Raw genomic sequence first — 55,460 nt, forward strand, 5'->3', positions numbered from 1 at the left:
GGGGGCGGGCGTGGGCGTGCGGCGCCGCGGGCGGGGGGGGGGGGGGGCCGGGGCGGGGGGGTGTCCGTCCTCGGAACGGCGCGATGGGGTTGCGTGCCGACCGACTGTTCGTCGACGCGCCAACCGCTGCGGGCGGACACCCCCCGGCACGGCCCCTTGCGCCGTCCGGCGGGTGCGGGTGCGTCGTCCTATGCGGCTTCGTCCTGGGCCGCTGCCCGCTTGAGTGCCGCGTCGCGCCTGCGGACGTAGTAGATGCCGATCAGGCCCAGGCCGCCCCCGGCCAGGCAGGTCCAGATCCACCAGGTGCTGCCGCGGTCGTCGAACCAGCCGTAGAACGGGAGCTGGACCAGGAAGAGGACGAACCACAGGATCGTGCCGCCGGTGATGGTGGCGACCACGGGGCCCTCCAGGGGCTCCGGCGCCTCGTGTCGGGGGGTCCACTTCGCCATGGGGACAGCTTACGAGGCGATCTGGTCTACGCGCGGAGATAGCCGAGGGGGGCGTTATATGTTCATACTGAAACGGTTTGTGTCTGACCACTTCTCTTCGTAGGAAACACCAAACCCATGTCCTCCTCGGCTCCCGCCAAGGTCCCCGCCCCTGAACAGCCGGGAGCCGGGCCCACGACCCTCGACCGCTTCTTCCGCATCTCCGAGCGGGGCAGCACCCTGTCCCGCGAGGTCCGCGGCGGTCTCGCCACCTTCTTCGCGATGGCCTACATCATCGTGCTGAACCCGATCATCCTCGGCAGCGCGAAGGACATGTACGGTCACCAGCTCGACAACGGGCAGCTGGTCACCGCCACGGCCCTCACCGCTGCGTTCACCACGCTCCTGATGGGCGTGATCGGCAACGTCCCGATCGCCCTGGCCGCCGGTCTCGGCGTGAACTCGGTCGTCGCCCTCCAGCTGGCCCCGCGCATGTCCTGGCCGGACGCGATGGGCATGGTGGTGCTGGCCGGTTTCGTGGTGATGCTGCTGGTCGCCACGGGGCTGCGCGAGCGGGTGATGAACGCCGTGCCCTACGGGCTGCGCAAGGCCATCTCCATCGGTATCGGCCTGTTCATCATGCTGATCGGGCTGGTCGACGCCGGCTTCGTCTCCCGGATCCCCGACGCCGCCCGGACCACCGTCCCGCTGCAGCTCGGCGGCGACGGGCACCTGAACGGCTGGCCCGTGCTGGTCTTCGTACTGGGTGTCCTGCTGACCCTGGCGCTGATCGTGCGCAAGGTCTCGGGCGCGATCCTGATCTCGATCGTCGCCATGACGGTCGTCGCCGTGGTCATCGACGCGGTCGCCACGGTGCCGAGCTGGGGTCTGACCACGCCCAAGTGGCCCGGCAACCCGGTCGCCAGCCCGGACTTCGGGCTGGTCGGGCAGGTGAGCCTGTTCGGCGGCTTCGAGAAGGTCGGTGTGCTGACCGGGGTGCTGTTCGTCTTCACCGTGCTGCTGTCGTGCTTCTTCGACGCGATGGGCACGATCATGGGCGTCTCCGACGAGGCGAAGCTGACCGACGGCGAGGGTCAGATGCCCGGCATCAACAAGGTGCTGTTCGTCGACGGTCTCGCGGTCGCGGCGGGGGGTGCCAGCTCGTCCTCGGCCACCACGGCGTTCGTGGAGTCCACGGCGGGTGTGGGTGAGGGGGCCCGGACGGGTCTGGCGAACGTGGTCACCGGCGGTCTCTTCGCCGTCGCGCTCTTCCTGACCCCGATCGCCACGATGGTCCCGTCCCAGGCGGCCACCCCGGCGCTGGTGGCGGTCGGCTTCCTGATCCTGGCCGGGTCGGTGAAGGAGATCGACTGGGCCGACTACACGATCGCGGTCCCGGCGTTCGTGACGATGCTGATGATGCCGTTCACCTACTCGATCACGAACGGCATCGGCATGGGCTTCATCACCTTCGTGGTGCTGCGGCTGGCGGCCGGCCGGGGCCGTGAGGTGCCGTCGGCGATGTACGCGGTGGCGGCGGTGTTCGCCTTCTACTACCTGATGCCGGCGCTGGGTCTGACCTGATCCTCGTCCTCGGAGTCGGAGTCGCCGTAGAACCTCTCCGTCTCCTCGACGGCGGTGCGGAACCGCTGGTCGAAGTCATCACGAATGAGCGTCCGGACGACGTAGTCCTGGACGCTCATTCCTCTTTTGGCGGCATGGTGCCGGAGCCGTTCGAGCAGGTCGTGGTCTATTCGCAGGCTGAGCACGCTGGTCCCCATGACCATGAGGGTCGCGGCACCGTTCGGTGCGGTGTGTCACGTTCCCCTCCGGGATCACCCATATGAGTGATGTGGTGGCGCAGTGGCGGGCGTCACGGGCAGTCCGCGTGTCCCCGGTGGTATTTAGCGAGAGTAATGAGTTACGCTAAAGAACATGCCGGACCTCAGCCATGGCGACGACGCAGCCGCCGTGAACTCCCTCCGATCCGCCGTGATGCGGCTGTCCCGTCGGCTCAAGCACCAGCGGGTCGACGAGTCGCTCAGCCCCACCGAGATGTCGGTGCTCGGCACCCTGTCCCTGTGCGGCAGGGCCACCCCGGGCGAGCTCGCCCGCAAGGAGCACGTCCAGCCGCCGTCGATGACCCGCATCGTGGCGCTGCTGGAGGCCAAGGGACTGGTCCGTCTGGAGCCGCACCCCGAGGACCGGCGCCAGAAGGTCGTGACGCGCACCGAGCAGGCCGAGGCCATGCTTGAGGAGAGCCGCCGCAAGCGGAACGCGTTCCTGTCCACGCTGGTGGAGAACCTCGACGAGGACGAGTGGGCGAAACTGCGCGCCGCCGCCCCCGTGCTGGAGAAGCTCGCGCACCTGTAAGCCGTATGTAGCAAGGAGGCGAACCCTTTGAGTTCGGGACCCGGAACAGCTTCCGCCCCCGCACCTGAACCCCACGACTCCCCGCCCGCTCCCGCAGCACCCGCCTCCGGCGACCGCGTCCGCACGTCCTCGATGTTCTCCTCCCTGAAGGTGCGGAACTACCGCCTGTTCTTCCTGGGGCAGGTCGTCTCCAACATCGGCACCTGGATGCAGCGCATCGCCCAGGACTGGCTCGTGCTCAGCCTCACCGGCTCCTCCGCCGCCGTCGGCATCACGACCGCCCTGCAGTTCCTGCCGATGCTGCTCTTCGGCCTGTACGGCGGCGTCCTCGTCGACCGGCTGCGCAAGCGGCCCACGCTGCTCGTGACGCAGTCCGCGATGGCGCTCACGGCGATCGCCCTGGCCGTCCTCACACTCACCGGCCACGTCCAGGTCTGGCACGTGTACCTGGCCGCCTTCGCGGTCGGTCTCGCCACCGTCGTCGACAACCCGGCCCGCCAGTCCTTCGTCTCGGAGCTGGTCGGCCCCGGGCAGCTGCAGAACGCGGTCAGCCTGAACTCGGCGAACTTCCAGTCGGCCCGCCTGGTCGGTCCCGCCGTCGCGGGCATACTCATCACCGGCGTCGGCACCGGCTACGCCTTCCTCTTCAACGGCCTGTCCTTCATCGCGCCGCTCACCGGCCTGCTGCTGATGCGCGCCCGCGAGCTGCACGCCGTCGAGCGCGCCCCGCGGGGCAAGGGACAGCTGCGCGAGGGCGTCCGCTACGTCACCGGCCGGCCCGAGCTGATCTGGCCGATCGTCCTGGTCGGCTTCGTCGGCACGTTCGCCTTCAACTTCCCCGTCTACCTGTCGGCCTTCGCGGACGACGTCTTCCACGCGGGCGCCGGCGCGTACAGCATGTTCAACACGCTGATGGCGGTCGGCTCGGTCGCGGGCGCACTGCTCGCCGCGCGGCGGGGCACGGCCCGGCTGCGGCTGCTGATCGTGGCGGCGATGGCCTTCGGGGCGCTGGAGATCCTCGCCGCGACGACCCCCACCCTGTGGATGTTCGCCCTGCTCATGGTGCCACTGGGCCTGTTCGGCATGACGGTCAACGTCACGACCAACACCAGCATCCAGATGTCCACCGACCCGGCCGTGCGGGGCCGTGTCATGGCCCTCTACATGATGGTGTTCCTCGGCGGCTCCCCGGTCGGCGCCCCGATCGTCGGCTGGATCACCGACACCTACGGCGCGCGCGTCGGCCTCGCGGCGGGCGGCGCGGTGGCGGTGGCGGCCGCGGCCGCGATCGGCCTCATCCTGGCCCGCGTGGGCAACCTGCGCCTGGCGGTCGGCTGGCACCGCGGACATCCCCGGGTGCGCTTCGTACCACGGGAACGGACGGAGGAACTGGCCCCGGCGGCGTAGCGGGGCCGTCAGTCCCGGGGGAAGTCGCCGGTGTTCAGGACGAGGCCGACCACGGTGCCGGTCAGGTCGATCTCGTCTCCGAAGTCCAGGCTCAGCTCGCCCCGGTACTCGCCGTCCTTGGGCTTGGTGTGCAGATGCCAGCGGCCGGTGTAAGGATCCACGATCAGGTACACCGGTACACCGGCCGCGGCGTAGGCGTCCTTCTTGGGGCCGTAGTCGTTCGCCCCCGTCTTCCTCGAGATCACCTCGGCGACGAACTCGACGTCCTCGTACCGCCACAGCCCTTTGTCGTTCGTGGCCGCGTCCTCCGCCATCAGGGTCACGTCCGAGGCGAAGCCGTTGAGGTGGCCCGGGTAGTCGACACGGACGTCGGACTTCAGGCGCTTGCGCGGGTACTTGGCGCGCAGCTGCTCGACGATGTCCAGGATGATGTCCCAGTGGGTGTCCCGCTGAGGCGCCATGAAGATGTTCCCCCCGACGATCTCGACCTTGTAACCCTCGGGGACGGGCATCGTCTCCACCCACTCGAACATCATGTCGAGGGTGAGTTCGCCGCTGCTGTCGTCCATCTCGATCCTGTCGTCAAGGACGGTCATCGTGGCGCTCCTCCCCGGCCGCACCCGACGATGGATACGGCCGCGCAGTAGCAACGATACGCACGGCGATCAGGGCACGCCCGGGCCATCGGGGCGGGGGCGGGCAGACTGGGTGGATGAGACTCTTCGCCGCCGTGCTGCCCCCCGACGACGTGTGCCGTGAGCTCGCGGCCGTGGTCGACGAGCTGCGCGGATCGGCCGGGGCCGACGGCATGCGGTGGACCGGGCGGGCCGGGTGGCACTTCACGCTCGCCTTCTACGGTGAGGTGGACGACGGGCTCGTCCCCGGGCTGACGGAGCGGCTGGAGCGGGCCGCGCACCGGACCGGCCCGTTCCCGCTGGCCGTGCGCGGCGGCGGGCAGTTCGGGCACGGCAGGGCGCTGTGGGCCGGGGCCGAGGGGGACCTGGCGACGTTGCGGCTGCTCGCCGAGCGGGCGGAGGCCGCGGCGCGGAAGGCGGGCGTGCCGATGGGGGAGCACCGGCGGTACAAGGCCCACCTGACCGTGGCCCGGAGCCGGGAGGCCCGGGACGTGCGGCCCTGTCTGGACGTGCTCGGGGAGTTCGCCGGCCGGACCTGGACCGTCGACGAGCTGGTGCTGGTGCGCAGCAACCTGCCGACCTCCGGCGTCCCCGGGGAGCAGCCCCGGTACGAGGCGGTCGGGCGCTGGCCGCTGCGGGGCGCCGGTTAGGCTCGGGGCGTGGACCCGAAAACCCGCAACCGGATCATGGCCGGTGTGCTCGTGCTGATGTTCCTCGTCGTCGCCCTGGCCTCCGTGCTGGGGAGGTAGCGCGGCGGGGAACCGCGGACGGCTGCCGTCCGGCCGCGGGCCGGCGTGGGCTCGTCGCGCGGTTCCCCGCGCCCCCGGCGGGGGCGTTCACCAGGCGAAGGCCTCCGGGCTCGGGCCGGGGCCCGGGAAGATCTCGTCCAGGCCGGTCAGGAGCTCCTCGGACAGCTCCAGCTCGGACGCGCGGACCGCGGAGGCGAGCTGCTCGGCGGTGCGCGGGCCGACGATCGGGCCGGTCACGCCCGGGCGGGTGAGCAGCCAGGCCAGGGCGGCCTCGCCGGGCTCGACGCCGTGCTTGTCGAGCAGGTCCTCGTAGGACTGGATCTGCGCGCGGGTGGCCGGGTCGGCGAGCGCGTCGGCCGCGCGGCCCGAGGCGCGGCGCCCGCCCTGGACCTCCTTCTTCAGCACGCCGCCCAGCAGACCACCGTGCAGCGGCGACCAGGGGATGACCCCGAGGCCGTAGTCCTGCGCGGCCGGGATGACCTCCATCTCGGCGCGGCGCTCGGCGAGGTTGTACAGGCACTGCTCGCTGACCAGGCCGATGGTCCCGCCGCGCCGGGCGGCGATCTCGTTGGCCTGGGCGATCTTGTAGCCGGGGAAGTTCGACGATCCGACGTAGAGGATCTTGCCCTGCTGGATCAGGACGTCGATCGCCTGCCAGATCTCCTCGAACGGGGTGTCCCGGTCGATGTGGTGGAACTGGTAGACGTCGATGTGGTCGGTCTGCAGCCGCTTCAGGCTGGCGTCGACGGCCCGGCGGATGTTGACGGCGGAGAGCTTGTCGTGGTTGGGCCAGGCGGGTCCGTCGGCGCCCATGTTGCCGTAGACCTTCGTGGCGAGGACGACCTTGTCGCGCCGGCCCCCGCCCTTGGCGAACCACGTGCCGATGATGCTTTCGGTACGGCCCTTGTTCTCGCCCCAGCCGTACACGTTGGCGGTGTCGAAGAAGTTGATGCCCGCGTCCAGCGCCGCGTCCATGATGGCGTGGCTGTCGGCCTCGTCGGTCTGCGGGCCGAAGTTCATGGTGCCGAGGACGAGCCGGCTGACCTTGAGTCCCGTGCGTCCGAGCTGCGTGTACTCCATGACGACCAAGCCAACGTGTTGGAGTGCGCTCCAGGCAAGCGCTCGGGGCGCGTCAGGCCCGGTAGGGGCCGCCCAGTCCCCAGCCCTGGTGCAGCGCCGCCGCGAAGGCCGCCGCGATCTTGTGTTCGCCGGCGGCGTTGGGGTGGGTCCCGTCGTAGGTGTCGGTGGAGACGTCGTACGACGGCGGCGTCGAGGCCAGCAGGATGGGGGAGGCCGGTTCGTCGAGGTCGGCCGCCGTCTTGGCGAGGATCTCGTTGAAGCGGGCGACCTCGCCGGCGAAGAGCGCGTCGGTGTGGGCCCGGACGTTCGGTGTCACCGGCAGCCACACCATCCGCACCCGGCGGTTCGCCGCCCGCGCCTCGGCGGTGAAGGCCCGGACGTTGCCGGCGGTCTGCTCCGCGTTCGTGTAGAAGCCGAGGTCGATCAGGCCCAGGGAGACCAGCAGGACGTCCGCCCGGCACGAGCGCACCGCCTCGCCGATCAGCGGCGCCATGTGCAGCCAGCCCTCGCCCCAGCCGGCCAGGTGTGCCCGGGGGAAGTCCGGTTCGGCGTAGGCGTGCGACGTGGGGGCGCCGGCGTGCTGGTCGTAGAGCGTCTCGCGGGGGCCGACGAGGGTGACGGGGCCGCCGTGGGAACGGCACAGGTGCTGCCACATGCGGTAGCGCCACGTGTGTTCGCCCGTGCTTCCGATCGTCATGGAGTCACCGACGGGCATGAACCTGAGCATCCGCTCATGATGGACGATCAGCGCACCGGGTGGGATGTGAGTCGGGCCACGCACCGTCCCCGGCGGCGGCCGGGGAGGCCGTCCTCCCGGTGGAGCGCCTGCTGATCCGCCTGCTGAACCGCCGTGTGTGATGGCACGCTTGGGGCATGCGCAGACCCTTCGCCCTCCTCGCCGCGGCCCTCCTCACCGGCGCTCTCGCCGCGCCCGCCGCCACCGCCGCCGACGGAGACGGCGAGTTCACGATCAGGGATCCGCGCATCACCGAGTCCAGCGGTCTGGCCGCCTCGCGTCAGCACCCCGGGATCTACTGGACGCACAACGACAGCGACGACGGTGCCTACCTCTACGCCGTCGACAGCAGGACGGGCGAGACGGTCGCCACGATCACCATGAGCGGCGTGGGCAGCCCGCGCGACGTCGAGGCCGTCTCGATCGGGCCGGACAACCAGATCTGGGTCGGCGACATCGGCGACAACCTCGGCGGCTCCTGGCCGCACGTGTGGATCTACCGGCTGCCCGAGCCGAAGACCCTGCGCGACGGCACCGTCCGGGCCACGCAGTACGTCGTGAAGTACGCCGACGGGGCGCGGGACGCCGAGTCACTCGTCGTGCACCCGAAGACCGGCCGCGTCTACCTCGTCGACAAGAACGAGAAGGGCGGGCACCTGTACGAGGGCCCCGCCGACCTCTCCCCGAGCGGCACGAACGTGTTCCGGCCCGTCGCGGCCCTCCCCGACCTGGAGGCCACCGACGCGACGCTCTCCCCCGACGGCCGGCACCTGGTGGTACGCAGCTACTTCGGGGCGATCGCCTACGACTGGAACGGCGGGAAGCCGAAGAAGAAGGAGCGGCTCGGCGTGCCGTTCCTGGGCCAGGGGGAGTCCGTCACCTACACCGCCGACGGGACGAAGCTCATGTTCGGCGCGGAGGGCGCCGACAGCCCGGTGGAACCGCAGGACGCCCCGGGCTCCCCGGATTCGCCCTCCGGCAACGGCGGTTCGGCCTCGTCGGAGGGGGGCGCCGGCGGTGACGGGCTGAGCGGCGACCTCAGGACCGGGGCGATCGCCGCCGCCGCGGCCCTGGTGGTCGTGTTCGGCCTGCGCAAGCTCAGGCGGCGGGGCTAGGGCCGGTCCGCGGCCGAGTCCGCGTCCGGGGTCCCGGCCGATTCCTCGGTCCCGGCCGATTCCTCGGTCCCGGCCGCGTCCGGGGTCCCGGCCGCATCCGCTGTCGCATCGGTGGCCGCATCCGCGCCCGGCGTCCGGCGCCGTTCCACCAGCACCGCCAGGCCGTCCAGGATCCGCTGGAGGCCGAACTCGAAGTGGTCGAAGTCCGGTCCGAAGGTGTCCTCGGACAGTGAGGCCATGACCGGGTAGCGGCCCGAGGCCATCGCCTTCTCCAGGGCCGGCACCTGCGCCTGCCAGAACTCGGCGTCCGTCAGGCCCGTCCGGCGTTCCGCCTCCAGCTGGTACAGCTGCGTGCGCGCGGCCCCGACGACGTACCCGTCGATCATGATGATCGCGGAGACCAGCTCGGGGTCGCTCAGCCCCATCGGGCGGATCAGGGTGAGGACCTTCTCCATGCCGTCGAGGGCGCTCGGGCCGAGGATCGGGCGGGACTGGTTGACGTGGAGCAGCCAGGGGTGGCGGCGGTAGAGGGCGAGGGTCTCGCGGGCCAGGGCCTCCAGGGCCGCGCGCCAGCCGCCGTCGCCGAGGTCGGCCGGGTGGTCCGAGGGGCGCTGGACCCGGTCCAGCATGAGGTCGAGCAGCTCGCCCTTGCCGGGGACGTACCGGTACAGCGACATGGTGCCGGTGCCCAGTTCGGCCGCGACGCGACGCATGGACAGGCCCTCCAGGCCCTCGGCGTCCGCGACCCGGACGGCCGCTTCCACGATCCGGTCCAGGGTCAGGGTCGGCTTGGGGCCGCGGCTCGGGCGCCGGCCGGTGTCCCACAGCAACTCCAGGGTGCGGGCGATGTCCCCGCTGCCGCTGGTCTCCGTACCGCCACTGCCACTCGTGCCGCTCGTCATGAGCCCAGCTTAGGGCCCCGCCCAAAAACCGGGTACACCGTACGCGTAATCGGGTACGCTGTACTCAGTTGAGTGCGGGCAGGGCACGAGCCACGGGAGGGGCGACATGGACGGATACGCGGTGCGCGCGGAGGCGCTGGAGAAGAGGTACGGCGAGAAGCGCGCCCTGGACGGTTTCGACCTCGCGGTCCGCGAGGGCACGGTGCACGGCCTGCTCGGGCCGAACGGGGCGGGCAAGACCACCGCCGTGCGCATCCTGTCCACGCTGATCCGTCTGGACGGGGGCCGGGCGTGGGTCGCCGGCCTGGACGTGGCCCGGCAGCCGCGCGAGGTGCGGGCCCGGATCGGGCTCACCGGCCAGTACGCGGCGGTGGACGAGGTGCTCACCGGCCGGCAGAACCTGGAGATGTTCGGCCGCCTGTTCCACCTCGGCGGCCGGCGCGCCCGGCTGCGGGCGGCCGAGCTGCTGGAGCAGTTCGACCTGACGGACGCCGCGGACCGGGGCGTCGGCAAGTACAGCGGCGGCATGCGGCGCCGCCTCGACCTCGCCGCGTCGATGATCCTGGCCCCGGCCGTGCTCTTCCTCGACGAGCCGACGACCGGCCTGGACCCGCGCAGCCGGGGCGAGGTCTGGGACACCGTCCGGGCGCTGGTCGCGGGCGGCACGACCGTGCTGCTGACCACGCAGTACCTGGAGGAGGCCGACAAGCTCGCCTCCCGCATCACCGTCATCGACCAGGGCCGGGCCATCGCCGACGACACCCCGGACGGGCTGAAGGGCCTGGTCGGCGGCGACCGGATCGAGGTCGTGGTCGCCGAGCGGTCCGAGATCGCGCGGGTGGTGAAGGTCGTCGCCCGCGTCAGCGACGGCGAACCGGAGGCGGACGAGGCGGAGTTGCGGGTGCACGCCCCGGTCACGGACCGGGTCGCGGCCCTCACCGACGTGGCGCGGACCCTCCAGGACGAGGGCGTGCGCGTCGAGGACATCGGACTGCGCAGGCCGAGCCTCGACGACGTCTTCCTGCGCCTGACCGGACACCGGACCGAGAAGGAGGCCGCAGCGTGAGCGCCGTCGACCTGAGCACCACGAGCGCGCGCAGCGGCACGTACTGGCTGCTCGCCGACTGCTGGAACATCGTCCGCCGCGGCCTGACCCACTACCGGCGCCAGCCCGTCAACATCGCCTGGCAGCTGGGCTTCCCGATCCTGTCCGTGCTGCTCTACGGCTATGTCTTCGGCAGCGCGATGAAGGTGCCCGGCGGCGGGGACTACAAGGACTTCCTGATGCCGGGCATGTTCGTGATGACCATGGCGTTCGGCTTCATCAACACCGCCACGCTGGTGGTCTACGACTCCACCAAGGGCGTCATCGACCGCTTCCGCTCCATGCCGATGGCGTCCTCCGCCGTGGTGGCCGGGCGCGGGGTCACCGATCTGCTCGTGGCCTGCGCCGAGTTGGCCATCATGATGCTCACCGCCGTCGCCATGGGCTGGCGGCCGGACGGCGGCCTCGGCTTCCTCGCCGCGTTCGGGCTGCTGCTGTGGCTGCGGTTCGCGCTGATCTGGATCGGCGTGTGGCTGGGGCTGCTCGTGCCCAACCCGGAGGCGGCGGGGGGCCTGTTCGCGGTCGCCTTCCCGCTGACGATGATCTCCAGCATCTTCGTCGCGCCGCAGCTGATGCCCGACTGGCTGGGCTGGGTCGCGGCCTGGAACCCCGTCTCCTCCACGGCGGCGGCGACCCGCGACCTGTTCGGCCCGCCCGTCGCCGGCGGCGACTCCTGGGTGGAGCAGCACGCGCTGCTGATGGCCGGGGTGTGGCCGGTGATCCTGACGGCGATCTTCCTGCCGCTGGCGGTACGGCGGTTCAGGAAGCTCAGCCGGTAGCGGGGCGGCAACGGGGGCGGGCGCGCTCGGTGGTGGCCGGGCGCCCCCATCCGTAGGGTGGCCGGTCATGGGGGATGCCGAAGACGAGATGATCCCGGTCCCGGCCGGCCGGGTCACGCTGTCCGACCGGCGGACGCGGCGCAGTTGGGCGGTGGAGGTCGCGCCGTTCCACCAGGCCGCGTTCCCGGTCACGCAGGAGCGGTACGCCGGCGTCACCGGCCGCAGGCCGAGCGCGGCCCGTGGGGACCGGCTGCCCGTGGAGGGCGTGTCCTGGTGGGACGCGGTGCACTTCTGCAACGCCCTGTCACTGCGCGAGGGGCTGGTTCCGGCGTACCGGGTGGGAGACGGCACCGGCACGGTCGACTGGGACACCTCGGCCGACGGCTACCGGCTGCCGACCGAGGCCGAGTGGGAGCACGCCTGCCGCGCCGGCAGCACCGGCCCGCGCTACGGCCGCCTCGACGAGATCGCCTGGTACCGGGGGAACGCGGACGACACCGTCCACCCGGTGGGCGGCAAGGAGCCCAACGCCTGGGGGCTCCACGACATGCTGGGCAACGTCTGGGACTGGTGCTGGGACCTCTACGACCCCGAGGTCTACGGCACCTACCGGGTGCTCCGCGGCGGCGGCTGGTCCGACGAGCACTGGAGCTGCCGCGCCTCGGTGCGCCGCCGGAGCCATCCGACGTTCCGGATCGACGACGTGGGGTTCCGGGTCGCGCGGACGGCGCCGGGGAGGGGGGCGCGGTCCGCGCCCGCCTAGCCTTCCAGCCCTGTGCTCTGCAAGGCCGCCTTGCCGCGGCCCCGGCCCACCTGGGTCCGCACCGCGCCCATGCTCGCCGCGATCACCAGCGCGATCGCCGCGGCCTCCGGCGCCGTGAGGGTCTGGTCGAGGATCAGGAAGCCGGCCGTGGCGGCGAGGGCCGGTTCCAGGCTCATCAGGATGGCGAAGGTGGAGGCGGGCAGGCGGCGCAGGGCGAGGAGTTCGAGCGTGTAGGGCAGGACCGAGGAGAGCAGGGCCACCGCCGCGCCCAGGCCCAGGGTCACCGGGTCGAGGAGCTTCGTGCCCGACTCGGCGATGCCCAGCGGCAGGAACAGCACCGCGCCCACCGCCATCGCCAGGGCCAGCCCGTCCGCCTGCGGGAAGCGGCGGCCGGTACGGGCGCTGAAGACGATGTACGCCGCCCACATGGCGCCGGCGCCCAGGGCGAAGGCCGCTCCCACGGGGTCGAGGCCGCTGAAGCCTCCGCCGCCGAGGAGGAAGACACCGGCGAGCGCGAGGGCCGCCCACACGACGTTGATCGCGCGGCGGGACGCCAGGACCGACAGGGCGAGCGGGCCCAGGACCTCCAGGGTGACCGCCGGACCCAGCGGGATCCGGGCGACGGCCTGGTAGAACAGGCCGTTCATCGCGGCCATGGTGATGCCGAAGACCACGACCGTGCCCCAGTCGGCGCGCGAGTGGCCGCGCAGGCGGGGGCGGCACACCAGCAGCAGCACGACCGCCGCCACGAGCAGGCGCAGCGCCACCACCCCGAGGGCGCCGGTCCTCGGCATCAGCGTCACCGCCAGGGCGCCGCCGAACTGCACGGAGACGCCGCCGGCGAGGACGAGGCCCACGGGTCCGAGGGAGCCCAGGCGGCCCGGGCCGGCGGCGGGGCCGGACGCGGGCGGCGCGGTGGTCGCGGGCTGGGGTGTGGTGACGCTGTCGGGGGTGGTCACGGGCGGTCCTGTGCTCGTCGGCGCGGTGCGGGCGGTCCGTACACCGGTCTGCACTCCGCGTGCATCATGGTGTACTTCGCAGTCCAGGGTAATGGACTGAGTCAGGTGCGTGAAGCCCTTTTGCCGCTGTCTTGCGCCGTGAGACGCCGCCCCGGGCTCCCCGCGGGCCTCAGCGGCGGGACAGGTAGAGCTCGAACGCCTTGTGGAGCAGCCGGTTGAGCGGGTAGTCCCACTCGCCGAGGTACTCGACGGCCTCGCCGCCGGTGCCGACCTTGAAACGGAGCAGGCCCAGCAGCGGGCTGGACTCCTCCAGGGTGTCGGTGATGCCGCGCAGGTCGTAGACGGCGGCGCCGAGTTCATGGGCGTCGGTCATCATGCGCCACTGCACGGCGCTGCTCGGCTGCACCTCGCGCCGGCGGCTGGTGGAGGCGCCGTAGGAGTACCAGACGTGGTCGCCGACGGTCAGCATGGTGGCGCCGGCGAGCACCTCGCCGTCGTGGTGGGCGAGGTAGAGCCGCATCCGGTCCGGGTGCTCGGCGGTGAGCGCGCGCCACATGCCCTGGAAGTAGGAGAGCGGGCGCGGCAGGAACCCGTCGCGCCCGGCGGTCTCGGTGTACAGCTCGTGGAAGGCCGGCAGGTCCTCCAGGTCGCCGCGCACCACCTTCACTCCGGCCTTGTCGGCCTTCTTGATGTTGCGCCGCCACTGCTGGTTGAGGCCGTCGTGGATCTCCTCCAGCGAGCGGCCGGCGAACGGCACCTGGAAGACGTACCGCGGCTGTCCCGCGGCGAAGCCGGCCGCCCCGCCGGCCTCGCTCAGCCGCCAGCCCATGCGGCGCAGACCGTCCGCGACCCGCCCGGCCCGCGGTTCGTACGACGTCGCCCGGACGTCGCGCAGCCGGCGGGCGGCCGGGTCCGCGATCGCCGCCTTGACCGTCTCGGCGCTCCAGCGGCGCACCACGACCGGCGGGCCCATCCGCACGGCGAAGGCGCCCCGCCGCCGCAGGTGGGCGAGCATCGGCTCCAGCAGGCGCTCGAACCCGGGCTCGTGCCAGTCGATCAGCGGGCCCTCGGGGAGGTAGGCGAGGTACCGCCGCAGCCCGGGCAGCGGGCGCAGCAGGACCAGTCCCGCGCCGACGAGCTGCCCGGCCCCGTCGAACCAGCCGAGGCTCTCCGCCTCCCAGTCGGGCTTCACCGCGCCCCAGGACGGGACCTGGGTGTGGCTGGCGGAGGGGCGGGCGGTGACGAACGCCAGGTGCTCCTCAGGGGTGATCGGCTGGACGCGGACGCTCATGCGCGGGCTCCTTCGGGCAGCGGCCCTCGACGGGCGGGGAGTGGTGCCGCGAGCCTAGGAGCGGCCCGCCGATCCCCGGCTGCGGACACTCGGGTCCGCCCGCCGTGTGGCCCGAACGCCTCACGCGGGCCCGCGGTCCGGAGGGCATTCGCCCAGCGCCTGCGCCAGCACCTCCGCCACGTGCCGGCCGCGCACCCCCGCCAGCTGCTCCAGCTGGGTACGGCAGGAGAAGCCGTCCGCCAGGACCACCGTGCCGTCCGGGGCGTCCCGCACGGAGGGCAGGAGCTGGTCCTCGGCGCAGGCCGCGGACACCTCGTAGTGGCCCTTCTCGAAGCCGAAGTTGCCCGCCAGGCCGCAGCAGCCGCCGCTGAGCGCGCCGGAGAGACCGGCCGCCTCACGCAGCCGGCGGTCGGCCGCGTCGCCGAGCACCGCGTGCTGGTGGCAGTGGGTCTGGCCGGCCACCGGCCGGTCCAGGCGCGGCGGCGTCCAGCCGGGGGCGTGCCGCTCCAGCGTCTCCGCGAAGGTGAGGACCCGCGCGGCGAGACGGGCCGCGCGCGGGTCGTCGTGCAGCAGTTCGGGGGCGTCCGTGCGCAGCGCGGCAGCGCAGCTCGGCTCCAGCACCACGACCGGCGTGTCGGTCTCCAGCACCGGTTCCATCAGGTCGAGCGTGCGGCGCAGGACCGCCCGGGCGCGGTCGAGCTGCCCGGTCGAGACGTACGTCAGCCCGCAGCAGACCCGGCCCCGGCCGCGCAGCAGCGACAAGGGGTCCAGGGCCACCGTCCGGCCGTCGCCCACCGGCGGTTTCCGCAGGTGCACGGTCGGCGGCAGCGCGACCCGCAGCCCGGCCGCCTCCAGCACCCGCACGGCGGCCCGCCCCACGGCGGGGGAGAGGTGCTCGGTGAACGTGTCGGGCCACAGGACGACCAGCCGCCCGTCGCCCGCCCGGCCCGGCCGCCGCTCCCACCACCGGCTGAACGTCCGCCGCGCCACCCGCGGGAGCCGCCGCTCGGGCGCGATCCCGCCCAGCCGCTTCGCCGCACCGGCGAAGAGGCGTGTCCCGGCGAGGGCGTTCACCAGGGGTGCGGTGCGTGTCACGGCCACCGCGCGGAGCCACACCGGCAGCCACCCCATCGCGTAGTGCGCGGCGGGCCGGCGCCGCCCGGCGTAGTGGTGGTGCAGGAACTCCGCCTTGTACGTGGCCATGTCGACGTCGACCGGGCAGTCCGACCGGCAGCCCTTGCAGGACAGGCACAGGTCGAGGGCGTCGCGGACCTCGGTCGAGCGCCAGCCGTCCGTGATCACCTCGCCGGCGAGCATCTCGTGCAGCAGCCGGGCCCGCCCGCGCGTGGAGTGCTCCTCGGCGCCGGTCGCCCGGAAGGACGGGCACATGACCGAGGACCCGGACACCGACGCCGTCCGGCACTTGGCCACGCCCACGCAGCGCCGCACCGCCGCCGCGAAGTCGCCGCCGTCGGCGGGGTAGCCGAAGGCGACGTCGACCGGCTCGCGGGGCAGGACGGAGAAGCGCAGGTTCGAGTCCAGCGGCGCGGGCCGGACGAGCATCCCGGGGTTGAGCAGGCCGTCCGGGTCCCACACCGCCTTCACCCGCTCGAACAGGCCCACCGTCTCCGGGCCGTACATGCGCGGCAGCAGCTCCGCCCGGGCCTGCCCGTCGCCGTGCTCCCCGGACAGCGAACCGCCGTGCGCCACGACCAGGTCCGCCAGCTCCTGCGAGAAGCGGCGGAAGCGGGCGATGCCGGGGTCGGTGAGGAGGTCGAAGTCGATGCGGACGTGGATGCAGCCGTCCCCGAAGTGCCCGTACGGCGTGCCGCGCAGCCCGTGCCGTGCCGTCAGCGCCCGGAAGTCCCGCAGGTACGCCCCCAGCCGGGCGGGCGGCACCGCGCAGTCCTCCCAGCCCGGCCAGGCCTCGGTGCCGTCCGGCATCCTCGTGGCCGTGCCGCTCGCGTCCTCCCGGATCCGCCACAGCGCGCTCTGCCCCGCCGCGTCCGTGACCACCAGGGCGTCCAGGACGTCGGCGGCCCGCACGATCGCCTCCGCACGCGCGCGTGCCTCCGCCTCCGACTCCCCGCCCGTCTCCACGAACAGCCAGGCCCCGCCCCGGGGCAGGCCGGCGGCCGGGGGCACCAGGTCCGCCGCCATGCCCTCCACGGTCAGCGGCCCGAGGGGCAGCAGCCCGGCGGCCGCCTCGGCCGCCGCGCTCTCGTCGGCGTACGCCAGCACGGCCAGCGCCCGCGCGCGGGGCGCCTCGACCAGGCTCACGACCGCCTCCGTGAGCACGCCCAGCGTGCCCTCCGAGCCGCAGAAGGACCGCGCCACGTCGGCGCCCCGCTCGGGCAGCAGGGCGTCCAGCGCGTAACCGGAGATGCGGCGGGGCAGGTCCGGAAAGCCCGTGCGCAGCCGGGCCAGTTCCCCCTCCGCCAGCGCCCGCAGGCCCTCGGGCGCCCCGGCCCAGTCCCGGCCGAGCCGCAGCCGCCGCCCGCGCGCGGTGACGACGGCCAGCTCGCGCACGCTGTCCGCGGTCGTCCCCCACGCCACCGAGTGCGAGCCGCACGAGTTGTTGCCGATCATGCCGCCGAGCGTGCACCTGCTGTGCGTGGACGGGTCCGGCCCGAAGCGCAGCCCGTGCGGGGCGGCGGCCTCCTGCAGCCGGTCGAGCACCAGACCCGGCTGGACGACGGCCGTCCGCGCCTGCGGATCCAGGGCGACCAGCCGGTTCATGAAACGGGTGAAGTCCAGCACCACACCCGTGCCGGTCGCCTGCCCGGCGATGGACGTGCCGCCACCCCGCGGCACCACCGGCACGCCACGCCCCCGGCACACCTCCAGCACGGCCGCCACGTCGTCGGCGTCCACCGGCGCCACCACCCCGTACGGCACCCGCCGGTAGTTGGACGCGTCCATGGTGACCAGGGCCCGGTCCAGGGCGGCGAAGCCGACGTCGCCCCGGACGGCCGCGCGCAACTCGCCCTCCAGGGCCGCGAGATCCCTGGCCGTCAGCTCCGTGCCGTGCGGAAGATCCGTCATGCCTCCAGCATGCACGCGGGCACGGACAGTGACGACCCCGCGTCCGGCGGGCCGGAACACCGGCGCCCCCGTGACCGTCTCACCCGACGGACGACGTTTCGCCCACGTTTCTGTGAACGGCTACGCTCCCCTCCGTGGCTGAGATCCGGATTCCCTCTGACATCAAGCCCGCGGACGGACGTTTCGGCGCGGGCCCCTCCAAGGTGCGGACGGAGGCGCTGGACGCCCTCGCCGCGACCGGCACCTCCCTCCTGGGCACCTCCCACCGTCAGGCTCCCGTCAAGAACCTGGTCGGCCAGGTGCGCGAGGGCATCAGTGAGCTGTTCCAGCTCCCGGACGGCTACGAGGTGGTCCTCGGCAACGGCGGCTCCACGGCGTTCTGGGACATCGCGACGCACGGCCTGATCGAGAACAAGTCGCAGCACCTCAGCTTCGGCGAGTTCTCCTCCAAGTTCGCCAAGGCCGCCAAGCTCGCCCCGTGGCTGGCCGACCCGGACGTCATCTCCGCCGACCCGGGCACCCACCCCGAGCCGGTCGCCGAGGCGGGCGTGGACGTCTACGCGTTCACCCACAACGAGACCTCCACCGGTGTCGCCATGCCGATCAAGCGCGTGGCCGGCGCCGACGAGGGCGCCCTGGTCCTGGTCGACGCCACCTCGGGTGCCGGCGGCCTGCCCGTCGACATCAGCGAGACGGACGTCTACTACTTCGCCCCGCAGAAGTCCTTCGCCTCCGACGGCGGCCTGTGGATCGGCGTGTTCTCCCCGGCCGCCATCGAGCGCGCCGAGCGGATCCACGCCTCCGGCCGCCACGTCCCGGAGTTCTTCTCGCTGCCCACCGCGATCGACAACTCCCGCAAGAACCAGACGTACAACACCCCGGCGCTGGCCACCCTCTTCCTGCTGAACCAGCAGCTGGAGTGGATCAACGGCCAGGGCGGCCTGGACTGGTCGGTGCGCCGCACCGCCACCTCCGCGCGGACGCTGTACGGCTGGGCCGAGGACGTCAAGTTCGCGAACCCGTTCGTCACCGACCCGGCCAAGCGCTCGCAGGTCATCGGCACGATCGACTTCACGGACGAGGTCGACGCCGCCGCCGTCGCGAAGGTGCTGCGCGCCAACGGGATCGTCGACACCGAGCCCTACCGCAAGCTCGGCCGCAACCAGCTGCGCGTCGCGATGTTCCCGGCGATCGACCCGGCGGACGTCGAGGCGCTCACCAAGTGCGTCGACTACGTGATCGACAAGCTCTGACCTGCTCCCGTACGCGCCCCGCCCGAACACCTGGAACAGCCGCGTGAGGCTGTCCTCCGTGTACCCCCCGGCCGCCCCCCGGCGGAACGCCTCCAGCACGGCGGCGGGCAGCGCCGCATCCACCCCCGAGTCCCGCGTGGTGTGCACGACGTGGTCCATGCTGGCCACGGCCATGGAGATCCGCTCGACGTCCCCGGAGTGCACCCCCGCCTCGATCCGGGGCGTGTAGAAGTCGAGGAACCGGTCCATCCCGCCCAGGGTCCGGGACGCGTACGGAGCGAACCGCGAGGCGCTGATGCCGTGCGCGTCCGCCACCGCCAGGGTGTGCAGCCAGGCGGTCAGGGTGGTCCAGAACAGGTCCATCTGGAGCTGGTAGTACAGCGCGGCCAGACCCGGGTCCTCGCCCAGGTAGTCGGTGCCCGTGAGGACCCGGAGCGTTTCAGCGCAGGCGTCGAAGAGGTCCCGGGGGCCGCTGTAGAAGGTGTCGGACCCGGCCTGGCCGATGCCGGAGGGCGGGGTCTGCACCCCGCCGGTGAGCTGGCGCGCCCCGTGCTTCTCCGCCCAGGCGGCTCCCTCCCGGGCCCGCTGCGGGGTGTCCGAGCTGAGGTTGACCAGGACGCGGCCGCGCAGGGCCGCGGTGGCGGGCTCCAGGAGGGCGTACATGGCGGCGTAGTCGGTGAGGCTCAGCACCACCACCTCGTTGGCCGCCAGCGCCTCCTCGACGCTGGCGGCCCGCACCGCGCCCCGCGCGACCAGCTCGTCGGCGCGGCTCGCGGTGCGGTTCCACACGGTGACGCGGTAACCGGCGTCGAGATAGGCGCCGGCCATGGCGCGGCCCATGGGGCCGAGGCCGATGACGGTGACGGACGTGCTCATGGAGATCCCCCTCTGATCACTGTGACCACTCTGATCACGGCTAGAACGAACGCTCTATCCAGAGAGGAACGTAGCACAGCCACTGGAGCGATCGCTCTAGCTCGATAGAGTGGGTGCGTGAAGACCAGGGCCCCGCACGACCTCGAAACCGCCGGCACCCGCGAGCGGATCGTCCGCACGGCGTCCCGCCTGATGCAGCGCCAGGGCTACGAGGGCACGGGCATCAAGCAGATCTCCCGCGAGGCCGGTGCGACGCTGGGATCCGTCTACCACTTCTTCCCCGGCGGCAAGCAGGAGCTCGGCGCGGCGGCCGTGCGGCTCGGCGACGAGGAGTTCACCGAACTGCTGCGCGAGACGCTCGACGCGGAACCGGACCCGGAGCGGGCCCTCCTCGCCCTCGCCGCGTCCCTGGCTGAAGGGCTGCGCGACTCCGACTGGCTCGACGGCTGCCCGGTCACCTCCGCCGCGGTCGGCACGGCGGCCGGCGCGCCCGGCATCCAGCGGGCGGCGGCGGAGGCGTTCGCGCGCTGGCGGAAGGTGGTCGCCGAGAGGCTGGTCGCGGCCGGTTTCGCCGAGACCGACGCCGAGGAGCTGGCCCACACGGTGATCGCGACCCTGGAGGGCGCGGAACTGGCCGCCCAGGTCGCCCGCAGCACCACACCACTGGACCTCGCGGGCCGCCACCTGTCCCGCCTGATCGCCTCGTACCGCGGAGACTGACCCCCCCTCGGCGTCCCCCCCCGGCACCGCCCTTCACCCGGCCTGGGCATATTTTCATGCAAGCATGCTTGATTGTTTCCGGGTCCGCTGCCATGCTCCTCAGCACGTCGCACCGTCCCGCACACCGCCGTGGCCTGTGGTCCGAGGGGAGCGCACCGTGTCCGATTCGACGTCCGTGCTCGACGATCTGCGCGAGGAGAGCGAGGAACTCGACCGCCTCGTGGCCGGGTCGGACGCGCGGCACTGGGCGCTCGCGACCCCCGCGCCCGGCTGGACCGTGGCCCACCAGATCGCCCACCTGGCCTGGACCGACCACTCGGCCCTGCTCGCGGTCACCGACGCCGACGGCTTCCACGCCCTGGTCGAGAAGGCCCTCGCGGCGCCGGACGCGTTCGTCGACGAGGGCGCCGAGGAGGGTGCGGCGCTCCCGCCCGACGTCCTGCTCGCCCGCTGGCGCGAGGGCCGCACGGCGCTTCAGGAGGCCCTGCGCGCCGCACCGCCCAAGGCGCGCTATCCCTGGTACGGGCCGCCCATGTCGGCCGCCTCCATGGCGACGGCCCGGCTGATGGAGACCTGGGCCCACGGGCAGGATGTCGCCGACGCCCTGGGTGTGGTGCGCCCACCCACCGACCGGCTGCGGCATGTGGCCTGGCTCGGGGTGCGGACCCGGGACTTCGCCTTCGGCGCGCACGGGCTGACTCCGCCCGGCGAGCCCTTCCGCGTCGAACTCCGGGCGCCCTCCGGTGATCTGTGGACGTACGGGCCCGACGACGCCGCGCAGCGCGTCACCGGCCCCGCCCTCGACTTCTGCCTCCTGGTCACCCAGCGCGCCCACCGCGACGATCTGACCCTGCGCGCCGACGGACCCGACGCCGACCGCTGGCTGGGCCTCGCGCAGGCCTTCGCCGGACCGCCGGGGAGCGGACGCCCGCCGAAGGGAGCCACCTCGTGACGACCGTCCCCACCGGTGCGCGGACCCGCCCGGAACCCCTGCGCATCGGCAACGCCTCCGGCTTCTACGGCGACCGTTTCGACGCCATGCGCGAGATGCTCACCGGCGGCGAACTCGACGTCCTCACCGGCGACTACCTCGCCGAGCTGACCATGCTCATCCTGGGCCGGGACCGGCTCAAGGACCCGGGCGCCGGATACGCCCGCACCTTCCTGCGGCAGCTGGAGGAGTGCCTCGGCCTCGCGCACGAACGGGGCGTGCGGATCGTCGCCAACGCGGGCGGGCTCAATCCGGCTGGACTCGCGGACGCCGTACGGGCGTTGGCGGAGCGGCTCGGGATCCCCGTGCGGGTCGCCCATGTCGAGGGCGACGACCTCACCGCCGCGCACCCCGGGAGCCTCGCCGCCCACGCCTACCTCGGAGGGTTCGGCATCGCCGCCTGCCTGCGCGAGGGCGCCGACCTCGTGGTGACCGGGCGCGTGACCGACGCGGCCCTGGTCACCGGGCCCGCCGCCGCCCATTTCGGCTGGACCCCGGCGGACCACGACCGGCTCGCGGGTGCCGTCGTCGCCGGGCACGTCCTGGAGTGCGGGGCGCAGGCCACCGGCGGCAACTACGCCTTCTTCCGCGACGGCGACGTCCGCCGCCCCGGCTTCCCGATCGCCGAGCTGGACGAGGACGGCGGCTGCGTCATCACCAAGCACCCCGGCACCGGCGGTTTCGTCGACGTCGGCACGGTCACCGCCCAGTTGCTGTACGAGACGGCCGGGGCCCGCTACGCCGGTCCGGACGTCACCGCCCGGCTCGACACGGTGCGCCTCGGGCCGGACGGGCCGGACCGGGTGCGGATCGAGGGCGTGCGCGGGGAGGCGCCCCCGCCCACCCTCAAGGTCGGGCTCAACAAGCTCGGCGGCTTCCGCAACGAGGTCGTCTTCGTACTCACCGGCCTCGACATCGAGGACAAGGCCGCTCTGGTACGGGACCAGATGGACGACGCGCTGCGCGAGGTCGCGGACGTGCGCTGGGAGTTGTCCCGCACCGACCGGGCCGACGCCGACACCGAGGAGAGGGCCAGCGCGCTGCTGCGGCTGGTCGTGCGCGACCCCGAGCAGCAGGCCGTGGGCCGTGCGCTGAGCGGCGCCGCGGTGGAGCTGGCGCTGGCCAGCTACCCCGGCTTCCATGTGCTGGCACCACCGGGAAAGGGCGCTCCTTATGGGGTGTTCGAGGATGTGGCCGTTCCCCAGGAGGGAGCCGACCATGTGGCCGTCCTCGATGACGGACGCCGGGTCACCGTGCCGCCGCCCCACGACACCCGGGTGCTCGACGACGTCCGGGAGCCGCCCCTGCCGGAGCCGCTCCCGCCCGGGCCGCGCCGGAGCGCCCCGCTCGGACGGGTCGCGGGGGCCCGCAGCGGCGACAAGGGCGGCAACGCCAACGTCGGCGTCTGGGTCCGCACGGACGACGCCTGGCGGTGGCTCGCGCACGAGCTGACCGTCGAGCGGTTCCGGGAGCTGATCCCCGAGAGCCGCCCGCTGAAGGTGACCCGGCACGTGCTGCCGGGGCTGCGCGCCCTGAACTTCGTCGTCGAGGGGATCCTCGGCCGGGGCGTCGCCTCCCAGCACCGCTTCGACCCGCAGGCCAAGGCGCTCGGCGAATGGCTGCGCTCCCGCCACCTCGACCTACCGGAGGCCCTGCTGTGACCGTCCTGACCTCCGCGCTCGACACCGCCGGACCCGACTACCGGGCCAACCGCGAGGCGATGCTCGCCCGGCTCGCCGAACTCGACGCCGAGCACGCCAAGGCCCTGGCGGGCGGCGGTGAGAAGTACGTCGCACGGCACCGGGAGCGCGGCAAGCTCCTGGCCCGCGAGCGGATCGAGCTGCTGCTCGACCCCGACACGCCCTTCCTGGAGCTGTCCCCGCTGGCCGCCTGGGGCAGCGACTACACCGTCGGCGCCTCCCTGGTCACCGGCATCGGGGTCGTCGAGGGCGTCGAGTGCCTGATCACCGCCAACGACCCGACCGTGCGCGGCGGAGCGAGCAACCCCTGGTCGCTGAAGAAGGCCCTGCGCGCCAACGACATCGCGCTCGCCAACCGGCTGCCCTGCATCAGCCTGGTGGAGTCCGGCGGCGCCGACCTGCCGTCGCAGAAGGAGATCTTCATCCCCGGCGGTGCCGTCTTCCGGGACCTCACCCGGCTGTCCGCGGCCGGCATCCCGACCGTCGCGGTCGTCTTCGGCAACTCCACCGCGGGCGGCGCCTACATCCCCGGCATGTCCGACCACGTGATCATGGTCAAGGAGCGGGCCAAGGTGTTCCTCGGCGGTCCGCCGCTGGTGAAGATGGCGACGGGGGAGGAGAGCGACGACGAGTCCCTGGGCGGCGCCGAGATGCACGCGCGCGTGTCGGGCCTCGCCGACTACTTCGCCGCCGACGAGCACGACGCGCTCCGCCAGGCCCGCCGCGTGGTCGCCCGCCTCAACCACCGCAAGGCCTACGGTGATCCGGGCCCGGCGGAACCGCCGAAGTACGACGCGGACGAGCTCCTCGGCATCGTCCCGGGCGACCTGAGGACCCCCTTCGACCCGCGGGAGGTCATCGCCCGTGTCGTCGACGCCTCCGACTTCGACGAGTTCAAGCCGCTGTACGGCACCAGCCTGGCCACCGGCTGGGCCACCCTGCACGGCTATCCGGTCGGCGTCCTCGCCAACGCCCAAGGCGTGCTGTTCAGCGAGGAGTCCCAGAAGGCCGCCCAGTTCATCCAGCTCGCCAACCAGCGCGACATCCCGCTGCTCTTCCTGCACAACACCACCGGTTACATGGTCGGCAAGGAGTACGAGCAGGGCGGCATCATCAAGCACGGCGCCATGATGATCAACGCCGTCAGCAACAGCCGCGTCCCGCACCTGTCGGTCCTCATGGGCGCCTCCTACGGCGCCGGCCACTACGGCATGTGCGGCCGCGCCTACGACCCGCGCTTCCTGTTCGCCTGGCCCAGCGCCAAGTCGGCCGTGATGGGCCCGCAGCAGCTCGCGGGCGTGCTGTCGATCGTCGCCCGCCAGTCGGCCGCGGCCAAGGGCCGGCCCTACGACGAGGAGGGCGACGCGGCGCTGCGCGCCATGGTGGAGCAGCAGATCGAGTCCGAGTCGCTGCCGATGTTCCTGTCCGGGCGGCTGTACGACGACGGCGTCATCGACCCGCGCGACACCCGCACCGTTCTCGGCCTGTGCCTGTCCGCGATCCACACCGCCCCCTACGAGGGCGCCCGCGGCGGCTTCGGCGTCTTCCGGATGTGAGGCAACAGATGATCACCACCCTGCTGGTCGCGAACCGGGGCGAGATCGCCTGCCGCGTCTTCCGCACCTGCCGCGAGCTGGGCATCCGCACGGTCGCCGTGCACTCGGACGCCGACGCCGGCGCCCTCCACGCGCGCGTGGCCGACGCGAGCGTCCGCCTCCCGGGGCACACGCCCGCCGACACCTACCTGCGCGGCGACCTCGTCGTGAAGGCCGCCCTGGCCGCCGGCGCGGACGCGGTGCACCCCGGCTACGGCTTCCTCTCCGAGAACGCCGGCTTCGCCCGGGCCGTCCTGGACGCCGGCCTGCGCTGGATCGGCCCGCCCCCCGAGGCCATCGAGGCGATGGCGTCCAAGACCCGCGCCAAGCAGCTCCTGGGCATCGCGCCCCTCACGGAGGTCACCGAGGCCGACCTGCCCGTGCTGGTCAAGGCGGCGGCGGGCGGCGGCGGCCGCGGCATGCGCGTCGTACGGCGCCTGGCGGACCTGGAGGGCGAACTGGCCGCCGCCCGCGCCGAGGCCGTGAGCGCCTTCGGCGACGGCGAGGTCTTCGTCGAGCCGTACGTGGAGCGCGGCCGCCACGTCGAGGTGCAGATCCTCGCCGACACACACGGCACGATCTGGCCGCTGGGCACCCGCGACTGCTCCCTGCAGCGCCGCCACCAGAAGGTGATCGAGGAGGCACCGGCCCCCGGTCTGCCCGGCGCGCTGCGGGAGGAACTGCACGCCTCGGCCGTGCGGGCCGCCCGGGCCGTCGACTACGTCGGCGCCGGCACGGTCGAGTTCCTCGTCGCCGGCGGCACGGCGCACTTCCTGGAGATGAACACCCGCCTCCAGGTCGAGCACCCGGTGACCGAGGCGGTGTTCGGCGTCGACCTGGTGGCGGAGCAGATCCGTGTCGCCGAGGGGCACGCCCTCGACCCCGAGCCGCCCCGCGCCCGGGGCCACGCCGTGGAGGCCCGGCTGTACGCCGAGGATCCCGCGAGCGACTGGTCCCCGCAGACGGGCACCCTGCACCGCCTGTCGGTCCCCGGCGCGGTCCGCCTGGACACCGGTTACACGGACGGCGACACCATCGGCGTCCACTACGACCCGATGATCGCCAAGGCCGTCGCCCACGCGCCCACCCGCGCGGAGGCGCTGCGCAAGCTGGCCTCCGCCCTGGAACGGGCCGCGATCCACGGCCCCGTCACCAACCGCGACCTGCTGGTGCGCTCCCTGCGCCACCCGGAGTTCACCGCGGCCCGCATGGACACCGGTTTCTACGACCGCCACCTCGCGGACCTGACCGCGCCCGCCCCCGAGCCGTACGCCCCCCTGGCCGCGGCCCTCGCCGACGCCGGCGCGCGCTCCCGCCCGGGCTTCGGCGGCTGGCGCAACGTCCCCTCCCAGCCGCAGACCAAGCGCTACCTGATGGCGGGGGAGGAGCACGAGGTCCGCTACCGGCACACCCGGCAGGGCCTGGAGGCGGACGGGGTGCGGGTGGTGCACGCCGACGCGGGCCTCGTGATCCTCGAAGTCGAGGGGGTGCGGCGCCGGTTCGAGGTCGCCCGCCACGGCGAGCGGGTGTGGGTCGACGCCACCGCCCTGACGGCCCTGCCCCGCTTCCCCGACCCCACCGCCCAGCACGCCCCCGGCTCCCTCCTGGCCCCCATGCCGGGCACGGTCGTCCGCGTCGCCGAAGGACTCACGCCGGGGACACCGGTGAAGGCCGGCGAGCCCCTCCTCTGGCTGGAGGCGATGAAGATGCAGCACAGGATCACCGCCCCGGTGACAGGAACGCTGACCGAGCTGCACGCCGTGCCCGGACGACAGGTCGAGCCGGGCGTGCTCCTGGCAGTGGTGGAGGAAGCCCCGTAAGGGGCGCGGGGAACTGCGCGACCGGCCACGACGAAGGAGTCACATGCCCACGATCGAAACCGACGAGCACAAGGCCCTCCGCTCGGCAGTCGCCGCCCTCGGCGCACGCCACGGCCGGGGCGGCAACCCCGACCACCTCTGGTCCGAGGCGGGCAAACTCGGCTACCTGGGCGTCAACCTGCCGGAGGCGCACGGCGGCGGAGGCGGCGGCATCTCCGAACTGTCCATCGTCCTCGAAGAGCTGGGCGCCGCCGGCTGCCCCCTCCTCATGCTGGTGGTCTCACCGGCGATCTGCGGCACGGTCATCGCCCGCTTCGGCACCGACGCCCAGAAACGGGCCTGGCTGCCCGGCCTCGCCGACGGCACCCGCCGCATGGCCTTCGGCATCACCGAGCCCGACGCCGGCTCCAACAGCCACCGCATCACCACCACCGCCCGCCGCGACCGGGACACCGGCGGCTGGATCCTCACCGGGCGCAAGGTGTTCATCTCCGGCGTCGACATCGCGGACGCCACCCTGATCGTCGGCCGCACGGAGGACGCCCGCACCGGCCGCCTCAAGCCCTGCCTGTTCATCGTCCCACGCGACACCCCCGGCTTCGGCCGCCGCCCCATCGACATGGAACTGCACGCCGCGGAGAAGCAGTTCGAGCTGGTCCTGGACGACGTACGCCTGCCCGCCGACGCGCTGGTCGGCGACGAGGACGCCGGACTCCTGCAGCTGTTCGCCGGCCTCAACCCCGAGCGCATCATGACGGCCGCCTTCGCGATCGGCATGGGCCGCCACGCCCTGGCCAAGGCCGTCGGATACGCCCGCGACCGCACCGTCTGGAACACCCCCATCGGCGCCCACCAGGCCATCGCCCACCCTCTCGCGCAGGCGCACATCGACCTCGAACTCGCCCGTCTGATGATGCAGAAGGCCGCCGCCCTGTACGACGCGGGCGACGACATGGGCGCGGGCGAGGCCGCCAACATGGCCAAGTACGCCGCCGGTGAGGCCTGTGTGCGGGCCGTCGACCAGGCCGTGCACACCCTCGGCGGCAACGGCCTCACCCGCGAGTACGGCCTCGCCTCGCTGATAACGGCCTCGCGCGTGGCTCGTATCGCCCCGGTCAGCCGGGAGATGATTCTCAACTACGTCTCCCACCAGACCCTGGGCCTGCCCAAGTCGTACTGAGACGCACCGCGCCGCGAGGAGGAACCCCGCATGTTCCGCAGCGAGTACGCAGACGTCCCGCCCGTCGACCTGCCCATCCACGACGCCGTCCTGGCCCGCGCCGCCGAGTTCGGCGACGCCCCGGCCCTCGTCGACGGCACCGACGGCACCACCCTCTCGTACGAGCAGGTGGACCGGTTCCACCGGCGCGTCGCCGCCGCCCTCGCCGAGGCCGGCGTCCGCAAGGGCGACGTCCTCGCCCTGCACAGCCCCAACACCGTCGCCTTCCCGACCGCGTTCTACGCCGCCACGCGCGCGGGTGCCACCGTCACCACCGTGCACCCGCTCGCCACCGCCCAGGAGTTCGCCAAGCAGCTCGGCGACTGCGCGGCCCGCTGGATCGTCACCGTCTCGCCGCTGCTGGACATCGCCCGCCGGGCCGCCGAACTCGCGGGCGGCGTACGCGAGATCTTCGTGTGCGACAGCGCGCGGGGCCACCGCTCCCTGATCGACATGCTGGCCACCACCGCCCCCGAGCCCCGGATCGCCGTCGACCCCGCCGCGGACGTCGCCGCCCTGCCGTACTCCTCCGGCACCACCGGCACCCCCAAGGGCGTGATGCTCACCCACCGGCAGATCGCCACCAACCTCGCCCAGCTCGCCCCGGCGATCCCCGCCGGCCCCGGCGACCGCGTCCTCGCGGTGCTGCCCTTCTTCCACATCTACGGCCTCACCGCCCTGATGAACGCGCCCCTGCGCCAGGGCGCCACGGTCGTGGTCCTGCCGCGCTTCGACCTGGAGCAGTTCCTCGCGGCGATCCAGAACCACCGCATCACCGCGCTGTACGTCGCCCCGCCGATCGTCCTGGCCCTCGCCAAGCACCCGGCCGTCGCCCGGTACGACCTGTCGTCGCTGCAGTACATCGTCAGCGCCGCCGCGCCCCTGGACGCCCGCCTCGCCGCCGCCTGCTCCGCACGGCTCGGCCTGCCGCCCGTCGGCCAGGCCTACGGCATGACCGAACTGTCGCCCGGCACCCACGTCGTGCCGCTGGACGCCATGCGCGACGCGCCGCCCGGCACCGTCGGCAAACTGATCGCCGGCACCGAGATGCGCATCGTCTCCCTCGACGACCCCACCCGGGACCTGCCCGCCGGCGAGTCCGGCGAGATCCTCATCCGCGGCCCGCAGATCATGAAGGGCTACCTCGGCCGCCCCGACGCCACGGCCGCGATGGTCGACGGCGACGGCTGGCTGCACACCGGGGACGTGGGCCATGTCGACGCGGACGGCTGGCTGTTCGTCGTGGACCGGGTCAAGGAGCTCATCAAGTACAAGGGCTTCCAGGTCGCCCCGGCCGAACTGGAGGCGCTGCTGCTCACCCACCCCGGCATCGCCGACGCCGCCGTCATCGGCACCTACGACGACGACGGCAACGAGGTCCCGCACGCCTACGTGGTCCGCCAGCAGGCCGCCGCCGGACTCTCCGCCGGGGAGATCAAGATGTACGTCGCCGAGCGCGTGGCCCCCTACAAGCGGATACGCCAGGTCACCTTCATCGACGGCGTCCCGCGCGCGGCCTCCGGCAAGATCCTGCGCCGACAGCTCAGGGAGAGCGCATGAACCTGATCGCCCGCAGCCGCGCGCGTGCCGTCCAGACCCTGGCCCTGGACGCCCCGGAGCGCCGCAACGCCCTGTCGGCGGCCCTGGTGGGCGAGCTGTCCGACGCGCTCGCGGACGCCGGCCGGGACCCCGGTGTCCGCGCGGTGGTCCTCACCCACACCGGCACCACGTTCAGCGCCGGTGCCGACCTCAGGGACCCGCCCGACCCCGGGGCGCTGGTCGCCCTGCTGCGCCGGATCGTGGAACTGCCCAAGCCCGTCGTCGCCCGCGTCACCGGGCACGTCCGCGCGGGCGGCCTCGGTCTGCTGGCCGCCTGCGACATCGCGGTCGCCTCCACCGCGGCCACCTTCGCCTTCACGGAGGTCCGCATCGGCGTCGCCCCCGCGATCATCTCCCTGCCGCTGCTGCCCCGCGCCGACCCGCGCGCACTGGCCCGCCACTACCTCACCGGCGAGCGCTTCGACGCCGCCGAGGCGACCGCGACGGGCCTGCTCACCGCGTACGCCGAGGACGTCGACACGGTCCTCGCCCCCGTCCTCGACGGCCTGCGCAGAGCGGCTCCCGACGCCCTGGCCGAGACGAAACGGCTGCTCACGGCTAGGGTGCTGGAAGCCTTCGACCGGGAGGCGGCGGACCTGACCGCGCTCTCGGCCCGGCTGTTCGCCTCCCCGCAGGCACGCGAGGGGATGACGGCCTTCCTCGAACGACGGGATGCGGCATGGGTGGTGTGAGCACGGCCGACCGTGCGGAGAGAGTCCCCAAGCAGGACCGCAGCCGGGCCACCCGGCAGCGGCTCCTGGAGGCCGCCGTGTCCTGCCTCGCCGAGCACGGCTGGGCGGGGTCGACGGTCTCCGTCGTGGCCGAACGGGCCGGTGTCTCCCGGGGCGCCGCCCAGCACCACTTCCCGACCCGCGAGGACCTCTTCACGGCGGCCGTCGAGTACGTCGCCGAGGAACGCTCCACCGCCCTGCGGGCCCTGTTCCCCGAGGGCGCCGCCGGGGACCGCCACGCGGTGGTCGCGGCCCTGGTCGACCTCTACACGGGACCGCTGTTCCGCGCGGCCCTCCACCTGTGGGTGGCCGCCTCCGACGAGGAGCAGCTCCGCCCCCGCGTCACCGAACTGGAATCCCGCGTGGGCCGCGAGACCCACCGCATAGCCGTCGACCTGCTCGCCGCCGACGAATCCGTCCCCGGCGTCCGCGAGACCGTCCAGGGCCTGCTCGACATGGCCCGCGGCCTGGGCCTGGCCAACCTCCTCACGGACGACGCCACGCGTCGCGACCGGGTGGTCGCCCAGTGGGCCCGGCTGCTGGACGAGGCCCTGGGCTGACCGCGGGCGACCACGCCCGGGCGATCGTCGGCCCGGTCGCGACCGCGGCGGACGCCGGGCCCTGGCCCGGCGGGCCGTGTGCCCGCACCGCGCCGGGTCCTTCGCCTGCGCCGCCTGCGCGAGGGGCCGTCGCCGGGCGGCGCCTCAGGGGCTGAGCCGCTCCACGCGCCAGCTGCCGTCCGGCTGCTCCACGTAGCGCAGGCGGTCGTGCAGCCGGTTCTCGCGGCCCTGCCAGAACTCCACCGTCTGCGGCGCCACCCGGAAACCGCCCCAGTGCGGCGGCACCGGCACCTGCTCGCCCTCCGGGTAGCGGGCGGCCAGCTCGGCGTAGGCGCCGTCGATGTCGGCCCGGGTGGAGATCACCGAGGACTGGGCGCTGGCCCACGCCCCGAGCTGGGAGCCGTGCGGGCGGGTGCGGAAGTAGGCGGCCGTCTCGTCACGCCCGGTGCGGCGGGCCACCCCCGTGACGACGACCTGCCGGGCCATGGGGTGCCAGGGGAACAGCAGCGAGACGTACGGGTTCTCCGCCAGGTCGCGGGCCTTGCGGGAGTCGTAGTTGGTGTAGAAGACGAAGCCCTGCGCGTCGAAGTGCTTCAGCAGCACCGTACGGGCGCTGGGCCGGCCCTCGGCGTCGGCCGTCGAGACGACCATGGCGTTCGGCTCGAACAGCCCGCCGTCCGTCGCGGCCTGTTTGAACCAGCGCGCGAACTGCTCCACGGGCGTGGCGGCCAGCTCGTGCTCGGAGAGGCCCTCCGCCCGGTACTGCTTGCGCATCGAGGCCGGATCGAGGGGGACGTCGTCGCGGTCGGTCACCCGGTCATCTTGCCGTATGGACGGTGTCCTTCGTCACTGCCTGGCACTGAGTGCCGCGAACCCTCCCCAACCGTGGCACTCGGAGATATCGTTTCCGTGCCGTTGCGGTTGGGTGACCGCCGACCGTTCGGGGCATCACAGGGGCAACCGGCCGGGACCGCGAGTCGCCGCAGACGACCGCGGATCCTCTGGACGGCGCCCGCTTCGCCAGCTGACTGACACATGGTTCGCACGTTCCACCCCACATCACACCATCTGTCGCTTACATCACGAGGAGCCGCCTGATGTCCGACTTCGTACCCGGGCTCGAGGGAGTCGTCGCGTTCGAGACGGAGATCGCCGAACCGGATAAGGAGGGCGGCGCACTCCGGTACCGGGGCGTCGACATCGAGGACCTCGTCGGCCACGTCTCCTTCGGCAACGTCTGGGGCCTGCTCGTCGACGGGGCGTTCAATCCGGGCCTGCCCCCCGCCGAGCCGTTCCCCATCCCCGTCCACTCCGGTGACATCCGGGTCGACGTCCAGTCCGCGCTGGCGATGCTGGCGCCCGTCTGGGGCCTGAAGCCGCTGCTCGACATCGATGCCGAGGAGGCCCGCGAGGACCTGGCCCGGGCGGCCGTCATGGCGTTGTCGTACGTGGCCCAGTCGGCCCGCGGCCAGGGCCTGCCCATGGTGCCGCAGCGGGAGATCGACAAGGCCCACTCCGTCGTGGAGCGGTTCATGATCCGCTGGCGGGGCGAGCCGGACCCCAAGCACGTGGCGGCGGTGGACGCCTACTGGACGAGCGCCGCCGAGCACGGCATGAACGCCTCCACGTTCACGGCCCGGGTCATCGCCTCCACCGGCGCGGACGTCGCGGCCGCGCTGTCCGGCGCGGTGGGGGCCATGTCGGGTCCGCTGCACGGCGGTGCCCCGTCCCGGGTCCTGCACATGATCGAGGAGATCGAGCGCACGGGCGACGCGGAGGCCTACGTCAAGCAGACCCTCGACAAGGGCGAGCGCCTCATGGGCTTCGGCCACCGCGTCTACCGCGCCGAGGACCCGAGGGCGCGGGTCCTGCGCCGCACGGCCCGCGAACTGGGCGCCCCGCGCTACGAGGTCGCCGAGGCCCTGGAGAAGGCGGCCCTGGCGGAGCTCCACGCCCGCCGCCCCGACCGCGTCCTGGCCACCAACGTGGAGTTCTGGGCGGCCATCGTCCTGGACTTCGCCGAGGTCCCGGCGCACATGTTCACGTCCATGTTCACCTGCGCCCGTACGGCCGGCTGGTCCGCCCACATCCTGGAGCAGAAGCGCACGGGCCGCCTGGTCCGCCCCTCGGCCCGCTACGTCGGCCCGGGCAGCCGCAACCCCCGCGAGATCGAGGGCTACGAGGACATCGCCCACTGACCCGCCCCTCACGGCCTCACCCGTCCCCGGGTGAGGCCGCCAGCCCACCGGGCTCCGCGAGCCGGTCGGATCGTCGAGGAGCAGCACCGAGCAGCCGGGGGACCGGACATCACCGCGTGGCCGGGTGGGAACCGGCATCACCGATCACCCGCGAACCCGGCGGAGAACGCAGACGACCCGCGAGTCTGGTTCCTCCGGGGAGGAGCCGGCCGGACGTACCGGCGACTCGCGGGTCGGGTGACTGCTTGAGATTGGGCCGGCTGCACGCGTCGATCACGCGCTGGCTCGGCACCGCACCGAGTGTGGTGTCGGGCCGCTAGCCCGCAGCCACCTCACGCGTCCGGTTTCCATACATCTGCCGAACCACCTCCTCTCTCGTGTACCTGGAACCCTAGGAAACCGTCCCGGCCCGCATCAACTGTTTTTCTGAGACCTTGACCCCATGACGCGACGGCAGGCGGTTATCGGCGGTTCGGTGTTCGAGGAGCGGATCGGGTACGCCCGGGCCGTCGTCGACGGGGACCGGGTGCACGTGTCCGGCACGACCGGGTTCGACTACGCGACCATGACGATCTCCGAGGACGTGGTGGAGCAGGCCGAACAGTGCCTGCGCAACATCGGCGACGCCCTCGAGAAGGCCGGCTGCACCTTCGCGGACGTCGTGCGCGTGCGGTACCTGCTGCCCGACCGGGAGGACTTCGAGCCGTGCTGGCCGGTGCTGCGCGCGTGCTTCGGCGAGGTGCGGCCGGCCGCGACGATGATGGTGTGCGGTCTGGCCGACCCCCGGATGAGGATCGAGATCGAGGTGGACGCGCGCCGCGGCAGCGGTGCTGTCACGGGCCGTTGACGTGGTGATTGCCCGCGTACAACGATTCTTTCAATGTTGTGGGAACTCGGTGTGCGCTGGGTCACGTTCCAGTTGAATGAGGGCAAGGAGCGAACCGGCGTGCCGTACGTGCGGACGCAGCCTGCAGGGGGTCCAGGTGAGTGCTTCCCGGCGTAGTGGGACCACCGACGAGCTGGGGCCGGACGAGCCCGGGCGGGACGGTGCGGATGGTTCGGATCTGCTTGCCGCGCTGCTGGACGGGATGGACGCGGCGCTGTGCGCCTTCGACGCCGACGGCGTCGTCACGCACTGGAACCGCGAGGCCGAGCGGATCCTCGGATGGAGCGCCGACGAGGCCGTCGGCAAGCGCGGCCTGGCCGGCTGGGCGGTGCGCAGCGCCGACGCCGGTGAGGTCGAGGAGCGGCTGCTGTCGGCCATGCACGCCCCGGGCCGCCAGGTGCACGAGTTCGCGCTGCTGACGAAGGACGGCGGCCGGGTCCTGGTGCGGACGCAGTCGGCGGCCGTGCGCGGGCCCGACGGGAAGCCGGCCGGGGTCTACTGCGCGTTCAGCGAGGTGCACGCGCAGATCGACCTGGAGCGATCCATCGCGCTGAGCGAGGCGCTGTTCGAGGACGCCGCCTGGGGTGTCGTCCTGGTCGACGTCGACCTGCGGCCGGCCGTGGTGAACGCGCACGCGGCCCGGGCGCTGGGCACGGGCCGTACGTCGGTGCTCGGACGGCCGCTCGGGGAGCTGCTGTCGCAGGGCGTGGAGGAGCTGGAGAGCGCGCTGCAGCACGTGCTGGCGGAGGGCGCCCCGCCCGCACCGGCCGAGATGTGGGTGAGTGTCCGCTCGCCCGACGGGGAGCGGCGGCGGTGCTGGCGCAGCGGCTTCCTGCGGCTGGCCTCGCCGCTCGCGGAGGAGCCGGTCCCGCTGGGGGTGGGCTGGCTGTTCCAGGACGTGACGGAGTCCAAGCAGAACGAGCAGGAGGCGTCGCTGCTGCGGTTCCGCACGCAGCAGCTGCACCGGGCGTCGCGGGCGGCCGCCGAGTGCGAGGACCCGGCGGAGGCGGCGACGGTCCACCTGGACTTCGCCCTGGCCGGATTCGCCGACCACGCGCTGATCGACCGGGTGGCCGGTGGCGCGCAGGCCGACCCGGAGGCCGAGGGCCCGGTCCGGCTGGTGCGGGTCGCCGCCACGCCCGCCGGCGCCCCCGGGCCGAGCAGGTTCACGGGCCGGGCGGGGCTGCCCGTGCGCTACCCGGAGGGCCACCCGGCGCTGCAGTGCGTGGAGCGCGCGGGGGCGCTGCGGGCGAGCGCGGGCGCCGCTCCGGCCGAGCGGGCGCGGGAGTGGGCGCTGGCGCGCCAGTGGCCGCCGGACGCGGTGCACGCCCTGTGCGCGGTGCTGCGCAGCCGGGGGCGCACGCTGGGGGTCGTGACGTTTCTGCGGGGCGCGGGCCGCAGCGCCTTCGAGCGGTCCGACGCGATGTACGCGGAGGACGTGGCGGTGCGCATCGCGACGGCGCTGGACCTGAGGGACCTGGCGGAACCGCCCGAGGAGAGGTGACCGGGCCGTCCGCCGGGCGGGGTGGAGCCGTTCCCTCCGGCGCCGGGGGAGCCGTCCGCTCAGTGGCGGTAGAAGATGCGGTCCCCGTACCGCTCCATGACCCGGGTGTTCCACTCGTGTCCCCCGTCGACGTTCCCGGACCGCAGCAGCGGCGGCTCGACGCCCCGGTCGGCGAGGGTCGTGGCCGTCGTGGCCATGACGGCCTGGAGGAGAGCGGAGGTGACGACCGTGGAGGCCGGGGCGAAGGGCGCGGGCACCTTCTCGTGGGTGAGTTCCGCGTCGCCGACCGCGATCTTCGAGTCGAGGACGAGATCGCAGTGGTCCTTCAGGTAGGTGCCCGAGGTGTGCCGGGAGGTGGTCTGCGCGGCGTACGCCACCGATGTCACGCCGATCACCTTCACGCCCAGGGCGCGTGCGTGCAGGGCCATCTCCACGGGCAGGGCGTTGCGCCCGGACAGGGAGATGATCAGCAGGGCGTCGCCCGCGCGGAGCGGGGAGCAGTCCAGGACGGCGCTCGCGAGGCCGTCGACGCGCTCCAGGGCGGAGCCGAGCGGTGCGGGCATGACGTCGACGCCGACGACGCCCGGCACGGCGAGGAGGTTCATCAGCGCCAGTCCGCCGGCGCGGTAGACGAGGTCCTGTGCGGCGAGGGAGGAGTGCCCGGCGCCGAAGGCGAAGAGCCGGCCGCCGTTCTCGATGGTGTCCGCCAGGAGCGTCCCGGCGGCCGCGATGCTGTCGGCCTCCTCGTCGCGGACCTGCCGCAGCAGGTCGATCGCGGCGTCGAGGAACTGGCCGGCGGGCGCGCGGTCGCTCATACGGGATCCCCTTCCAACTGGCCTCATGGGCGTGTGCCGCGCATCACGGTGCGGTCTGGACCAGTGCGGTGTCAATACGGCCGTGGCCGCGCCGGGCCGGGGCGACGGCCCCCGGCGGCCGAGGGCCGTGAAGCGGATGTCCGTACCCTGCTCCGGGGCCCGGTAATCCCCCGCTTTCCCGCCCGCGGCACGGTTGTCGGTGGTATCCGGCAGAATTGGGTGCAGGGCCAGCGCACACGCCGGTGAGCCGTCCAGCCTCCGGCAGATCTCATTCGAGGGGCACGTATGTCCGGACTGATCGACACCACGGAGATGTATCTCCGCACCATCCTCGAGCTGGAGGAAGAGGGTGTGGTCCCCATGCGCGCCCGTATCGCCGAGCGGCTCGACCAGAGCGGCCCGACGGTGAGCCAGACTGTGGCGCGGATGGAGCGCGACGGCCTGGTGTCCGTCGCCAGCGACCGGCACCTGGAGCTCACGGACGAGGGCCGCCGCCTCGCCACCCGCGTCATGCGCAAGCACCGCCTGGCCGAGTGTCTGCTGGTCGACGTGATCGGTCTGGAGTGGGAGCAGGTCCACGCCGAGGCGTGCCGCTGGGAGCACGTGATGAGCGAGGCCGTGGAGCGCCGCGTCCTGGAGCTGCTGCGGCACCCGACGGAGTCGCCGTACGGCAACCCCATCCCGGGTCTGGAGGAGCTGGGCGAGAAGGACGGCGCCGACCCGTTCCTGGACGAGGGCATGGTGTCGCTGGCCAGCCTCGACCCGGGCGCCGAGGGCAAGACGGTCGTGGTGCGCCGGATCGGCGAGCCGATCCAGACGGACGCGCAGCTGATGTACACGCTGCGGCGGGCGGGCGTGCAGCCGGGCTCCGTGGTGAGCGTGACGGAGTCGGCGGGCGGTGTGCTGGTGGGCAGCGGCGGCGAGGCCGCCGAACTGGAGTCGGACGTGGCGTCCCACGTGTTCGTCGCCAAGCCCTGACCGGCGGACGGCCGCCGACGGTCCGCGGTCCGGTGGCAACTGCCGTGACGCCGGGGGCGCTTGCGTCGGTGGCGTGATCCGTACCGCTTCCCGGATTCAGTCCGTCGAATGGCAGCGCTCGTTCGCTTCCCGTGCGACGCTGTCGCGTGGGGCATATGACCTGAGGGGCTCTTGGCCGTGGCCTGACAGCGATGTCGCCCGGCCGGAGAGGGGGCGGGAGGATGTGCCGTTCGGACGGAGAGGGCCCCGGCGCCGCTTGGCGCCGGGGCCTGTCCTCCCCTGTGCTGACCCGGAGCCCCGAGCTCTCAGGGTCATCCCCCGCGGACCGGTTTCCCCGAGCGGTCCGCCCCCCGCTGAAGATCTCCCCTCGGCGGCGGCGCTCAATCCCCGAGGGCGGTCACTCGAACGAGGGGTGTTGTCCGCCAGAACCGCATCTTCGAAAGCGCATTCGATAGTCTGCGGGCGACACAGGGCACAGGTTCGACAGGGACCCGGCAGAAACAGGCACAGCAGGCAGAACACGGTTCACAGGACCGTCCGGCCGTAGGGCCGCGGTCCGCGCGAAGCTTGGGGGGTGCCAGGACATGGCGCGACGCATCGACGTGACCGGGACGGACGGCGTACGCCTCGCGGCCTGGGAGTTCGGCGACCCGCCCAAGACGGATCCGGCGCAGGACGGGCCGGGCGCGGCGGAGGGGCACGGCGGCCGGGCGGGGGCCGGCGGCTCCCCGGGCGTGCTCTTATTGCACGGCCTCATGGGCCGCGCCTCGCACTGGGCGCCCACCGCCCGGTGGCTCTCCGGCCGGTACCGCGCGGTCGCCCTCGACCAGCGCGGCCACGGCCGCAGCGACAAGCCCCCGCGGGGTGCCTTCACCCGGGACGCCTACGTCGACGACGCCGAGGCCGCCCTGGAGCAGCTCGGTCTCGACCCGGTGGTCCTCATCGGCCACGCCATGGGGGCGCTGACCGCCTGGCAGCTCGCCGCCCGGCGTCCGGACCTGGTGCGCGGGCTGATCATCTGCGACATGCGGGCCTCCGCGCTCGGCGCCGCGTCGCAGCGCGAGTGGGCCCAGTGGTTCGACTCCTGGCCGCTGCCGTTCGCCACGCTGGCCGACGTCCGCAAGTGGTTCGGCGAGGACGACCCCTGGGTGGAGCGGCCCAACCCGGCCCGCGGCGAGTTCTACGCCGAGGTGATGGCCGAGTCCCCGAACGGCTGGCGCCCCGTCTTCGAACCGGAACAGATGCTCCGCTCCCGCGAGACCTGGGTGTACGACGCGCACTGGGAGGAGCTGGCCCAGGTGCGGTGCCCCGCCCTGGTGGTGCGGGGCCTGGACGGCGAGCTGGGCCGCGCCGAGGCCCAGGAGATGGTCCGCGTCCTGCCGCGCGGCCAGTACGCGGAGGTCGCCGACGCCGGTCACCTCGTCCACTACGACCAGCCGGAGGCCTGGCGCGCGGCCATCGAGCCGTTCCTGGACTCGCTCGGCGACGACTGACACCGGCCCGGGCGACGACCGCCCGGGCGACGACCGGCCCGGGTGACAACCGGCCCGGGTGACGGCCGGCGCCCCCTCACCCCTTGCTGACCGCCTGCAGGATCTCCGGCAGCCGCCCGGCCGTCCGGGGAGCGGCCAGCCGCAGCCCCGCCACCGTGAGCGCGGCCCCGTACAGCGAGCCCGCGGGCAGCAGCAGCCAGGCGACGTCCTCGCCGTCCGCGCTCAGGTTCAGCCAGATCGTCAGCGCGATGACGGGCGCGCACAGCAGGGCGGCCCCGATCATCCCGCCGAAGATGGAGATCCAGGCCAGCCCGGTCTGCCCGGGGGCGACGTTCTTGTAGCCCTCCTGCGGGATGGAGTAGGGGAAGCGGGCGGACGTCCACGCCCCGGTCGCGAGCATCGCGCCGAGCAGCGCGAAGGACAGCCCCAGCGCCTCCGGCAACCGCCGCCAGTCGCCGAGCAGGGCCGTCGTGAGGACGGTGACGAGCGCGGCGTACGGCAGGGTGATCAGCAGCAGGGCGCAGGCGCGGGCGCGCAGCTCGACGTAGGCGTCACGGGTGGAGGAGATCGTCGTCGCGACCATCCAGAACGCCGAGGAGTCCTGCCCGAACTGGTTGTACATCTGGATGCCGAGCATCCCGGCCGCGAAGCACGCGAAGTACACGGACCCGGTGCCCTGCCAGGCGTTGAAGACCGGCACGATCAGCCCGATGGCCAGCGAGGTCACCCAGGCCGCCTTGGTCTTCGGGTCGCGCCACACATAGCGCAGACTGCGCTCCATGACGGTGCCCGTACGGCCGGCGGGCAGCAGCCGCGCGAGCCCGGTCGACGACCGCTCGCGGGCGGCGCTGCCGGCCGTCGGCAGGGTCGAGCCGTCGGGCGAGGTCATCAGCCGGGTCAGATGCCGGGACCACACCGCGAGCAGCGCCACCAGCGCGCCCGCGCTGAGCGCCAGTTGTGCGACGGCGCGTGCGTACGACCCCTCGCTCACCGCGTGCACGGCCCCGATCGCGGAGGCGGGCGGCACCCACTGCAGCACGTCCCCGGCCGGGTCCAGCTCGCCGAGCCCCGACGTCCCGATGCGCTGGGCGCCGAAGTTGACCACCTGCGCCCCGAGGGCGATGACGAGTCCGCTCAGCACCGCGAGATCGTGCCCCTTGCGGCTCGACAGCAGCCGTACGTTGGCGGCGGCCACGGCCCGCGCGAGGGCCACGCACACCAGCAGCGCCAGCACGACGGCGACCACGCCCACCGCGAACGCGGCCCCGCCCCGGGCCACCGCGATCACCGAACCGGCCAGCAGGCACAGCGTGAACAGGGGCCCGATCCCCACCAGCGAGGCCGTGAGCAGCGCCCCCACCAGCGGCCGGGGCCGCAGGGGCAGCATCACCAGCCGGGTCGGATCGAGGGTCTCGTCGCCGCTGGGGAAGAACAGCGGCATCACGGCCCACCCGAGCGCCAGCACCGCCACCGCCAGCACGACCACCGACTCGGCGTGCGCGTGCCCGCGCAGCGCGATCAGGCCGATCAGCTGCAGCGCGGCGAACAGCAGCGCGAAGGCCGCCGAGGTGACGTAGGCGGCCGTCCGCCCGCCGGACTGCCGCAGCCCGTTGCGCAGCAGGGACAGCTTCAGCCGGACGAAGACGGGGGTGAGGGCGGGGGCGCTCACCGGGATCCGCCGCCCAGCCAGTCGAGGTCGGATCCGGCGTCCCGGCCCTGGGCGCCGACGAGTTCGAGGAACGCCCGCTGCAGTGAGGGCGCGTCACCGCGCACCTCGGCGAGGGTCCCGGTGGCGCGGATCCGCCCGGCGGCCATCACCGCGACCCAGTCGCACAGCGACTCGACGAGCTCCATGACGTGGGAGGAGAACACCACGGTGGCGCCCGAGGCGGTGTACCGCTCCAGCACGCCGCGGATGGTCTGGGCGGAGACGGGGTCGACGCCCTCGAACGGCTCGTCCAGGAAGAGCACTTCGGGATTGTGGAGGAGGGCGGCGGCGAGGCCGATCTTCTTGCGCATGCCGGTCGAGTAGTCGACGACGAGCTTGTGCTGGGCGCCGGCCAGGTCGAGGACGTCGAGGAGCTGGGTGGCCCGCTTGTCGACCTCGGCGCCGGGCAGCCCGCGCAACCGGCCCGAATACGCCAGCAGTTCCCGCCCCGACAGCCTCTCGAACAGCCGCAGTCCCTCCGGCAGCACCCCGATCCGGGCCTTCACCTCGACGGGATCCCGCCACACGTCGTGCCCGACGATCTCGACGGTCCCCTGGTCGGGCCGGAGCAGCCCGGTCACCATGGACAGCGTGGTGGTCTTCCCGGCCCCGTTCGGCCCGACGAGCCCGATGAACTTGCCCGCGGGCAGCTCCAGATCGATCCCGGCGACAGCGACCTGCTGCCCGAACCGCTTCCACAGCCCCTGCACCCGTACAGCGCTGGATCCCACCGCGTCTCCCTCCGTCACCCTGCACCCTACGGTTTCGGTGATGCCTCAGGGGCGCGGGGAACTGCGCGAGCAACCCCGGACGGCCCGCGGTCGCCGCACAACGCAAAGGGGCAGACGAACGGGCGCCTAACGATCCCTGCCGCACGCATAGGCCAACGGCGAGATCAACTCCTCCGCGTCCGGCAGCCACCGGTTCGCGGGCGTCGGCCGGCAGGCCCACTGCACGGCACCCCGCGACCCGAACCGCGTGGGCGGCGCGGCCACGTACGCGCCCTCGCCCAGCACCGTCAGATCCAGCGACGACACCGACCAGCCCAGCTTGCGCACCAGATCGGGCACCTTCGCGGCGGCCCCCGGCAGCACGAAGAACTCCATCCGCCGGTCCGGCGTGAGCGTCACCGGCCCCAGCGTCAGCTCCATCCGCTCCATCCGCGCCAGCGCCAGGAACCCGGCCGTCTCCGGCACGGAGATCGCGTCGAACGTCCGCCCCGTGGGCAGCAGGATGGACGCCGTCGGCTGCTTCTGCCACATCCGGCGCGCGACCGTCGCGCTCCCCGTCGCCTGCGTCGCCCAGTCCGGACGCGCCGGGTGCGAACCGGGTGCCGGACACGCGGCGTCACCGCACGAGCAGCGCTGACTGCCGTCGACGGCTTCCAGCCAGGTGCCCGGGAACACGTCCCAGTGGCGCTCCTCGGCGTAGCGGACGGCGGTCTCCAGCAGCGATTCCCCGCGCTGCTTCGGGATCTGAGCGGCTTCGGTGCCGGCGATCGTCTCTTCCACGATGAACACAACTCCGGTCGTCACCAGGGGTTACGCCCGCCCGCGTGCGCGGGGAGGAGCACCGCGTCCGGGGCCGGGGCGCATGGGTGCATGTGCGGGGGCGCGCAGGAGGATCGGTGGCCGGAGGTGGGTAGCCACGTGTGGGGCCGGCACCAGCCGTTACCCCGGCAATCCTCACATGCCTCGCATTTTCGCCTGGTCGGCGGGGCATTGATCTTCACGGCCGGATCTGTTCGCCGGGACGCGAGGGACCCCGGCCGCGGAAGACACGTCAACTCGGTGCGTGGGCAGGCACCGCAGCCACAGGGGGTACGCCATGGCCGCAAGGCCGCTCGTCGCCCGGCAGCCGAACGAACGGCTCCAGGCGCTCATCCAGGAAGCCGGTTGCTCCAACGCCGGCCTCGCCCGCCGGGTCAACATGTGCGGAGCCGAGCACGGACTCGACCTGCGCTACGACAAGACGTCCGTGGCGCGCTGGCTGCGCGGGCAGCAACCGCGGGGCCGGGCCCCGGCGATCATCGCCGAGGCGCTGGGCCGCAAACTCGGCCGTACGGTCACGATCGACGAGATCGGCATGGCCAACGGCAAGAACCTCGCCTCGGGAGTCGGCCTGCAGTTCTCGCCGACGGTGCTGGGGGCCATCGAGCAGGTCTGCGAGCTGTGGCGCAGCGACGTGGGGCGGCGGGACTTCCTGTCCGGCTCCTCCGTCGCCGCGTCCGCGCTGGTCGAGCCCAGCCGCGACTGGCTGATCTCCGCGCCGGACTCGCAGGTGTCGCGGTCGGCCGGGCCGCGGGTCGGGCAGTCCGACGTGCAGGCCGTGCGGGCCATGACGCAGGCGCTGGTGGACCTCGACCACCAGTACGGCAGCGGGCACGTGCGCCCGGTGGTCGTGCACTACCTCAACAGCGTGGTCTCGGGGCTGCTGGCGGGGTCGTACCGGGAGGCGGTGGGGCGGGACCTGTTCGCCGCGGTGGCGCGGCTGACGGAACTCGCCGGGTACATGGCCGTCGACACGGGCCAGCCGGGGCTCGCCCAGCGCTACTACATCCAGGCCCTGCGGCTCGCCCAGGCGGCCGGGGACCGCGGGTACGGCGGGTACGTCCTCGCGGCCTCCATGAGCCACCTGGCCGCGCAGCTCGGGAACCCGCGCGAGATCGCGCAGTTGGCGCGGGCGGCGCAGGAGGGAGCGCGGGGGCGCGTCACGCCGCGCGCGGAGTCCATGTTCCACGCGGCGGAGGCGCGCGGGCACGCCCTGCTGGGCGACGCGCGCGCCGCCCAGGTCGCGGCCGGGCGCGCGGTGAGCGCCCTGGAGGCGGCCGACCCGGCCACCGGGGACGACCCGGTGTGGATCGCGCACTTCGACGAGGCCTACCTCGCCGACGAGTTGGCCCACTGCCACCGGGACCTGGGGCAGGCCGAGGCGGCGGCGCGGTGCGCGCAGGAGTCGCTGGCCGGGCACCCCGGGACGCGGGCCCGCCGCCGGGCCATCGGATATGTGTTGCTCGCCACAGCGCAGGTGCAGCAGCGCGAGATCGAAGAGGCGTGCAACACGGGCATGAAGGCCGTCGAACTGCTGGAAGGGCTGCGCTCCAACCGGGGCGCCGAGTACCTGGAGGACTTCCAGCAGCGGCTGGAGCCGTACCGGGACGAGGCGGTGGTCCGGGAGTTCGGCGCCCGGCTCGACCTGCAGGCGGCGGCGTGAACACCGGCCCCGCACAGGGGTGAACGTCCGGGAAACGGCCGCTCGACGGGCGGGAGGTGACGTGCAAGGCGTGCCGTGACCCGGTGTTGTTACCGCGCTCACAGGGCAGGAGGTCGCGCCCTGTGCTGCGTGGCACGGGGCTCAGGGGACCCGGTAGCGTGACCCGACGATTCACAAGGTCCCCCATTAGTAGGAGTCCCGGTGACGCAGAGTGGACAGGGCGAGGAGCCCTCGGCGCGCCCCGCGCGCGAAGGCATCGTGCTGCCCTCGGACGGTGGCGAACCCCTGCTGCCGGGCATGACGGGCGGACCCGGCGACGCCCAGGCGGGCCGCCGGGCCGCGCCGTCCTCGTCGGGGCAGGCCCCCGCCGAGGGCCGGACCTGGGGCGGGCCCTGGGGCCCCGAGCAGCAGGCGTCCCCGCAGCCGGGCCAGACCTGGCAGTCCCCGCCGCCCCAGCAGTGGCAGACGCCGGAGCAGCAGGGCTGGGACGGCCGCGGGCCCGCTCCGCAGGACCCGGGAGCGCTCCCGCAGCAGGACGCCCATACGCCGGACCCGTACGCCCGGCCCCCGCACCACGCCCCGTACGACCCGGCCCCGCCGCAGGCGGGTGCCTACGGCGGCGCCCCGCTGCCGCCGGAAGGGGCCGGCGGGCACCCGGGCGGGCCGCAGGGCACGGACGGCTACGGGTCCCCGGCCGGAGGCGGCCTGCCGCCGTCCTCCGGTGCGTACGGCGCCGGGGCGGCCCCGCTGCCGCCCGCCGCGGACGCCTACGGGCCGCCCGCGGGCGGCCTGCCGCCCTCCTCCGGCGCGTACGGAGCCCCGGCCGGGGCCCAGGGACACGGTCCCGCGGGCGCCCCGCTGCCCGCGGCCGACGAGGGGGCGACGCAGTACCTGCCGCCCGTCGCCGGGGACGGGGCCGCCGCGGCCACGCAGTACCTGCCGCCCGTCCCCGCGGCCGCCGACGAAGGGGCCACCCAGTACATACCCCCGGTCGGACCGGGGGCGCTGCCGCCCGAGTCGTCCGCCGGGGAGGACCCCGAGGCGACGCGGTTCCTGGGCACCGGGCCGCGCGCCGGGGCCGGGCCGCTGCCGCCCGCCTCCCACCCGGACGCCGAGGCCACGCAGTACATTGCGCCGGTGCCCGGCGGCGCGGACCGGCAGCCGCCCGCCGAGTTCGGCCACCTCTTCCGCGACGACCGGGCCGCCGCGGCCCCCGCCGGGGCCACCCAGCAGCTGCCCCGCGTCGAGTCCCGGCAGCCCCAGACCTCCCACGCCGCGCCCCCCGCCGGCCGCTCCCGGGGCGGCCGGACCGGCTCGCGCGTCCCCGTCATCGCCGCCGTCGGCATCGGCATAGCCGTCCTGGGCGTCGGCGCGGGCGCGCTGCTGGCCGGCGGGGGCGGGGACGAGGGCGGCGACGACAACAAGACCGTGGCCGCCTCCGCGCCCGCGACGGACGGGTCCGCGTCGCCCTCCGCCGACCCGGCCCGCGCCCAGGCCGTCGAGCTGGACAAGCTGCTCGCCGACAGCGGCGACAGCCGCAGTGCCGTGATCAACGCGGTGGCGGACGTCAAGGGCTGCGACAACCTCGCCCAGGCCGCCAAGGACCTGCGTGACGCGGCCGGGCAGCGCACGCAGCTGGTCACCCGGCTCGGCGCCATCGAGGTCGACCGGCTGCCCGACCACGCCGCGCTCACCACGGCCCTCACCAAGGCGTGGCAGGCCTCCGCCTCCGCCGACAACCACTACGCGGCGTGGGCCGACCAGACCGCAGGCAAGAAGGGCTGCAAGAAGGGGCAGGCCCGGGTCACCGCCCAGACTCAGGCCGGCAACCGGGCCAGCGGCGTGGCGAGCGCCCAGAAGGCCAAGGCGGCCACGCTGTGGAACAGCATCGCCAAGACCTACGGCCTGACCGAGCGGCAGCCGACGCAGCTGTGACCCGGCCCGGGCCGGACCGGGCCCCGGCGGCGACCGCCGGGGCTCACGCCTCAGGGCCGGGGCGCACGCCTAGTAGGTGACGTCGGCGTCCTGCAGCGTGCGGGTCGTGTCGACGAAGCCCTTGCGCGCCGACACCAGCCGTCCCTCGCGCACCACCTGCAGGGTCACGTTCGCGTTGACCAGCCGCGGGAAGCCGACGGAGGCGAGCTTGTCCTGGAAGCGCCACCTGAGGGTCGGCGTGAGACCACCGGTGCCGACTTCGAGTCCGTCGTCGAGGGCCTCGGTCACCGTGTCGGCGCTCACCTCGCCGCCGCCGAGCGACTCCACGACCCGGTGGAAGACGGTGTAGGCGATCCACGTGGTCTGCACTCCGGCGTCCGCGGGGTCGATGCGGTTGTCGCCGAAGGCCTCCTCCTTGATCACGCGCTTCATCGCGTCCCAGCGCGGATCGCTCGCCACGGGGTACCAGCCGGTGATGTACGAGCCCTCGTAGGGCCCCGAGGCCCCGCCGGTCGCGTCGATGACCGTCTGGTCGACGCTGCCGAGCACCGCGGCCGTCCGTACGTCGGGGTAGTCCTCGCGGGCCCGGCGGAAGGAGTCCATGAAGGTGCCGTTGCGGTCCCCGAGCGCGGGTACCACGCAGCCCTCGTCCTCCGGGTCGGTCGTCGTCGACCGCAGCGCCCGCGCGGCGTGGCCGTCGTACTCGGTGGCGTCCTCCGGGGCGCGCTGGTCGCGCGCCGGGTCGTGCCCGCCCGCCTTCAGGCCCGAGTCGAGCAGCGGCGGCAGCTGGTCGCCCGCGATGGTGTCGGGCCGGACCAGGGCGACCGGCCCGCAGTCGGCGAGCGCGCTGCCGAGTCCGGCGAGCAGGGCGGGCTGGCCGCCGTTGACCGGGTAGGACAGCGGGCTGGTGAACTCGGCGTTGGTGATGCCGTAGCCGCCTATGTAGGGGATGCCGGCGCCCTCCAGGGAGGGGAAGAAGGAGTCGGCGTACTGGCTGTAGGATCCGACGACCGCGACCACGTTCTCCTTGACCGCCTGCCGGGCGCACTTCGCGGCGTCCACGCTGTCGTTGTGGTCGTTGCAGGTCAGCACCTTCAGCTCGCGGCCGTTGATGCCGCCGCTCGCGTTCACCCAGCGGGCGTAGGCCCGGGCGAAGGCCGGCATGCCGGGCTTGTTGGTGGCCTTGGTCTTCTCGGGCGCCCACGTCATGACGGTGATGGGGTCGTCCCCGGCGCCCCCCGTGGTGCCGGGGACGACCCCGCAGCCGGCGAGGAGCGACGCGCACGCGACCGCCGTGCCCGCGGAGAGGACGCCTTTTCTGGCGTGACGGGTGAGGAGGCCGGGGAGGGATGTGCTGCGGGTGCGTCGCCTGCCGGTCATGGTTCCGCACGATTCCGTCACATGGCTAACCCGTGAGTGATCCGTGGTCAACGATCGGTGACGCACAGGTGAATTACGGGGGCCGGTGTGACCGATGTGGAGGGGAACGTACGATCGATGACCGTGCAAGCTTCGGAGAACTCTTCCCGACGTGGCCGTCGCTCATCCACCATGGGCGGCATGCCTGTCAACGACATGCCGTGGTGGCGCTGGCGCAGCAACGTGCGCTCGGCGCTGCACATGCTCTCCGATCCCGTCTTCCAGCGGGACGTCTGGCTGGCCGGCGTGGACGGCTACGGCGACGTGACGGACGCGGTGTACCGGCTGGTGGAGGACACCTGGCTGGACCACTGGTCCGCCGAGAAGTACGTGGGCACGATCTTCCGCGACTCGCAGGAGGCGGCCCTCGTGGACACCGCCGTGCTGCGGGTGCTGCGGATCATGCACCAGGTCGGGCCGGACGCGCCGGTCGCCGCGTACCTGGAGCACGAGGCGTGGCCGGAGGCGGTCCGGGCCGCCCGGGAAGCGCACGTACGGCTCGCGGCGAGCGACGGCGAGGAGCCGGACACCCCGCCGCGGAGCCTGGAAGTGCTGCGGATCATGACCAGGTCCGCCTAGCGGGACGATTGCCGCTGCCGTCGTTCCTTGTGGGAACCTGTCCTGCATGAACGAGCAGTCCACCAGTGCCGCGGTCCCGGCCGAGCAGTACGTCCTCACCCTCTCCTGCCCGGACAGGAAGGGCATCGTGCACGCCGTGTCGAGCTATCTGTTCATGACCGGCTGCAACATCGAGGACAGCCAGCAGTTCGGCGACCACGACACGGGACTGTTCTTCATGCGGGTCCACTTCTCGGCGGACGCCCCGGTGACGGTGGAGAAGCTGCGGGCCAGCTTCGCGGCCATCGGTGACTCCTTCCAGATGGACTGGCAGATCAACCGGGGCGACGAGAAGATGCGCATCCTGCTCATGGTCAGCAAGTTCGGGCACTGCCTGAACGACCTGCTGTTCCGCGCGCGGATCGGGGCGCTGCCCGTGGAGATCGCGGGTGTGGTGTCCAACCACACGGACTTCGCCGAGCTGGTGGGCTCTTACAACGTGCCCTTCCACCACATCCCGGTGACGAAGGACACCAAGTCCGAGGCCGAGGCGCGGCTGCTGGAGATCGTGCGCGAGGAGGGCGTGGAGCTGGTCGTGCTGGCCCGCTACATGCAGGTCCTCTCCGACGACCTGTGCAAGCAGCTGAGCGGGCGGATCATCAACATCCACCACTCGTTCCTGCCGAGCTTCAAGGGCGCGAAGCCGTACCACCAGGCGCACGCCCGGGGCGTGAAGCTGATCGGGGCCACGGCTCACTACGTGACGGCCGACCTCGACGAGGGGCCGATCATCGAGCAGGAGGTCGAGCGGGTCGGGCACGACGTCACGCCGGACCAGCTGGTGGCGATCGGCCGGGACGTGGAGTGCCAGGCGCTGGCCCGGGCCGTGAAGTGGCACGCCGAGCGGAGGATCCTGCTCAACGGGCGGCGGACGGTCGTCTTCGCCTGACAGTCCGGGCCGGGACTACATCCTGCTCAGTGACGCCGCCGCGAACAGGACGTCCCTGATCGCCTCCCGGTCCCCGACCTGCCCGGCCGCGGCCTCCTGCGGAGGGACGTGGCCGGCCGCCAGGCGGCAGAACTCCACACCGTCCAGGGCCACGTGGGCCACCTCGTGCTCGGCGGAGCCCTTGGCGGCGGGGGAGTCCAGGGGGATCAGCCACTCGCCGCCGCCCGAGCCCTCGATCTCCAGGCGCAGACTGCGGCCCGGTTCGCCGGCCGCGACCAGATGGCGGTGGTGGGCGGGGGCCGCGAGACCGGCCTGTCTGCGGTGGGCCAGGGCCGTCGGGAGCATGCGGGCCGCCAGGTCGATCATGCGGTGCAGATGGCGTGGCGAGGGCGGGTCGTAGGGGTAGTCGACCGCGTCCGCGATGTCCTCCGCGTGCACCCAGCACTCGAAGGCCCGGTCGAGCATCGCGTCGTGCAGCGGCAGCTCGAAGTCGCCGTACGGGATCGGCATGCGTCCCGCGCCGCCGCCCGTGAAGGACACCGTGCGCACCAGGTTGTGGCTCTGCTCCCGCCAGGGGCCGCGCACCGCGCGCGTGGGCGGGAAGTGGGAGGCGCGCCAGAACGCCTCGGTGCGCGCCGACGGGGTGGGGTGCGACGCGGGGAGGTCGCCCAGCGGGTCGTCCAGGCCGAGCGCGACCGCCACCAGCCCGTCCACGCTGAGCAGATGCGCGATCACCCCGGCGACGGTGGTCCGGCGGGTCGTCGCCTCGTCGGCGCGGAACCAGCGCAGCCGTACCGGGGCGTGCCACTCGGCGTCGCCGAAGTCCTGCAGCAGGGCGTCCAGTCGCGCGGTCTCGGCGTCGTAGGCGGCGGCCCACTCGGGCACCGGGATGCGCGGCGGGCGCCGCTCCAGGCACGTCTGAAGGACGCGCGTGCGCAGACCCGGGTCGAGGTCGAGGCTCTCCGGGCGCTGCAGCAGCCCGACCGCCTCGCGCAGCCGCCGGGCCTCGTCGGCGCACGCGCCGCACGAGCCCAGGTGTTCCTCGACGGCCGTGGCCTCCTCCGGGGAGCAGGCGGCCAGCGCCCAGGCGCCGAGCAGGGACTTCAGCACGGGATGCTCGAACACGGGCCGTTCCGGTGGTGGGGGCGCGGGCAGGGGCAGCCCGCCGTCCTCGACGGAGGCGCGGGGCAGGGGGATCCGCGGCGGCTGTCCGCCTCCGGCGTCCGGGGCGTCGCCGTACTCGCGGCCGCCGGGGCCGCCGTCCTCGCCGTCATGGTCGTCGAAGGCCTCGAAGGGGTCCGGCCCGCTCACACCGCACCCCCGCATCCGGGCGGGGCGCCCGGGGCCTCGGTGTCGTGGGCGGTGGAGAGCAGTTGCAGGCCCAGGCGCAGCCGGCGGCGGGCCTCGTCCTCGGTGATGCCGAGGTCGGCGGCGGCCTGGCGGTAGTCGCGGCGCTGGAAGTAGGCCCGCTCCAGGGCCGCGCGCAGCGGGACCGGCATGGACTGCACGATGTAGTCGGCGCGGGCGGCGACGGCCGCGCTGCGCACCCGGAGCTCCAGTTCCTCCGCGGTGCCGGAGCCGTCCCGGGCGAGGGCGGCGGTCTCGGTGGCGCGCAGCCGCTGTACCGCGAGCCGGTGGGTCAGGGTGGCGACCCAGGTCCGCAGCGGTCCCTGCCTGGGGTCGTAGGAGTCGGGGTGCTCCCAGACGTGGACGAAGACCTCGCGGGTGATGCCGTCGGCCGCGCGCTCGTCGCCGAGGACGCGGTGGGCGAGGCCGTGCACGAGGGAGGCGAAGCGGTCGTAGAGCTCACCGAGGGCGGCGGCTTCCCCGCGTGCGAGTCGCTGCTGCATCTTGCGGTCCCAGCGAGGCGGTACGTCCCTTTGCGCCATGCGGCCCCTCACCCCCTGCCCGTGTTCCGCGCCCGTGCCCTGTCCAGCCTGTGCTTCACGTCTCCTCGAATGTAGTCGGCACGTCCGGTAGCGCACGCCCCTTTGTGGCAATGTGCGCCCCCCGGAGGGCCGCAGGTGGTAGGGGCCCACCGGGGCTCGCGCCGGAAGCCTTTGGTGCGCGCCTACCCACCCGCACTCCGATCAGACATGACCGATGAGGATCGAACAGGATCGAAGTCGACTAAAACAAGCCTCTTTTGCGAGGTGCCCGTTTTTCGGGCCGTGTTTCAGGGAACGGCCGCTGGGCAGCCGCGCTGCAAGGAAGCGTAGGGACTGCTTCCGTTTTGGCGAGCGAGGGGCGTGGTGGTGACCTTCAAAGTGACCGGCGGCGAGCAGGGCGAGTGGGCCGTGCTCCAAGTGTCGGGCGAACTGGATCTGGTGACGTCGCCCGTGTTGCGTCAACGCGTGCACGACGTGGTGGCCGAGGGGCACCACTGTCTCGTCCTGGACCTGTCCGGGGTGTTCTTCTGCGATTCCAGCGGCGTCGGCGTGCTCATCGCCGCCCGCCGGCTGATCCGCTCCTGCCAGGGCCGGCTGCGCCTGGTGCTGCCCGCCCGGGGCGCCGCCGACGGCTCGCACGTCAACCGGGTCCTCGGCGCGCTGGGCGTGCGCCGCCTGTTCGACGTGTACGGCGACCTGGACGCGGCCCTGGGCGACGAGGGCGAACCCCTGTCGGCGTGACCCGTGCGTGACGTCCCTCTCACGCACGGTGGACCGGGCGCCGCCCTCGTGGCACGGTGTTGTCCCGGAATTCCCCCGGTCTTGGCACAAGTGACGTTTTCCCGCGCCCGAACCGCCCCCTCCGTCGTACGCTCCGACCCAGACGCACCCCACCTGACGTAAGGCGGCCCGAAAGAGACATGGTCAGCAGCGAGTACGAGCGCAGGATCGCCGCCCGGTTCGCCACCTTCGACCAGGACGGCAACGGCTACATCGACCGCGAGGACTTCTACGGAGCGGCCAAGGCGCTGCTCGCGGAGTTCGGCGTCGCGGCCCGTTCCGACAAGGGGCAGGCGCTGTACGGCGGCGCCGAGGCCTTCTGGCAGGGCATGGCCGGGATGGCGGACCGCGACGGCGACCAGCGCATCACGCGCGAGGAGTTCGTCAACGGCGCGGTCAAGCGCCTGCGCGACAACCCCGACGGCTTCGCCGAGATCGCCCGCCCCTTCCTGCACGCGGCGCTGGACGTCGCCGACACCGACGACGACAGCGCGGTGACGGTCGAGGAGGCCGGACGCGTGCTGAAGTGCCTGGGCGTCCCCGAGGAGGCGGCCGCACCGGCCGCCGCCACGCTCGACGCGGACGGCGACGGCAAGGTCGGCGAGGCCGATGTCGTGCCCGCCTTCGCCCGCTACTTCACCGTGCCCGAGTAGACCGCGGCGGGTTCACCCGCCCGTGAAGCGCTCGCGCGGCCTGTACGTCAGCACCTTCCGCGGGGTCTCGCCCCGCGGAAGGGCGGCCACCCGCTCCAGCCGTTCGGGCGGTCTGCGCACCGCCAGCCCCTCGGCGCGCAGGAGAGCGGTGACGGCCGCGAGCGTCAACGGCTCGGCGCCGGGCGGCTGTTCCACCACCGCGCGCACCAGTTCCCCGCGCGCGGGTCCGGATACCCCCGGCACACGGCCTCCCCGCGCGGCCGCGCCTCCCCGTCCGCGATCCGGATCTCCATCCCCTCCGGCGGCCGGCCCTCGGTGGTCGCCGGCAGCTCGGGGCCGTCGTCCGGCGCCCCCTTGGTGATCATCGGCACCTCGGCCATGCCGCACCCGTGGGTGAGCTGCACGCCCATCTCCCGCACCACCGCGCGGTACAGCTCCGGCGGAGCGGTGAACGGTCCGTGTGCGGCACGCCCTTGGGGTCGGACGTCGTGCCGGACGTCCGGTGGATCCGGCGGACGGTGCCGGCCGCGTCTGCGCGCCGGTGGCGCAACACGCCCGGGCGCGCGACCAGTTCGGTCGGCCCATCTCGGCGTTCCAGGCCCGTGGCACACCTGTGCGCCGACATCCTGGTTCGGACGGAGACGGCCCGCGCGGCCGTGCACGCGGCGGCCGTCACCGCGGACCCGGCCGACATCGCGGCCGCCCGGCCGCTCGCCGACGAGCCCGCCGAGCGCGGTGCCCGCGACTGTCTGCAGGTGCATGGCGGCATGGGCTTCACCTGGGAGTCCGACGTCCCTCTCCACCGGAAACGCGCATGCATTCGAACCTGACATGCCGACCATGTCACGGAGAGTGAGGAATTGTTCGCGGCGGATCCGGGGAACGGAACGGCCTGACCGGCCGTCTGGCTGCGGTGTCGCGGCACCGGGCCGGGAAGATGTCGCGGATCGTGGCACGCCATGATCACGGAGCGTTGATACCGGCTTGTGTCCTCGGCGTGACTCGTCACGGCCCGGAGTCGACGACGGGCTCCGGTACCTTGTGTGAGATGCGAGTGGCTCTGAGCGCAGTGCGACCCAGTGGCGCCGCCTGTTCGACTGCCCCGGGTGAGCGTCGCACAGTATGCCGCACGGGTACTCCTTCGCGCTGGAATATGCCCGAAGCGCTTGTTGGGGTGACTGTACGTCAACCATGCTGTCCCACAAGGGATTCACGGTCCGTGATCCCTGACCCGGCCGTTGTTCTGGCCATGCAGAAAATGGCTACGATCGTGGCCCTCGTGAGGCGCGAGCCTAAGTGTCCGCCGGTTCGGATGGTGTGAGCGGTGCAGGTGCTTCAAGTGCAGCTGGAGATCCGGCCCGACCCCGCAGAGGTGGGGCGGGCCCGGCGGTGGGCCCGCTCGCGCCTCGCCGGGTCGGGTATACAGGCCGATGAACCGCTCGCCGAGACGCTGATCCTGCTGGTCTCCGAGCTCGTCACCAACGCCGTGGTCCACACCGGCCGTCCCGCCGTGCTGCGGCTGTCCCTGCCTCCCGCGGTGACGGAGGAGGTCACGGTCCGCCTGGAGGTCGCCGACCACAGCGGCCGGGCCCCCGTGCCCCGGTGCGCGGGCGACGAGGCGACCGGCGGCCGGGGCCTCGCCCTCGTGGACGGCCTGGCCGACCGCTGGGGCTGGAGCGTGGAGGCCACCGGCAAGCGCATCTGGTGCGAGCTGGACCGGTGCGCGAAGTCCCGTGACCACACGGCGCCGTGCGGGAGCGGCGCGGTGGCGTACGGCGGCACCGGCGGCGCGGCCCTCGAAGGACTCGCGGCCTACGAGGCGGTGTAGGGCGGCCGGCGCGGCGGTGCGGGGCTCACTCCTGTGTGCGGGGCGGTGGCGAGTCCCGCGCTCCTCTCGCGCGCGGTGCGGCGGCACATGCCGTGCGAGCGTGCGGCGGGCCCGGGGCACGGGTGCATGACGGGTCGGCCGGTTCCTGGCGGGGATGCGGCGATGCGCCGGGACGTGCTTCCGTGCGCGCCTGCGGCAAAAGCCGCATCAGCGACAAATCTCAGAATCGGTGTTGACGCCTCGTGACCGGATGCTCACGCTTGGGGGCAGCGATTCGCCGTGAGGGGACGGCGAGGGCCGCGACGACGGCGGCCCTCGGCGAGTGTGAGTCGTGACTCGGCGTCGGCTTCCTTCAGGGCCACGGGAAGCCGGGGTGGGAGCGCCGGAGTCAGGGTGGCGGCGCGCGCTGGCGGGCTCGGGGCGAGCAGCGCGGCGCCGCCATCCAGCTCCGGGTGGGGTCGGTGACCGGCCTGCGGGACGGCGACCGGTGCCACCGGGGATCCGGTCGCGCCGGTGAACGGCTCGGGGGTGGCCGACAGCGGGAAGGCGTGGCGGCCGGTTTCTCCACAGGCTGTGGACAACTTTTCGAGATTCCGGTCCTGGCCCTGCGGCACGCCCCTCTCCACCAGGTGCAGGGCGTGCACCGGCAGCCACAGGTCCTCGGCCTCGGGCGGGAACACCACGAAGGTCAGGGTGTCGTCGGCGACGGCGGCGACATCGCGCGCGTGGGAGCACTGAGGCGTGCGGACCGGCAGCTATCCCGTCGAGGACGTCGACGAGGCATGGGCGGACGCCCGGGCGGGGCGGGTGGCCCGGGCGGTCCTCACGTTCTGACGTCGCCCGCCGGGTGCTCGGTCCCGGCCCGGAAGGTCCGCCGGTAGGCCGAGGGCGTGACGCCGAGCGCCGCCTGGAGGTGCTGGCGCATCGACTGGGCCGTGCCGAAGCCCGCGTCCCGGGCCACCTGGTCGACCGAGCGGTCGGTGGACTCCAGCAGGTGCCGGGCGCGCTCCACGCGCTGCTGGGTGAGCCACTGGCCGGGACTGACGCCGGTCTCCTCGCGGAAGCGGCGTGTGAACGTGCGCACCGACATGGCCTCCTGGGCGGCCATGTCGCGCAGCTGGATCGGCTCGTGGAGACGGCCCAGGGCCCAGGCGCGCGCCGTGGTGGTGGTCGCCTGCTGCGGGTCGGGCACCGGCCGGGCGATGAACTGGGCCTGCCCGCCCTCGCGGTGCGGCGGTACGACCGTGCGGCGGGCCACCTCGTTGGCGACGGCGGAGCCGTGGTCGCGGCGCACCATGTGCAGGCACAGGTCGATGCCGGCCGCGACACCCGCCGAGGTCAGCACGTCGCCGTCGTCGATGAACAGCACGTTCGGGTCGACGCGGACCCGCGGGAAGAGCCGCTGCAGGTGCTCCGCCTGGGCCCAGTGGGTGGTCGCCGGGCGGCCGTCGAGCAGGCCGGCGGCGGCCAGGACGTAGACGCCGGTGCAGATGGAGGCGAGCCGGGTGCCGGGTCTGACCCGGGCGAGGGCGGCGGCGAGATCGTCGGTCAGCACGCCCTCCTCGTAGACCGGGCCGAGTTCGTACGACGCCGGGACGATCACCGTGTCGGCGGTGGCCAGGGCCTCCGGGCCGTGCGGGACGTGCACGGCGAAGTCGGCGTCCGTCTCGACCGGTCCCGGCGGCCGGACCGAGCAGGTCACCACCTCGTACAGGGGCCGTCCGCGGTCGTCCTTCGGGCGGCCGAAGATGCGGTGCGGGATGCCCAGTTCGAAGGGGAGCAGTCCGTCGAGGGCGAGGACGGCGACGCGGTGCGGGCGGTGGCCGGCGTCCGCGGGCCCGGATCCGGTGGCCGAGGTCATGGCCCGATCCTAGCGAATGCTGTCCTCCGGGCCACTCGCCGGCCGATCGGGCCGGGCCCGAAGCTCTATGCCGTGACCCAGACAACCGAAGCAGCGGCCGTCGAGCAGCCGCCGAAGTCCAGCCGCCGGCGGCGCGTGCACCGCGCCTGGTTCGTCGCCGCCGTCACCTTCGTGACGATCATCGGCGCGGCCGCCTTCCGTTCCGTGCCGGGTCTGCTGATCGATCCGCTGCACCGGGAGTTCGACTGGTCACGCGGCACCATCGGCGCCGCCGTCTCCGTCAACCTCGCGCTGTACGGCCTGACCGCCCCGTTCGCGGCGGCGCTCATGGACCGCTTCGGCATCCGCCGGGTGGTCGCGGT

At 73.4% G+C, this 55,460-nt stretch carries 49 protein-coding genes and 4 pseudogenes (1 of these 53 running past the window's edge); 32 read left to right on the top strand and 21 right to left on the bottom strand.

The window, feature by feature from the left end; all coding sequences use genetic code 11:
- Positions 1–188 precede the first annotated feature (188 nt).
- Complete coding sequence (locus ACPXCS_RS13035) at positions 189–449, bottom strand: DUF2530 domain-containing protein (RefSeq protein WP_425947094.1); 261 nt, start codon at positions 447–449, stop codon at positions 189–191.
- A gap of 117 nt (positions 450–566) precedes the next feature.
- On the opposite strand from ACPXCS_RS13035, the gene ACPXCS_RS13040 reads away from it, so the two are divergent.
- On the top strand, positions 567–2,012 hold the full coding sequence (locus ACPXCS_RS13040; RefSeq protein ID WP_425947093.1) for an NCS2 family permease: 1,446 nt from the start codon (positions 567–569) through the stop codon (positions 2,010–2,012).
- Here ACPXCS_RS13040 and ACPXCS_RS13045 read toward each other — a convergent pair.
- Positions 1,982–2,209 (bottom strand): ribbon-helix-helix protein, CopG family, encoded by a 228-nt coding sequence (locus ACPXCS_RS13045; RefSeq protein ID WP_425947091.1) that lies wholly within the window; start codon positions 2,207–2,209, stop codon positions 1,982–1,984. The genes ACPXCS_RS13040 and ACPXCS_RS13045 overlap by 31 nt on opposite strands.
- 154 nt (positions 2,210–2,363) lie before the next feature.
- Between ACPXCS_RS13045 and ACPXCS_RS13050 the strand changes: the two genes are divergently transcribed.
- On the top strand, positions 2,364–2,801 hold the full coding sequence (locus tag ACPXCS_RS13050) for a MarR family winged helix-turn-helix transcriptional regulator (RefSeq protein WP_383335435.1): 438 nt from the start codon (positions 2,364–2,366) through the stop codon (positions 2,799–2,801).
- A gap of 27 nt (positions 2,802–2,828) precedes the next feature.
- Positions 2,829–4,208, top strand: a complete 1,380-nt coding sequence (locus ACPXCS_RS13055; RefSeq protein ID WP_425947089.1) for an MFS transporter — start codon at positions 2,829–2,831, stop codon at positions 4,206–4,208.
- An 8-nt stretch (positions 4,209–4,216) separates the two neighbouring features.
- On the opposite strand, the gene ACPXCS_RS13060 is transcribed toward ACPXCS_RS13055, so the two are convergent.
- On the bottom strand, positions 4,217–4,804 hold the full coding sequence (locus ACPXCS_RS13060) for a Uma2 family endonuclease (RefSeq protein WP_425947087.1): 588 nt from the start codon (positions 4,802–4,804) through the stop codon (positions 4,217–4,219).
- 116 nt (positions 4,805–4,920) lie between these two features.
- Here ACPXCS_RS13060 and thpR point away from each other — a divergent pair, with 116 nt between their 5' ends.
- The gene (gene thpR / locus ACPXCS_RS13065; protein ID WP_425947085.1) at positions 4,921–5,493 is read left to right on the top strand and encodes an RNA 2',3'-cyclic phosphodiesterase; all 573 of its coding nucleotides are present in this window, start codon (positions 4,921–4,923) and stop codon (positions 5,491–5,493) included.
- Between the two features lie 186 nt (positions 5,494–5,679).
- Here the strand turns inward: thpR and ACPXCS_RS13070 are convergent, their stop codons facing one another.
- Both ACPXCS_RS13070 and ACPXCS_RS13075 read right to left on the bottom strand, forming a co-directional pair.
- Positions 5,680–6,672: an aldo/keto reductase gene (locus ACPXCS_RS13070; RefSeq protein ID WP_425947083.1), complete on the bottom strand. Its 993-nt coding sequence runs from the start codon at positions 6,670–6,672 to the stop codon at positions 5,680–5,682.
- 52 nt (positions 6,673–6,724) lie between these two features.
- Positions 6,725–7,399 (bottom strand): GDSL-type esterase/lipase family protein, encoded by a 675-nt coding sequence (locus ACPXCS_RS13075; protein WP_425947081.1) that lies wholly within the window; start codon positions 7,397–7,399, stop codon positions 6,725–6,727.
- A 146-nt stretch (positions 7,400–7,545) separates the two neighbouring features.
- Here ACPXCS_RS13075 and ACPXCS_RS13080 point away from each other — a divergent pair, with 146 nt between their 5' ends.
- Entirely contained in the window at positions 7,546–8,523 is a 978-nt protein-coding gene (locus tag ACPXCS_RS13080; protein WP_425947080.1) for a WD40 repeat domain-containing protein, read from the top strand.
- On the opposite strand, the gene ACPXCS_RS13085 is transcribed toward ACPXCS_RS13080, so the two are convergent.
- The gene (locus ACPXCS_RS13085; protein WP_425947078.1) at positions 8,520–9,425 is read right to left on the bottom strand and encodes a TetR/AcrR family transcriptional regulator; all 906 of its coding nucleotides are present in this window, start codon (positions 9,423–9,425) and stop codon (positions 8,520–8,522) included. The genes ACPXCS_RS13080 and ACPXCS_RS13085 overlap by 4 nt on opposite strands.
- A 106-nt stretch (positions 9,426–9,531) precedes the next feature.
- Between ACPXCS_RS13085 and ACPXCS_RS13090 the strand changes: the two genes are divergently transcribed.
- From ACPXCS_RS13090 to ACPXCS_RS13100, 3 genes are all read left to right on the top strand, one after another.
- The gene (locus ACPXCS_RS13090; RefSeq protein ID WP_425947077.1) at positions 9,532–10,491 is read left to right on the top strand and encodes an ATP-binding cassette domain-containing protein; all 960 of its coding nucleotides are present in this window, start codon (positions 9,532–9,534) and stop codon (positions 10,489–10,491) included.
- Positions 10,488–11,309, top strand: a complete 822-nt coding sequence (locus tag ACPXCS_RS13095; RefSeq protein WP_425947075.1) for an ABC transporter permease — start codon at positions 10,488–10,490, stop codon at positions 11,307–11,309. Before ACPXCS_RS13090 ends, ACPXCS_RS13095 begins: the two co-directional genes overlap by 4 nt.
- Positions 11,310–11,376: 67 nt before the next feature.
- Positions 11,377–12,072: a formylglycine-generating enzyme family protein gene (locus tag ACPXCS_RS13100; RefSeq protein WP_425947073.1), complete on the top strand. Its 696-nt coding sequence runs from the start codon at positions 11,377–11,379 to the stop codon at positions 12,070–12,072.
- On the opposite strand, the gene ACPXCS_RS13105 is transcribed toward ACPXCS_RS13100, so the two are convergent.
- The 3 genes from ACPXCS_RS13105 to ACPXCS_RS13115 all read right to left on the bottom strand — a co-directional run bounded on the left by ACPXCS_RS13105 (position 12,069) and on the right by ACPXCS_RS13115 (position 17,367).
- Complete coding sequence (locus tag ACPXCS_RS13105; RefSeq protein ID WP_425947071.1) at positions 12,069–13,031, bottom strand: EamA family transporter; 963 nt, start codon at positions 13,029–13,031, stop codon at positions 12,069–12,071. The two genes, ACPXCS_RS13100 and ACPXCS_RS13105, sit on opposite strands and share 4 nt — an antisense overlap.
- 169 nt (positions 13,032–13,200) lie before the next feature.
- Entirely contained in the window at positions 13,201–14,322 is a 1,122-nt protein-coding gene (locus ACPXCS_RS13110; protein WP_425947069.1) for a lipid II:glycine glycyltransferase FemX, read from the bottom strand.
- 120 nt (positions 14,323–14,442) lie between these two features.
- Positions 14,443–17,367, bottom strand: coding sequence for an FAD-binding and (Fe-S)-binding domain-containing protein (locus ACPXCS_RS13115; RefSeq protein WP_425947068.1), 2,925 nt, complete (start codon positions 17,365–17,367; stop codon positions 14,443–14,445).
- Between the two features lie 134 nt (positions 17,368–17,501).
- Here ACPXCS_RS13115 and serC point away from each other — a divergent pair, with 134 nt between their 5' ends.
- The gene (serC, locus tag ACPXCS_RS13120) at positions 17,502–18,620 is read left to right on the top strand and encodes a phosphoserine transaminase (protein ID WP_425947066.1); all 1,119 of its coding nucleotides are present in this window, start codon (positions 17,502–17,504) and stop codon (positions 18,618–18,620) included.
- A gap of 18 nt (positions 18,621–18,638) precedes the next feature.
- Here serC and ACPXCS_RS13125 read toward each other — a convergent pair.
- Positions 18,639–19,496: pseudogene (locus tag ACPXCS_RS13125) on the bottom strand (NAD(P)-dependent oxidoreductase); the annotation flags it as partial.
- 192 nt (positions 19,497–19,688) lie between these two features.
- Between ACPXCS_RS13125 and ACPXCS_RS13130 the strand changes: the two are divergent.
- The 9 genes from ACPXCS_RS13130 to ACPXCS_RS13170 all read left to right on the top strand — a co-directional run bounded on the left by ACPXCS_RS13130 (position 19,689) and on the right by ACPXCS_RS13170 (position 30,431).
- Positions 19,689–20,216: a TetR/AcrR family transcriptional regulator gene (locus ACPXCS_RS13130; RefSeq protein WP_425947114.1), complete on the top strand. Its 528-nt coding sequence runs from the start codon at positions 19,689–19,691 to the stop codon at positions 20,214–20,216.
- A 157-nt stretch (positions 20,217–20,373) separates the two neighbouring features.
- Positions 20,374–21,168, top strand: coding sequence for a TIGR03084 family metal-binding protein (locus ACPXCS_RS13135; RefSeq protein ID WP_425947064.1), 795 nt, complete (start codon positions 20,374–20,376; stop codon positions 21,166–21,168).
- 86 nt (positions 21,169–21,254) lie between these two features.
- Positions 21,255–22,868, top strand: a complete 1,614-nt coding sequence (locus ACPXCS_RS13140; RefSeq protein WP_425947112.1) for an acyclic terpene utilization AtuA family protein — start codon at positions 21,255–21,257, stop codon at positions 22,866–22,868.
- Entirely contained in the window at positions 22,865–24,463 is a 1,599-nt protein-coding gene (locus tag ACPXCS_RS13145) for an acyl-CoA carboxylase subunit beta (protein WP_425947062.1), read from the top strand. Before ACPXCS_RS13140 ends, ACPXCS_RS13145 begins: the two co-directional genes overlap by 4 nt.
- A gap of 8 nt (positions 24,464–24,471) precedes the next feature.
- Positions 24,472–26,322 (top strand): biotin carboxylase N-terminal domain-containing protein, encoded by a 1,851-nt coding sequence (locus ACPXCS_RS13150; RefSeq protein ID WP_425947060.1) that lies wholly within the window; start codon positions 24,472–24,474, stop codon positions 26,320–26,322.
- Between the two features lie 43 nt (positions 26,323–26,365).
- A complete protein-coding gene (locus ACPXCS_RS13155) occupies positions 26,366–27,502 on the top strand; it encodes an acyl-CoA dehydrogenase family protein (protein ID WP_425947058.1) in 1,137 nt (378 codons plus the stop codon).
- Between the two features lie 30 nt (positions 27,503–27,532).
- Positions 27,533–29,101 (top strand): 4-coumarate--CoA ligase family protein, encoded by a 1,569-nt coding sequence (locus ACPXCS_RS13160; protein WP_425947057.1) that lies wholly within the window; start codon positions 27,533–27,535, stop codon positions 29,099–29,101.
- Positions 29,098–29,832 carry an enoyl-CoA hydratase family protein gene (locus ACPXCS_RS13165; protein ID WP_425947055.1) on the top strand — a complete coding sequence of 245 codons (735 nt, stop codon included), beginning with the start codon at positions 29,098–29,100 and terminating at the stop codon, positions 29,830–29,832. Before ACPXCS_RS13160 ends, ACPXCS_RS13165 begins: the two co-directional genes overlap by 4 nt.
- Positions 29,820–30,431, top strand: coding sequence for a TetR/AcrR family transcriptional regulator (locus tag ACPXCS_RS13170; protein ID WP_425947053.1), 612 nt, complete (start codon positions 29,820–29,822; stop codon positions 30,429–30,431). The genes ACPXCS_RS13165 and ACPXCS_RS13170 overlap by 13 nt, the downstream gene beginning before the upstream one ends.
- A gap of 144 nt (positions 30,432–30,575) precedes the next feature.
- Here the strand turns inward: ACPXCS_RS13170 and pdxH are convergent, their stop codons facing one another.
- Complete coding sequence (gene pdxH, locus ACPXCS_RS13175) at positions 30,576–31,244, bottom strand: pyridoxamine 5'-phosphate oxidase (protein WP_425947051.1); 669 nt, start codon at positions 31,242–31,244, stop codon at positions 30,576–30,578.
- A 284-nt stretch (positions 31,245–31,528) separates the two neighbouring features.
- Between pdxH and ACPXCS_RS13180 the strand changes: the two genes are divergently transcribed.
- The 3 genes from ACPXCS_RS13180 (at position 31,529) to ACPXCS_RS13190 (ending at position 35,019) form a co-directional block, all read left to right on the top strand.
- Complete coding sequence (locus ACPXCS_RS13180; RefSeq protein WP_425947049.1) at positions 31,529–32,629, top strand: citrate synthase 2; 1,101 nt, start codon at positions 31,529–31,531, stop codon at positions 32,627–32,629.
- A 442-nt stretch (positions 32,630–33,071) separates the two neighbouring features.
- Positions 33,072–33,476: a RidA family protein gene (locus tag ACPXCS_RS13185; protein ID WP_425947047.1), complete on the top strand. Its 405-nt coding sequence runs from the start codon at positions 33,072–33,074 to the stop codon at positions 33,474–33,476.
- 76 nt (positions 33,477–33,552) lie between these two features.
- Positions 33,553–35,019, top strand: a complete 1,467-nt coding sequence (locus tag ACPXCS_RS13190; protein ID WP_425947045.1) for a PAS domain-containing protein — start codon at positions 33,553–33,555, stop codon at positions 35,017–35,019.
- 59 nt (positions 35,020–35,078) lie between these two features.
- On the opposite strand, the gene ACPXCS_RS13195 is transcribed toward ACPXCS_RS13190, so the two are convergent.
- The gene (locus ACPXCS_RS13195; RefSeq protein WP_425947043.1) at positions 35,079–35,834 is read right to left on the bottom strand and encodes an SIS domain-containing protein; all 756 of its coding nucleotides are present in this window, start codon (positions 35,832–35,834) and stop codon (positions 35,079–35,081) included.
- A gap of 285 nt (positions 35,835–36,119) precedes the next feature.
- On the opposite strand from ACPXCS_RS13195, the gene ACPXCS_RS13200 reads away from it, so the two are divergent.
- Both ACPXCS_RS13200 and ACPXCS_RS13205 read left to right on the top strand, forming a co-directional pair.
- Positions 36,120–36,812, top strand: coding sequence for a metal-dependent transcriptional regulator (locus tag ACPXCS_RS13200; RefSeq protein WP_010035781.1), 693 nt, complete (start codon positions 36,120–36,122; stop codon positions 36,810–36,812).
- Positions 36,813–37,396: 584 nt separating this feature from the next.
- Positions 37,397–38,305, top strand: a complete 909-nt coding sequence (locus ACPXCS_RS13205; RefSeq protein ID WP_425947042.1) for an alpha/beta fold hydrolase — start codon at positions 37,397–37,399, stop codon at positions 38,303–38,305.
- A gap of 76 nt (positions 38,306–38,381) precedes the next feature.
- Here ACPXCS_RS13205 and ACPXCS_RS13210 read toward each other — a convergent pair whose 3' ends face one another.
- From ACPXCS_RS13210 to ACPXCS_RS13220, 3 genes are all read right to left on the bottom strand, one after another.
- The gene (locus tag ACPXCS_RS13210) at positions 38,382–39,974 is read right to left on the bottom strand and encodes a transporter (protein ID WP_425947041.1); all 1,593 of its coding nucleotides are present in this window, start codon (positions 39,972–39,974) and stop codon (positions 38,382–38,384) included.
- Positions 39,971–40,762: an ABC transporter ATP-binding protein gene (locus tag ACPXCS_RS13215; RefSeq protein WP_425947039.1), complete on the bottom strand. Its 792-nt coding sequence runs from the start codon at positions 40,760–40,762 to the stop codon at positions 39,971–39,973. Before ACPXCS_RS13215 ends, ACPXCS_RS13210 begins: the two co-directional genes overlap by 4 nt.
- A 108-nt stretch (positions 40,763–40,870) precedes the next feature.
- Positions 40,871–41,533 (bottom strand): bifunctional DNA primase/polymerase, encoded by a 663-nt coding sequence (locus ACPXCS_RS13220; protein ID WP_425947037.1) that lies wholly within the window; start codon positions 41,531–41,533, stop codon positions 40,871–40,873.
- A gap of 307 nt (positions 41,534–41,840) precedes the next feature.
- Between ACPXCS_RS13220 and ACPXCS_RS13225 the strand changes: the two genes are divergently transcribed.
- Positions 41,841–43,226, top strand: coding sequence for a transcriptional regulator (locus tag ACPXCS_RS13225; RefSeq protein ID WP_425947036.1), 1,386 nt, complete (start codon positions 41,841–41,843; stop codon positions 43,224–43,226).
- A 201-nt stretch (positions 43,227–43,427) separates the two neighbouring features.
- A complete protein-coding gene (locus tag ACPXCS_RS13230) occupies positions 43,428–45,161 on the top strand; it encodes a hypothetical protein (protein WP_425947035.1) in 1,734 nt (577 codons plus the stop codon).
- A 69-nt stretch (positions 45,162–45,230) separates the two neighbouring features.
- On the opposite strand, the gene ACPXCS_RS13235 is transcribed toward ACPXCS_RS13230, so the two are convergent.
- On the bottom strand, positions 45,231–46,541 hold the full coding sequence (locus tag ACPXCS_RS13235; RefSeq protein WP_425947033.1) for an ABC transporter substrate-binding protein: 1,311 nt from the start codon (positions 46,539–46,541) through the stop codon (positions 45,231–45,233).
- A gap of 117 nt (positions 46,542–46,658) precedes the next feature.
- Between ACPXCS_RS13235 and ACPXCS_RS13240 the strand changes: the two genes are divergently transcribed.
- The gene (locus ACPXCS_RS13240) at positions 46,659–47,159 is read left to right on the top strand and encodes an SCO4402 family protein (RefSeq protein ID WP_344539651.1); all 501 of its coding nucleotides are present in this window, start codon (positions 46,659–46,661) and stop codon (positions 47,157–47,159) included.
- A gap of 46 nt (positions 47,160–47,205) precedes the next feature.
- The gene (gene purU / locus ACPXCS_RS13245) at positions 47,206–48,087 is read left to right on the top strand and encodes a formyltetrahydrofolate deformylase (protein ID WP_425947031.1); all 882 of its coding nucleotides are present in this window, start codon (positions 47,206–47,208) and stop codon (positions 48,085–48,087) included.
- A 15-nt stretch (positions 48,088–48,102) separates the two neighbouring features.
- Here the strand turns inward: purU and ACPXCS_RS13250 are convergent, their stop codons facing one another.
- Positions 48,103–49,413: a zf-HC2 domain-containing protein gene (locus ACPXCS_RS13250; RefSeq protein ID WP_425947030.1), complete on the bottom strand. Its 1,311-nt coding sequence runs from the start codon at positions 49,411–49,413 to the stop codon at positions 48,103–48,105.
- On the bottom strand, positions 49,395–49,976 hold the full coding sequence (locus tag ACPXCS_RS13255) for a sigma-70 family RNA polymerase sigma factor (RefSeq protein WP_425947028.1): 582 nt from the start codon (positions 49,974–49,976) through the stop codon (positions 49,395–49,397). The genes ACPXCS_RS13250 and ACPXCS_RS13255 overlap by 19 nt, the downstream gene beginning before the upstream one ends.
- A 360-nt stretch (positions 49,977–50,336) precedes the next feature.
- On the opposite strand from ACPXCS_RS13255, the gene ACPXCS_RS13260 reads away from it, so the two are divergent.
- Together ACPXCS_RS13260 and ACPXCS_RS13265 are read left to right on the top strand one after the other, a co-directional pair.
- Complete coding sequence (locus ACPXCS_RS13260) at positions 50,337–50,717, top strand: STAS domain-containing protein (RefSeq protein WP_425947027.1); 381 nt, start codon at positions 50,337–50,339, stop codon at positions 50,715–50,717.
- 179 nt (positions 50,718–50,896) lie between these two features.
- Positions 50,897–51,409 carry an EF-hand domain-containing protein gene (locus ACPXCS_RS13265; protein ID WP_425947025.1) on the top strand — a complete coding sequence of 171 codons (513 nt, stop codon included), beginning with the start codon at positions 50,897–50,899 and terminating at the stop codon, positions 51,407–51,409.
- A gap of 12 nt (positions 51,410–51,421) precedes the next feature.
- On the opposite strand, the pseudogene ACPXCS_RS13270 reads toward ACPXCS_RS13265, so the two are convergent.
- Positions 51,422–51,873 (bottom strand): annotated as a pseudogene (locus ACPXCS_RS13270) (hypothetical protein); the annotation flags it as partial.
- 56 nt (positions 51,874–51,929) lie between these two features.
- Here ACPXCS_RS13270 and ACPXCS_RS13275 point away from each other — a divergent pair.
- Together ACPXCS_RS13275 and ACPXCS_RS13280 are read left to right on the top strand one after the other, a co-directional pair.
- Positions 51,930–52,305, top strand: a pseudogene (locus ACPXCS_RS13275) (acyl-CoA dehydrogenase family protein); the annotation flags it as partial.
- Positions 52,306–52,748: 443 nt separating this feature from the next.
- The gene (locus ACPXCS_RS13280; protein WP_425947111.1) at positions 52,749–53,237 is read left to right on the top strand and encodes an ATP-binding protein; all 489 of its coding nucleotides are present in this window, start codon (positions 52,749–52,751) and stop codon (positions 53,235–53,237) included.
- A gap of 476 nt (positions 53,238–53,713) precedes the next feature.
- On the opposite strand, the pseudogene ACPXCS_RS13285 reads toward ACPXCS_RS13280, so the two are convergent.
- Positions 53,714–53,992, bottom strand: a pseudogene (locus ACPXCS_RS13285) (cyclase family protein); the annotation flags it as partial.
- Positions 53,993–54,060: 68 nt separating this feature from the next.
- Positions 54,061–55,098, bottom strand: coding sequence for a GlxA family transcriptional regulator (locus tag ACPXCS_RS13290; RefSeq protein WP_425947024.1), 1,038 nt, complete (start codon positions 55,096–55,098; stop codon positions 54,061–54,063).
- Between the two features lie 72 nt (positions 55,099–55,170).
- Between ACPXCS_RS13290 and ACPXCS_RS13295 the strand changes: the two genes are divergently transcribed.
- Positions 55,171–55,460, top strand: partial view of an MFS transporter gene (locus tag ACPXCS_RS13295; protein WP_425947022.1) — the 5' end (the start) only. It continues 1,066 nt past the right edge of the window; 290 of the gene's 1,356 nt are visible here — the first part of the coding sequence; it begins with the start codon at positions 55,171–55,173; the stop codon falls past the right edge of the window.

Origin of the sequence: Streptomyces sp. DT190 (assembly GCF_049846985.1) — a bacterium.
Taxonomy (GTDB): domain Bacteria; phylum Actinomycetota; class Actinomycetes; order Streptomycetales; family Streptomycetaceae; genus Streptomyces.

What these genes read in the sequence shown, in the direction of transcription:
- ACPXCS_RS13035 (WP_425947094.1), bottom strand. Translation starts at nt 449, where the DNA reads ATGGCGAAGTGGACCCCCCGACACGAGGCGCCGGAGCCCCTGGAGGGC.
- ACPXCS_RS13040 (WP_425947093.1), top strand. Translation starts at nt 567, where the DNA reads ATGTCCTCCTCGGCTCCCGCCAAGGTCCCCGCCCCTGAACAGCCGGGA.
- ACPXCS_RS13045 (WP_425947091.1), bottom strand. Translation starts at nt 2,209, where the DNA reads ATGGGGACCAGCGTGCTCAGCCTGCGAATAGACCACGACCTGCTCGAA.
- ACPXCS_RS13050 (WP_383335435.1), top strand. Translation starts at nt 2,364, where the DNA reads ATGCCGGACCTCAGCCATGGCGACGACGCAGCCGCCGTGAACTCCCTC.
- ACPXCS_RS13060 (WP_425947087.1), bottom strand. Translation starts at nt 4,804, where the DNA reads ATGACCGTCCTTGACGACAGGATCGAGATGGACGACAGCAGCGGCGAA.
- thpR (WP_425947085.1), top strand. Translation starts at nt 4,921, where the DNA reads ATGAGACTCTTCGCCGCCGTGCTGCCCCCCGACGACGTGTGCCGTGAG.
- ACPXCS_RS13070 (WP_425947083.1), bottom strand. Translation starts at nt 6,672, where the DNA reads ATGGAGTACACGCAGCTCGGACGCACGGGACTCAAGGTCAGCCGGCTC.
- ACPXCS_RS13075 (WP_425947081.1), bottom strand. Translation starts at nt 7,399, where the DNA reads ATGCTCAGGTTCATGCCCGTCGGTGACTCCATGACGATCGGAAGCACG.
- ACPXCS_RS13080 (WP_425947080.1), top strand. Translation starts at nt 7,546, where the DNA reads ATGCGCAGACCCTTCGCCCTCCTCGCCGCGGCCCTCCTCACCGGCGCT.
- ACPXCS_RS13085 (WP_425947078.1), bottom strand. Translation starts at nt 9,425, where the DNA reads ATGACGAGCGGCACGAGTGGCAGTGGCGGTACGGAGACCAGCGGCAGC.
- ACPXCS_RS13090 (WP_425947077.1), top strand. Translation starts at nt 9,532, where the DNA reads ATGGACGGATACGCGGTGCGCGCGGAGGCGCTGGAGAAGAGGTACGGC.
- ACPXCS_RS13100 (WP_425947073.1), top strand. Translation starts at nt 11,377, where the DNA reads ATGGGGGATGCCGAAGACGAGATGATCCCGGTCCCGGCCGGCCGGGTC.
- ACPXCS_RS13110 (WP_425947069.1), bottom strand. Translation starts at nt 14,322, where the DNA reads ATGAGCGTCCGCGTCCAGCCGATCACCCCTGAGGAGCACCTGGCGTTC.
- ACPXCS_RS13115 (WP_425947068.1), bottom strand. Translation starts at nt 17,367, where the DNA reads ATGACGGATCTTCCGCACGGCACGGAGCTGACGGCCAGGGATCTCGCG.
- ACPXCS_RS13130 (WP_425947114.1), top strand. Translation starts at nt 19,689, where the DNA reads ATGCAGCGCCAGGGCTACGAGGGCACGGGCATCAAGCAGATCTCCCGC.
- ACPXCS_RS13140 (WP_425947112.1), top strand. Translation starts at nt 21,255, where the DNA reads ATGCGCGAGATGCTCACCGGCGGCGAACTCGACGTCCTCACCGGCGAC.
- ACPXCS_RS13150 (WP_425947060.1), top strand. Translation starts at nt 24,472, where the DNA reads ATGATCACCACCCTGCTGGTCGCGAACCGGGGCGAGATCGCCTGCCGC.
- ACPXCS_RS13155 (WP_425947058.1), top strand. Translation starts at nt 26,366, where the DNA reads ATGCCCACGATCGAAACCGACGAGCACAAGGCCCTCCGCTCGGCAGTC.
- ACPXCS_RS13160 (WP_425947057.1), top strand. Translation starts at nt 27,533, where the DNA reads ATGTTCCGCAGCGAGTACGCAGACGTCCCGCCCGTCGACCTGCCCATC.
- ACPXCS_RS13165 (WP_425947055.1), top strand. Translation starts at nt 29,098, where the DNA reads ATGAACCTGATCGCCCGCAGCCGCGCGCGTGCCGTCCAGACCCTGGCC.
- ACPXCS_RS13170 (WP_425947053.1), top strand. Translation starts at nt 29,820, where the DNA reads ATGGGTGGTGTGAGCACGGCCGACCGTGCGGAGAGAGTCCCCAAGCAG.
- ACPXCS_RS13180 (WP_425947049.1), top strand. Translation starts at nt 31,529, where the DNA reads ATGTCCGACTTCGTACCCGGGCTCGAGGGAGTCGTCGCGTTCGAGACG.
- ACPXCS_RS13185 (WP_425947047.1), top strand. Translation starts at nt 33,072, where the DNA reads ATGACGCGACGGCAGGCGGTTATCGGCGGTTCGGTGTTCGAGGAGCGG.
- ACPXCS_RS13190 (WP_425947045.1), top strand. Translation starts at nt 33,553, where the DNA reads ATGAGGGCAAGGAGCGAACCGGCGTGCCGTACGTGCGGACGCAGCCTG.
- ACPXCS_RS13195 (WP_425947043.1), bottom strand. Translation starts at nt 35,834, where the DNA reads ATGAGCGACCGCGCGCCCGCCGGCCAGTTCCTCGACGCCGCGATCGAC.
- ACPXCS_RS13200 (WP_010035781.1), top strand. Translation starts at nt 36,120, where the DNA reads ATGTCCGGACTGATCGACACCACGGAGATGTATCTCCGCACCATCCTC.
- ACPXCS_RS13205 (WP_425947042.1), top strand. Translation starts at nt 37,397, where the DNA reads ATGGCGCGACGCATCGACGTGACCGGGACGGACGGCGTACGCCTCGCG.
- ACPXCS_RS13225 (WP_425947036.1), top strand. Translation starts at nt 41,841, where the DNA reads ATGGCCGCAAGGCCGCTCGTCGCCCGGCAGCCGAACGAACGGCTCCAG.
- ACPXCS_RS13235 (WP_425947033.1), bottom strand. Translation starts at nt 46,541, where the DNA reads ATGACCGGCAGGCGACGCACCCGCAGCACATCCCTCCCCGGCCTCCTC.
- ACPXCS_RS13240 (WP_344539651.1), top strand. Translation starts at nt 46,659, where the DNA reads ATGACCGTGCAAGCTTCGGAGAACTCTTCCCGACGTGGCCGTCGCTCA.
- purU (WP_425947031.1), top strand. Translation starts at nt 47,206, where the DNA reads ATGAACGAGCAGTCCACCAGTGCCGCGGTCCCGGCCGAGCAGTACGTC.
- ACPXCS_RS13250 (WP_425947030.1), bottom strand. Translation starts at nt 49,413, where the DNA reads ATGCGGGGGTGCGGTGTGAGCGGGCCGGACCCCTTCGAGGCCTTCGAC.
- ACPXCS_RS13255 (WP_425947028.1), bottom strand. Translation starts at nt 49,976, where the DNA reads ATGGCGCAAAGGGACGTACCGCCTCGCTGGGACCGCAAGATGCAGCAG.
- ACPXCS_RS13265 (WP_425947025.1), top strand. Translation starts at nt 50,897, where the DNA reads ATGGTCAGCAGCGAGTACGAGCGCAGGATCGCCGCCCGGTTCGCCACC.
- ACPXCS_RS13290 (WP_425947024.1), bottom strand. Translation starts at nt 55,098, where the DNA reads ATGACCTCGGCCACCGGATCCGGGCCCGCGGACGCCGGCCACCGCCCG.